Raw genomic sequence first — 57,369 nt, 5'->3', positions numbered from 1 at the left:
GGAACGGCGACGGGCGCTCGCCGAGACCTTGGACGAAACCGGGGGACAAATGCCGGTCGTGGTGGGTGTGGGCGCGCTGCGCACCGACGAAGCAGTGAGGCTCGCGCAGGACGCTAAGGCCCTTGGGGCTGCCGCGGGGTTGCTTGCCGCCGCCTCTTACACCCCGCTCACTGATGACGAGGTGTTCGAACATTTCTCCACGGTGGCGCGCGAAAGTGGCCTTCCGATCGTCATCTACGACAATCCAGGAACGACGCATTTCCGTTTCACCCCAGCACTCGTCAGCCGCCTGGCAAACGTGCGGGGGATCGTCGCTATCAAGAATCCGACAGACAAGGGCGATGCGATCAAGAGCCATCTGGCCGACCAGAGGCGCACTGTGCCGGAAGGGTTCTCGATCGGCTACAGCGGCGACTGGAACGCCGCAGAGGCCATGATCGCCGGCGCCGACACATGGTACAGCGTCCTCGCCGGCATCCTGCCCGAGGTCTGCGTGAAGATCGTCACGGCGGCGCAACAGGGCGATGCGGCCGAAGCGCGACGGATCGATGCCACGCTTGCGCCGCTCTGGAGCCTCTTCAAGGAGTTCTCGAGCCTTCGCGTCGTCTATGCACTTGCCGAATTGCTCGAGATTTGCCGTGCCGACCCCCCGCGTCCCATCCTGCCTCTGCCCTCAGCAGCGAAGCGCCAGATCGCCGCCGCGTTGGAACGCTTGCCATCGGATGTCAACCGGTGAATAGCGAACCCGGCGGCCAGTGAAAGGACTATCATGTATGTACCCGCGCATTTCGATGAACCGAGCCGAGAAGTCCTCTACGAACTGATCGAGAACAGTGCACTTGGCATGCTGATAACCCATGGCCGGAGCGGTCTCGACGCCAATCACATCCCCTTCGAACTCGACACGTCACAGGGAGAAAACGGTACCCTTTACTCCTGCGCGATTAATACACGTGCCGAAGGAAAGTGCACATTCTCACTCGAGTGACTTATTTCAAAGGATGTGATCGCGTTTTGGCACATTCACAGCCGACATGCGGCAGCCGGTAACTCACCACATGGTGAGCAACCAGGAAACCTTCCGGCCTACACTTTCTCCCGGAGCGCGCGTGCTGCAGCAACCATGTTCATGAGGGCAGGGCGGACCTCCTCCCACTTGCGGGTTTTGAGGCCACAGTCCGGGTTTACCCACAGTTGGGCATCGGACAGTCGCTCGCGGGCAAGCATGACGAGATCCGAAATCTCGCCGACTTCCGGGACCCGTGGTGAGTGAATGTCGTAGACTCCGGGCCCGATTTCATTCGGATATTTGGAGCTCGTGAAGGCGTCCAGCAGTTCCATTTTCGAGCGCGACGTCTCAATCGAAATGACATCCGCATCCATTTCAGCGATCGCGTCGATGATCTCGTTGAACTCCGAATAGCACATGTGGGTATGGATTTGAGTCGCGTCCTTTACACCCGTTGAAGCGATCCGGAAGCATTCGACAGCCCAGTCGAGATAGTCGTTCCAATCAGACTGGCGCAGTGGCAATCCTTCGCGAAACGCGGCCTCATCGATCTGGATCATCCTTGCGCCGGACCATTCGAGATCCGTCACTTCGTCGCGGATGGCGAGCGCGATCTGGCGGCATGCTTCGGAGCGGGGTACGTCGTCGCGAACAAATGACCAGTTGAGAATGGTCACTGGGCCTGTGAGCATTCCCTTCACAGGGTTTTCCGTAAGCGACTGGGCGAACTGCCACCAGCGCAGCGTCATCGGATTGGGCCTCGATACGTCGCCGAAGATGATGGGGGGGCGCACGTAACGCGACCCATAGCTCTGCACCCAGGCATGCTGGGTGAAGGCGAAGCCGGACAGCTGCTCGCCGAAATGCTGTACCATGTCGTTTCGTTCGAACTCACCGTGCACCAGCACGTCCAGCCCGATCTCTTCCTGCCAGCGAATTGCAGCCTCGATCTCCTTCTTCAGGAAGGTCTCGTAGTCGACATAGCTCAGCTGGCCCTTCGCATGAGCGGCCCGCGCCCTGCGTACCTGCGGCGTCTGCGGGAAGGACCCGATGGTCGTCGTCGGGAACGGCGGCAGCCCGAGCGTGCCGGCCTGGACTCTGGAGCGCTCGGCAAAAGCGCTCTCTCGTCGCTTCATGCTGTCGTCAATGCTGGCGATCCGCCCCTCAACCAGCGGGTCATGGATCTTCGTGGATGTCACGCGAGTGGCGGCAGCCTCGGCAGACGCTTTCAACGCGCCTGCCACCGCATCCCTGCCTTGGGACAGGGCCCGGGCAAGCAACACCAACTCGTCGGTCTTCTGGGCCGCGAAGGCGAGCCACGACCTGATGTCCGCGTCGAGTTCCGTCTCCATGCGGAGGTCGATCGGCACATGCAGCATCGAGCAAGAAGGCGCGATCTCGACGCGGTCCAAGGGCCAGCCGGCGACGATCGGTTTGATGCGGTCGAGAATGGCGGGCAGGTTCGCACGCCAGACGTTGCGGCCATCGATCAAGCCAAGCGAGAGCACCAGATCCTTCGGTGCGAGCCGACCCACCGTTTCCAGCTGCTCGGGAGCGCGCACGAGATCAATATGCAGCCCGGCCAGGGGCAGAGAAACCGCGGTTTCGAGATTGTCTCCCAGCGGCCCGAAATAGGTAGCCAGCATGATCTTCAGCTCGGGCGCGGCTTTCGACAGCTGGCCATAGGCGAATTCGAACGCAGCTCGTTCGTTCGGGTTCAGATCGAGGACAAGCGCTGGCTCATCGATCTGCACCCAATCGGCGCCCGACAGCTTCAAGCTCCGCAGGAGTTGCTCGTAGACGGGCAGAAGCCGTGGTAGGAGCGCGATGGGATCGAAGCCTTCGGCAGGCGATTTAGCCAGCTTGAGGAAGGTGACCGGTCCAAGGATGACTGGGCGTGTGTGAATGCCGAGGGCTTTAGCCTCGAGGAAGTAATCAACCGGCTTCGTCGACGAAAGAGCGAACGTCTGATCATCGTCTAGTTCCGGCACAATGTAGTGATAGTTGGTGTCAAACCACTTGGTCATTTCCATCGCGGCTACGCCAGGCCGATGAGCCGCATGCTGGTGACCACCGTGCCCACAATCCTCCGTCTGACCTTGGTTGCCGCGCGCCATAGCGAAGTAGATGTCGAGTGGGACCTCGCCGCCATTCCAGCCGTAACGGGACGGAAGGGCGCCGACCATGGCTGCGGTGTCGAGCACATGGTCGTAAAGCGAGAAGTCGTTCGACGGGATTTTCGACACGCCGCGATCGCGTTGCTCCTCCCAGCTAGCGGCACGGAGCGCCTTCGCCGTCGTGAGAAGGTCGGCAGCGGACGATTTTCCGGACCAGTAGCTTTCAAGCGCGAATTTCAGTTCTCGCCGACGACCGAAGCGGGGCACGCCGAGCGTTGCTACAGGAATTTGCTGAGAGACAGTCATGCCAGACCCCGATGGTTGGGGCGTCGGTGACAAGGAAGGCGCTAGCAGGCCGGCACGAACGCCAGGCTGCAGCGGCCACCGAGACACCCCGCCCGTGGACGTAATTCGCCGTGGCAGGTCTCCTGGCTCGCGGGGTCATAGCCTCTACCCGTCTTCCCAAGGCTATTCGCCTCAGTGACATGAGTGGGGTTGGCTCGCCGCTAACAGTTGCGGGGGCAGCGCCGGCATCGCACCGGCTTCCCTCTTAGCTCCGCTGCGGCAGCGCCGTACGGAGAACCACGACGCGGGAGACAATTACAGCAGTTCGCTTCTTTGTCAACGCCGCATAAAGAAATGTTTATGTCGTTATGTGAAATTTCCGTTGGCATGTTCCAAAGGTCGCCTCGAAAGCGAAAACTGTGGAAGCCTTGAGCGGCCGGTAAATCAAAGCAATGACGCACGGCGCCCTTGTCCAGGAGGATAGGAGTTCGTCGGCTGCCGGCAGCAAACATACCGGCAAGCGCCGTGGTGCTGCTTAGCGCATCATGCGAACCACCTCGGCGTCGAACTTCGGCTCCGAGGTTTCGACCGCTTCGTTGGTGATCTGCTCGCGACCATATTCGGCTCAATGGCGAGGCTGTTGCCCATGTGGAAGCTGTTGGCCGTGATGCCCTCGGTGATATGACACAACGATTTCGGGGGGAGCACACCGAGGCCAGGCGCAGCGGCGTGTTGCGAAGTGATCGAGGCCAATGTCTCGAACTGCTTGTTCGCAGCCCACCGGCTCAAGGTAACCCGGCTCAAACCACCGGGCCAGCTCAAGTCCTGTCCAAATGAGGCCTGAGCGGCAAATCGTCGTGCACGCGCACGGTTTGGCGTTCGATCTTGTGATGCGTCTTGGGCGGACAATCGCCACGGTGCAGCGCGCAGAAGCGGTCCCCAATTGGGAAGCCGAGGGCGGTGAGGGCAAGCCAGCGCCACAGGCGGAAGGGGACTTGGACCTGTTTGCCCTGCTGGACCACAAGTTCGCGACACAGGGCCTCAAGGAGAAGACCAAGAGCGATTATGCGCGGGACCTCGCCAAATTCATCAAAAGCAGCGGGCAGTCAAAGTTCGGCGCCGATTAACATGGAGATAGCCATCGCGGCGGACCGCCCAGGCGGACCGCAAGCCGGAATACAACCGGGTGCAGGCGGCCAAGCTCGTCCACAAGATGGCGTCGGGCACACACCGGCGATGGGAGAGCGGACCGCGGAGTGCAGGAACTTCACGCCTATCCACGCTCCCGTGGACGTGTCCTGCGGCACATCGGCAGCGATATTGAGGAGGCAGTTGAGCTTCTGGTCGAGCACTCTTACCTGCCACTACCTACGCTTAACGTCATCTCGTACTGAAAACGCACCACGCAAGGTCGAGATGTAACATGCGCCCTTCGTGGATGGTTCTAAGCTTCCTCGGGCGCGGTCAATCTGTGATAACGGTCGCTTGGAACCTCCATCACCGCGACGCGATCAAGGTTGGCGTATCGCGCTCGGTAGTAACCTTCTTCCTCCACTTCGGCGAAACTACACTGGGGAACGTGAAAGGTCGCAGCTTCCAATCCGAAGAAAGTCGTAGCGGTTTCTTCATCCAAGAAGTTCCACTCATCTTCTCCGTCGTCATATGTGACGCGAACATAGGAGGCCATGCGCACGGCTTCCTGATCACCCATCTCTGCGATGATGGCATCGCATTCTTTCTTCAGCTTTCCTGAAACCTCACCCTTATCCCAGTCATCCAAAGCCCGATAGATTTCTGGATGATAATACTCTGGCATCTCCTCTACATCGTCACCGATAAGCTCAATGGTGCGGACATATTGCGGATTTATCAAGAGTATTTTGTTGTCAAGGCTCCAACAATACAGCCATGGCCTGCTTGTGTTATTTCTACGTAGATTATGAAGTTCCTTCAACTGACGTAAAATCGATTCACGCGCCTTTTCATCGATAGGATATTGGCGGCTGCCAACAGTCGTCTTGATTCTGAGCGTGCCGTATCGCGTTTCGGCATCGGCAATTGCAAACGGGCTCGTGCGCCACTCCTCGACATCAATCTTCCAGCCCAGCAGCTCCTCGACCGTGCATTTCAACGTGAGACAAAGGTCCTTGATCTGCTCGATGTTCAACTGCGTTTTGCCTGTTTCCCAACGGGCCACAGTCTGTTGCGTCGTTGCCATCTGCTCTGCCAAATCTTTTTGAGTCATGCCCAGTCGAACCCTAAGCTCTTTCATGTTCATAACTCACCTCGCGTGTTCAACACACGCATTGCGGATGAATTAATCTAACACGTCAAGCGTGTTCAAAAATCGCAGCATGTGTTTTTAGGGCGTCTTCGAGGCTCCGGCAGCCGTTCGTGACCACTTGCGCAAGACACAGGGCTGGTACACAGCACGAATGGGCGATCAAAAATTACTGCTGCGATGCTCGTCATCAGCCAAGCTGCCGCCGCACCTTCCACTAGGGTGCCAAGGTTCGAAATGAGTGCAGCCGACCATAGCGAACGGAAGGTCTTGTGCTCAAAAGGAACGAGTGAAGATGTTCTCTTCGCCATTGTGGGAAGCCTCGGGATTGACCGCGGGGCTGGATTTGTTTCGCCTCACTCAACCATGGCCTCGCCGTACAAGCCAAGCTGCCACAGTGCGCGCCTGCTAGCCCAGAAAACTTGGCGGCCTTACAGGCATGCGCAGGACGCGCGAAGCCGCTCAACTCCCCCAGATGGGTCAGCCATCGAAGACCGGCATCACTTGCCCGTTGAGCGGCTATACGATAATGCTCCGCGCTAAGCAGGAAGCGCCAAAAATTCGAGCGGCGACTTCATTCTCCTATTCAGGAAGGAACTATGAGGCGGCAGACGCGACCATTCACCGTGGAAGTCAAACAAAAGCGCAATTATCAAAAATCCGCACGTTCCATCTGGGGCAATTTCGATATCGCCGCGGCGATGGCCGAGACAACAAAGGAAGTCGAGCCGTTAAATCGTCAGCTTGTTGACTCTACTGTAGTGGTCCTTGATGCTGAACCTTTGCACGAACCGCGAGTGGAGCATTTCATGGCCAATCCTCTGGAAACCGAGTCAGCAGTAGTTAGCGAACCGGCAGACAAAACGGAAACGCCAAAACCGAAGGCGAGAGCGCGGCGGTCGAGGAAGGCAGAAGCTGAGGCGAGCTCGCCTGCCCGCAAGAACGGCGCCAAGCCGATATCCGCGGCCACTGAAGCACCGCCGTCAGCGCGAACAGGCCGAAAGAGCTACTCCGCGAAGGATCGTGCCCAGAAGCTGGCGCAGATCGAGACCTCGATCGGCGGCGGCGCTACTCTCAAGAGTGCGGTGAAGCAAGCCGGCATCTCGGAACAGACATATTATCTTTGGAAGAAGGCGGCGGCGCCGGCGGCGGACAGTGACGGGCTGAAGGATCTCGTCGCGCTCGAGGAAGAAAACAAGCGGCTAAAGAGCCTGCTTGCCGATCGTCTCCGCAAGGAGAATGCGGAACTGAAGAAAAGGCTCGGGCTGGATTAAGAAGGGTGGGCAGCTGGTTCTTGGCTCCCCACCTACAGCAATACCGCCTGCTCGGCCTCTCGGCGCAGATTCTGCCTTGGCCTTGGGCCGATCTGCTGGATGACCAGCCCGGCCGCTAGCGAGCCGAGATCGCCGCAATCCTTGAGGCTGCGGCCTTGCGTGTAGCCGTAGAGGAAGCCGGCGGCATAGAGGTCGCCGGCGCCTGTCGTGTCGACCAGCTCGCGGATCCTGGTCGCATTGATGGTCACGGTCTCGTCGCCGCGCACGATCACCGAGCCCTTTTCCGAGCGGGTAACGGCGGCGATCTTGCAATCCTTGCGGATCTGGGCCAGCGCCTCGTCGAAAGACGCGGTCTGGTAGAGCGACTTGATCTCGTGACTGTTGGCAAAGACGATATCGACGGTGCCGGAGCGCATCAGATCGAGGAATTCGTCGCGGTAGCGGTCGACGCAGAACGAGTCCGACAATGTCATCGACACTTCGCGCCCGGCGGCATGGGCGAGCTTCGCCGTCTGCCGGATCGCCTCCTTGGCGCGCGGCGGGTCCCACAGATAGCCCTCGAAATAGGTGACGGCGGCGCCCGACGCCTTGTCGGCCTCGACGTCCTCCGGGCCGAGCTCGACGCAAGCGCCGAGATAGGTGTTCATCGAGCGCTCGCCGTCGGGCGTGACGAAGATCATCGAGCGCGCTGTCGGCGGTTCGCCGTTAAGCGGCCTGGTGTCGAAGGCGACGCCCTGGGCATGGATGTCATGCGCGTAGATTTCGCCGAGCGCGTCGTTGGAGACCTTGCCGAAGAAGGCGGCGCGACCGCCGAAGGAGGCCACGCCCGCCGCCGTGTTGCCGGCGCTGCCGCCCGAGGCTTCAATGGCCGGGCCCATGCGGCTGTAGAGCAGTTCGGCGCGCCTCGTGTCGATCAAATTCATTGCGCCCTTGATGATGCCGTTGGTCTCCAGGAACGCCTCGTCGCACTGGGCGATGATGTCGACGATGGCATTTCCGATACAAAGCACGTCATAGTCCGGCATCAATTCATGTCTCCGCCAAAAACCCACCGGCTTTCTGCCACGCCGGGCGCGGGCGGGTTGGCCAGTGCGAATGGGCTTTCCGCTTGCCAATCCGTTCGGCGCCAGCCCCTCACGGGGCGGCAAGTCCTGCCTCGCGACGCAATTCGTCGGCCCTGTCTGTCTTCTCCCAGGTGAAGTCAGACTCTTCACGGCCGAAATGGCCATAGGTCGCGGTCTTGCGGTATATAGGGCGTAAGAGATCAAGCATCTTGATAATGCCCTTCGGTCTGAGATCAAACAACTCAAGAATGAGGCGCTCGATCCTTCTTTCCTCAACCCTCGCTGTCCCGAACGTGTTGATCATGACAGAAACCGGACTGGCCACGCCGATTGCGTAAGCAAGCTGCACCTCGCAGACGTCCGCAAGTCCGCTAGCGACGATATTCTTTGCGACATACCGGGCGGCATAGGCAGCTGAGCGGTCAACCTTGGACGGGTCCTTGCCCGAAAAAGCGCCGCCGCCGTGACGACCCATCCCACCATACGAATCGACGATGATCTTGCGTCCAGTGAGACCGCAGTCGCCGCGCGGCCCGCCGACTACGAACCTCCCCGTCGGGTTGACCAGAATTCTGATGCCTTCCGTCTCCAGGTGGGTCGGCAGGACAGGCTTTATGATTTCCTCAATGACGCCCTCGCGGACCGTCTCTTGCGAGACCTGCTCGTCATGTTGGGTCGATACGACGATGGTATCCAGGGCGACCGGGCGCAACCCCTCATAGCGCACTGAGACTTGGGATTTCATGTCAGGACGCAACCAGCCAAGCTGTCGTGCTTTCCGGACATCTGCCTGTCGTTTCGTCAAGCGATGAGCGAGCTGGATCGGCAAAGGCATCAAGGTATCGGTTTCGCGGCATGCGTAGCCGAACATAAGGCCCTGATCTCCCGCTCCCTGCTGGAGGTCCTGCCCTCGTCCCTCGTCAACGCCCTGGCTAATGTCGGGCGATTGCTCGGTGAGTGCATGAACGACGGAGCAACGCCGGCCGTCAAAGCCGACGGCCTCATCGTCGTATCCAATATCGAGAATCGTATCGCGCGCAACTTGGCTATAATCCACCCGCGCATCGCTGGTAATCTCGCCAGCCAGAACGACTATCCCTGATTTTACCAACGCTTCACAGGCGACGCGCGCCTTGGGATCGGTGCGGAGGATGGCATCGAGGATGGCATCCGAGATGTTGTCGGCCAACTTATCCGGGTGTCCCGCGCCAACCGATTCGGAAGAGAACACGAACTGCCTAGCCATGAAATGCCTCGTTTTGGGTGTTGGAGTTGTATGGGGCATTTTGCTTAGCCCACCTTACCTGTTGGTGATGCCCGGGACCTCGAACGCAGCGCACAAATCGGCAACGTCTCTTCGCACGCAGGCATGGAGATCTTCGTCATCAGGCCGCCGGAGGACGCAGTCAATGAAGCCAGCAATTTGCACCATTTCCACATCGCGCATGCCCATGGACGTCACTGCTGGCGACCCCAAGCGAATTCCGCTTGTGACCGCCGGATCCCGCGGGTCGCCAGGCACCATTTAAAGTTCGTAATGATGCCTGCCTTCGCTAACCGCTCGGCATAGGCCTTGCCTGATAGTGGTCGATCGCGAAGATCAAGGATCAGCATGTGATTGTCAGTGCCCCCGGTGACCAGGTCATAACCTCGGTCCAGAAGCGCGTGGGCCAGAGGCCGCCAAGCGAGACCGTCCGCAAGTGTCGGGCGGCGCGATGGCGCCGTCGGCGGAGTTGTCCATGGTGGTTTCGCGCTCCAATTGGATCTATTTCACGGTCAAGCATGCGATCCCCTTCGACGGCGCGTCTTGTGTCGCTTCGAGCCGTTGAAGGTCTCGTTTGTGATAGCCATCGCCGTGGGGCAGGAGATCAACCAACAACTGAACCAGCCCGCCGTCCTTACCTGCTGCTTTGAGATGGTACGAGCACCACGGGCGTTGTTCGTTGCAGTAAAGAAAGTCGGCTCTGGCCAGCAGCCGGACGTGTCGTACAACGTGCTCACGACGCAGACCCAGAATCTCCGCTAGCTGGCAGACAGTTAGGTCCGCGTGCGCGCAAAGACCTAGGATTCGAAGGCGATCTAAATGCGCTGCCGTCCGTAGGCGACTGACCAGTGTCAGCATTGGTCAGGACCAAGCCACTTGGAAAGCCTGGGCACTCGTCCTACTGAATTTGTCATTTCGCGTTCTCCACAGATGTTGCGGCTTTCGAACCAAATTATATGGTTGATTGTCCATCGACCGGACAATGTCGGTGGCCGTGAAGATACTGTTTTGAGCCGATATTGCTGTGTCGAACAAACAAGATGGGCGCTCTTCTTGCCATTGCCTTTAGCCGAAATTGCACGCAGTTCGGCGGGTCGGAGAATAAGCGGCGCGACGGTTTGGACCCCACTGACCTCAGACGTTGCAATAAGCCTACCATTCACAGCGAACCGGAGTTGCTAAGAGTCTATGAATTTCCTTGAAGGATCTGTTGCAACGTTTGCCCAGCCCGCTCGTGCTCCCGGTTTGCAGCGGTCAATCTCGAGCAGACTGACCGTGATGCAAAGATGACAAAGAAGGTTCCCTTTCAATCCGATCTTCTTCCGGCGCCAAGGGATACGGCCTGTTCCCGTGTAGTAAAGCGTAGTGAGAAGATTCCATGTGCGGTCAGCTTGATCCTGGATTTTACGCTCGCTGGACTGCTTGATTTTGCGGGGAATGGTGACCCTATCGTCCAGCACGTCCTCCCAAACGAGCTGAGCTCAAGGAGGCTCATGCCGTCGAATGGTGAGATTTTGCGGGGCTCATCGGCTTTGAAATATGTGTCGATCAAGTGCCGCATATCAGCCTCGTAGGCCTTCAGATCGAGGCTTTCGTTGCTGGCCAGACGCACAGTGTCCCGCGCATTCAGGTAATGCTCGACCTGTTTCTTGATGCGGGCAACGTGGGCGTTGTTGTAGCCTGCGGCATCCATTTCATCCGCGATATTAGCATACGCCCGCAGCAGCCCTGCGGTTGCCTTGTACAGGGCCGCGCGCTGAGGTTCGCGCTCTTTAAGGTCTGACGCGATTTCGGTGTTGCCGCAGAAGAAGTGGATGTATTCCAGTTCTCCTTTCGGCGGCTCCACACGCTCGCAAAGCAGGACAATGCGTTCCAGGGCTTGATCGAGACGTTCTTTTCCTTTTTCAGACGGTCCTTGAGCAGCACATCCGGAGCCGGCCCGTCGTCGGAATGATCAAGTTCCGACGTATAGACCGCGATCGCATTCTCAACCTTTCTTGAACAGGCCCTTGTAGGCGACGATATAACCGAAATCCTTGTCCTCGCCGTCAAGCCGATTGGTCCGGCAAATCGCTTGGAACAGGCCGTGGTCCTGCATAGACGTGTCTATGTAGACATAGGTGCAGGGTGGCGCATCGAAAGCTGTGAGCAGCTTGTCGACGACCACCAGCAGCTTCATGTTCGCCGGCTCCTTGGTGAAAAGAGCCTTGGCCGCCTCCTCGTACACCTCGGTTTTGGACAAACCGCCCATGGCCTCAACGCCCTTCAGCAACTCGGTGTAGGTGTTGTAAATGACCTGCCGGTCGATATCGGTGTTGGCGCCCGTCTCTTCCTTTGTGATGTCCTGCGCATTCGGATTGTACGATGTGATCAGGGCGCACTTGTTGCGGAACGGGGTCTTTTGAAAAAGCTCGAAGTGCTTGCAGGCTTGGTAGATGTTGGAGGCCACGAGAATTGCGTTGCCGCGTTCGCTTGACAGGCGGGGCTTCACGCTGAAATCGAAGACGTGCCGCTGACGACACGATCCATGCGGGATCGCGAGCTAAGCACGTTTTACATCGTGCCCCATTTCTTTTTTAGCTCATCCCTTTGCCAGTCATTCAGGGCCTTGGTTTTGGCATCGAACCACTGATCAATTTGTCCTCTGAACCCAGGCGCTGGTCGATATCGCGTGCTTCATAAAAAACGAGGTCGAGAACGACTTCGTCCTCCACCGCCTCGCTGAATTTGTAGGTGTGGATGATGTATCCCTTGCGCACAAGGTTGCGCCGGAGTTCGGCTTCGGCGTTGCCGCGGAAGAGAACGCCGTGCGGCAGAATGCAGGCGCCCTTACCGGCGCTCTTCAGCGACCGGACGATGTGTAGCAGGTAGGCGTAATCGCCCTGCTTGGCGGGCGGTACGCCGAAACGACTTAAAGCGATCAGCTCATCATGAAGCGGGTCAAGCCCGGTGCTCCAGCGCTTGTCGCTGAAGGGCGGATTGGCGACGACGTAATCAAAGGTCTTGAGCGCATCGCCGTCGCGGAATTTGGGATCGGTGAGGGTGTTGCCCTGCATGATCATCGCGGTGGGTGCGTTGTGCAGGATCATGTTCATGCGCGCGAGACCGCTGGTGGCCGAATCCTTCTCCTGCCCGTAGAGCGTGACATTGGTCCCGGCCTCGTCGGCCACTTTCAGCAGCAGCGATCCCGATCCGCAGGTCGGGTCGTAGACGGTGGTGTCGCCGCTGGTCTTGGCGGACCGAATGCCGATGATCTGCGCCATGATGCGGCTGACTTCGGCGGGGGTGTAGAACTGGCCTTTGCTCTTTCCGCTCTCAGTCGCGAAATGGCGCATCAGATATTCGTCGGCATCGCCGAGAATGTCGTCGCCATCGGCGCTCGTTGCTGCCGAACTGGTAACGTCCGGTCATCAGCACATCCGGGGCCATGTCGCCGGGGCATCGCTGCCCCCATATTCTTCCGCGGCCTTGCGGAATAGCCGCCATAACATCCTTTGGAATATCGCTTCTTTTCATCATCCCCCTCAATCACGTACATTCACTGCAACAGGTTCAAGTCGAGCAGCGACCGGGCATACTTTTCGATAAAGCGCCGGGCATGCTTCATCCCGTCTCTGAGTTCCGCTTCGCTAATTTCGTGAGCGCGATGGATGATCCCGTCACGCCGCCCGACCAACGCACTCAGATTGTCGCGGTGGGACAGCCGTTGCGGCGCGTGCAGCACCCCGATCCGTTGCAACGCAGCCTGCAGAGCGCCGAGCGCTTCCCGGGGGCCGAGCGTCTCAGTGCCGTTTTCGCGGAAGGCTGACAGCGCCAAATCTTCCCGCCGCTCAAACAGCCCATAGAGGAACATTTCCACAGCATGCACGGTCGCTATGGCAGCAAGCCGCCGATTATTGGCGCCGCCTTCCAGCTGCAGCTCTTCTGCCTTGCGGAAGAAGTCGCGCGCCATCAGGAGAAAGCCATCGACCTGCGGCAGCATCTCGTTTTGGCGCGCGAGATATTCAAGCACCAAGGCCGCGACAAAATCCTCTGCCCACGGCTCTGCCTGCCAGCCTCCCAGCACGGTCTGACCGGAGACCAGCCAGGCATCTCCAGCCGCCAGCACGTGGGGCACGTCATCGACAAAATCAGACCGGCGAATAGCCTCCATCGCGAGTGTCGTGGCGATGACCTCGGGATCGTCGTCGCCCGCGTCGCGCGGAAGCGCGCCTGTGTCAGGAATAACTTGTGTGATCAGCCATGACACGGCTTTCCGAATTGCGTCGTGGTAGCGGTCATCGCCAAGCCGCTGAAGGGCGACTGTCGCAAGGGCCGTGGCGCGCAGGCCGGGCCGGGGAACCCCTTCTCTAGTTTCATTCCAGTAGCCCCCACCCTCCTGGCGGCGCACGAGGCGATCAGTCAGGACCGCAATTTCCCGGCGCAGATCGCCGATAAGTTTCGGGCTTCGCGAACAGCGCCAGAGTGCGTAGCCGATATCTTCAACCGGGGCGGCAGCTTCTCCCTCGCCAGTGCCGAGCGCGATCATATGCGTTGCGCATTCGGCCAGCGCGCCGTCAAGGCGCCCCGCTTCCGTCGCGCTGCCGTAAAGGTCCAGGAACCACGCCAGCGAATAAGACCAGTCGGCAGGCAAGTCCTGCCCATTGTGATCCCTTGCGACGACGGCCACGACGGCGTTGCGGCCTTCGGGCGTGCGGGGCTCTATCCCAAGGATCGGGTATAATTCGGGTGTCGGCTGCTGAAGGATACGCGCCGGCACTAGCGACAGTGCTTTCTCCAGCGAGGGAGGAAAATCCTCCAGTTCTTCGGCCAGTTCGGCAGCTTCTCTCCTTCGTCCCTCGCGGCGCGCTTCTACATATTCTGCCGCAACCACAGCAACGGTGCGCTGCGCCCGTTCAGCGGTGCCGGTGGCAATCAGCTCGGCCGGAATGTCACCATCCTTGATCGCCCAGTGCGTACGGTGCTGTTCGAACTGTTGAATGCCCAGCCGGTCCGCAATTCTCAACACCGCTGACCGGTCGAGAAAGGCATGTTCCGGATCGGGCTCGAAGGTGAAGGCCAGTTCGTGTCCGCGCCGAACGATATTGCGTATGCGGCCGTGCCGGACCACGCGCGCGTGCGGGCCTCCCGCCCCGACTTCGTACATCAACAGCGCCGGGATTTCCTCCAGCCGGCGCAATGTTTCAGGGCGCGCGAGGTCGATAGCCTCGGCCTCGGCGCCGCTATATTCCTTGAACCGGTCAATGGTTGACGTGAACGGCGGCGTTTCCCACCACTCGCCGTGGCCCGAGACAAGCAAGTTAAACATAGCACACCACCGACCTCACGCCGCCTTCTCCATAGACCACTTCACCCGTTCGGCGAGAAAGGCGGCGAATGATTTCACATTCATATTGCCGCTCGCCTCCTCCAGCCCTGCGAGGTAGGCCTTCCGGTCATCGACCCTGACGACTGTCCAGGGGTAACCGCCTGAAGCCAGCATCGCGTTCATGAGGAACCGCGCCATCCGTCCGTTGCCGTCCGGATAGGGGTGCACATAGCCCACAAGCCAATGCCCCAGCACGGCACGCACGGAGGCCTCCTTCTCCGCCTCCAGCAGCTCGAACAGCTCATTCATACCATCGGCCACCGCTTCGGTACGCGGCGGCACGTGCTGCGAGCCGCGCAGGTACACAGGGTGATTGCGATATCCCGCAAGCGCGCTGGCTTTGAGGATGCCGGCGGTCACTGACGGCGCGAACAGCTCCCGGTACCACTCCCGGTGAGTGTCCCGCGTCAACGCGCCGGCTGGCTTGCCGTTGATGATCGCGGCAACAGAGTCTTTGACCTTCTGGAATGCGAGGTAGTAGCCACGCGCGGCAAGCGCATCCCGGTTCTTGCGGTCCTCTTCATCAATCTCCGGATTCCAGCTCCCCTCGCGCACCCGGTCGATGAGTTCCGGGGTGACGCTGTACCCTTCTATCGACAGCGAATGGTAGGCGTCGCTTTCGTAGATATCCTCGACGAACTTCATATAGGCGTCTTTGTCGGACGGCAGTCCGGGTGCCTTCGGGAATATCTCGATGATGGCTTCGCGCTGCGATTGCCAGATCGCGCGCAGGCGGGCGACCAACGGCGGTACGCCCGCCGCAATGGTTGTCACTCCAATTTGTCCCGCGAACGGATCGGATTCGCGCACGTCATAGCCGGCGGCTTTGAAGGCGGCCACGATTTCATCGGCAAAGGAGTCGCGTCCTACGCGACGGAAGGCCCCCGCAAGCCGTCCCGCCACGGCGGAATGGCCGCCATCAAGCAGCAGGGCCAGAACGGTTGATACGTCGCGCACAGACGCCATGGCGATCTGCATCTCGATAGGGGCGCGCTGGAAGAACGCTTCCGGCACCCGGGTAAGGGCGGCCTCGACAGTGAACACGCGCTGGCCGTTTTTCTCTGTCAGTTCGGCCGGCATCTCCTTGACCTTGAGGTCATAGAGCGAAGTGCCGAGCAGCAGGTCGATTTTGTTATTCGTGCCTTTGGGGGTGTTCACCACCACCTGAGGCGGAATAGTGGGCGCTTCCGCGTGCAGAAGCAGCGACTGCTCCGGTGACAGGAACCAGTCCTTGCCGAACCGGTCATTGCAGTAAAGGGAGCAGAACTCCCAGAAGCTCGCGGACCAGGGGGTGGTGTCTTGCTGCTGTGCCTGCGGGCCGGTCGACATGAGCCAGCCTTTGATAACATCGCGCAGGAACCCGTTCTGCAGCAGCCGCTCCCGGTGGACGCGGGTCAGCTCATCTGATTTGAATATGCGCCGCCCACCCTCCTGCAGCTCTTTGAGGACGGCCAGTGATACAGCGAGTTTTTCATGGGGCTTGGCCATGGCCGTGCCTTTGCAAGTTTTTTAGAGCTGTGCGATTACAAGTATATAGTGCTGACAGGCGACAAGTCAATGATGTTGTGGAGTTGCAAGTTTTTTAAGTCGTGCGATAACAAGTTTTTTATGCTACGCAGGGGCTCGGGGCGAGCCTAGAGCCTGGCGCTCCGAAGCGCTTCGAAGGAGGACGCGCCTCTTTGAAAAACTCGCCCGTTGTGCATCGTGGGTACCCGTAAACGCGAATTCTCAAAGGAAAGACGCTCCTTACCTCTCCCTCCCGCCCCGATCATCACGGCCGCGCCCGCGCTCACTACGCCGCGACGCTCGCGAGATCGCTGCACGCATCTGATCGGCCACCAAACCGGGCTGACGCTGTCGTGTGTTTGCACCGTCACCGCAGTGACGGCAAGGCAGCTGCGCACGCCCATGGAGGAGAGCGTCTCGATATCGCGCGCGATTCCGGCACCCCCACTGGAGTCCGATCCGCCGACGACAAGTACATGCGATGCCTGCCTCAGCGCCCTTTCATCCGTTAGAATGAGCGTTCGAAACGCAGGATTCCGCCGACACTGCTCTTCTTGTTGGCGTTGGTCCAATTCATGTTGGAAGCGCCGTCCACCTTGCCGACGGCGAAATTACCGCATCGGCCATAGTCGAGTTCCGCCGTAACTGTGAAATCTGGAAGAAACGCATAGGCGACGTTTGCAGCGACACCATGGTTCTTGAGCTGATCACCGGAGAGCTGAAGGTTGAACGAAGTTGTCTCGTTGAGCTTGTAAGTGGCGCCAGCCCAGAAAGCCCAGTTCCCGCCCCAACTCTTATAGAAGCCGCGACCATGAGCGTCGATGGCGTTCGTGGAGTCGTCGTTGAGCTTGCCGTTGGAACCGTAGCCGAGCATTCCGAACAGCAACAGTTCGTTGGTGACATTGATGTCGACACGGACCTTAGCGGCCACCGATTCGTAGTTGCTATCATAAGCGGCAACGCCGGTGATCGCGCCCCAGCCATGTGTGTATTTCAAGCCGCCGACTACGTGCGGTGCGTAGCTGTCGATTGTGCCGACCACGCCCGAGCCTTCTTCGAGCGAAACCACGGCCGAAAAGCCGTTCCCGGCGTCGAAGTAGTACTGAACCACATTGGTATCGAAAGCGCCGTACGTAACCGGCGTCTGGTTGAGTACGTCACCCGCGCCGCCAATAAACATGTCGAAGGCCGACCAGTCCTTACCAACTCGGAGGCCACCAAGCTGAATCCAGGCGAAAGTCAAGGTGCTGTCTCCGTTGAAGGCATAGGACCGAGAACTGTCCGAAACCGAAGTGTGGCGGTTGCCGAAGTTCATGCGGGTTTCGGTGTAGGTCTTCAACGTGCCGAGTTCGGTCTCCTGGCCGGTCCAAGTTTTCAATGTGAAGCGCGTGTTGTTTTGCCATGTGCCCTGATGCTCACCAGTCCTCACATCCGAGGTTCTTGCGTGATCAACCAATCCGACATGGCCCAAGCCGACGTCGTAACGGACATAGCCGCCGATGCGCACGCAGGTCTCAGTGCCTGAAATGTAGACGTAGCCCGAGCCGTAGACGTCGCAGACTTTAACGTACTCAGTCGGGTCAGGCTCGGCAACGGCGGTCACGGCGCGAGCGTCGGAAACGGCAATCAGTGCCGCAGTTGAGCCGAGGAGGAGGCTCCTAATGTTCATTGTTGATCTCCGTTCAAAGAGTAAAAGGAATGGACGTCAGTGATGAACTCTTGCTAAGGAAACAGTCGATAACGATGCGCATTGAGTTGAATTTGAGCAGTTTTGATGCGCTCGTCACGCCAGATATTAATCAGAAATTGAGAATATGATTGGGTGTTATTGTTACAAATATGCGATTGTTATTACAAATATAATAATCGCCGAAACGACGCCATCAAACATTTCTGTACAAATCATCCCCGTCATCTCCGCTAGTTGTGGGCGGGCCGTCACAAAGGCTTCTACTGCAAAGGCTTCTACTGCAAATGACGTGCCATCCTGACGACGCAGCTGCGGCTTGAAGCTCAAGTGTGCCGGCGGACCTTGGTTCGCTCTTCCTTCCTTTTTGCCTTGCGGATCAACCCAAGCACGAACGGCAAACGTTTCGGCTACGGTTCGTCTGTTCGCTTCGCGACAGTTTCGTTCAATGGCGACAGCTTTGTTGCTGTGAGCCCCGACGTTGAGACATCATGCGGCGGCACCGCTCGGTACGACGCCGTCATTTTGGCGAGCGCGATGATCGGTAATCACGCGCTGACGCGCAGCCTTGCCTCCACCACGGAGTCAGTAGGCGCGCCGGCCTTGGCATTGCGGCCGACCTGACGGTCGCGTCGAGCAGCCTCTCGTCCTGATAGACGGCGCGCCACAGCTAATGCTTCTTGCCAGCAATTCACACAACGAGCTCATCGAGATGCCAGAGATCACTATGGGGCTGCGCTAGCTGGCGAGCAAAGTCTGGTCCCAACGCCGTGTTATCTCGTTGGATGCGGCAGCCGCGCTCAGCAGAATCTACTCGACCAGGCGCAGGCTGAAGGGAAGGGATGGTGGAACCAAACGGTGCGCGTGAGGGTCGCGGCGGGAACAGCCATGGCCAGTCGCTGACCGTCCAGCCAAGACTGAACGGCCGCTATTGCTGAGAAATACAAGTTTCGAGCCCAAAGCGGAACGGACTGACATAGCGCAAAGACACAGGCGAGCGCAGCGGTAAGGTTGGCGGTTATCAGCATGGGACGGTAACTGTTGCAGACCACAAAATATCGCGAGGCCGGCCTGCCTTGGTACACTATCTATCCGACTGTGTCAGAGTTCTCTGGGGCGGTCGGCGCCGAGGCTTATGAGGAATGGCTCAGGAACCTGCCGGCTGACGATCCGGTGTCGCTCTATTTCCACGTTCCGTTCTGCCGATCAGCTTGCTGGTATTGTGGCTTCCCCACCACCATCACCCGCCATGATGCGCCGATCCTCAACTATCTGGCGGCCCTGCGTGACGAGATCCGTTTGGTCTCGGAGCGAGCGCCGCAGACGCTGCCCGTGAGCGACATGCATTTCGGCGGCGGAACGCCGTCTCTCATAGGACCAGCCGAGTTCCTGGCTCTGATGGAGTTCCTGCGACGCCGCTTCGCTCTCACGAAAACAGCTACGGTTGCCGTCGAGATTGATCCGCGCACGTTCACGGCCGAGATGGCCGAGGCCTTAGGAGCAGCCGGCGTGAACCGTGTGAGTCTCGGCGTGCAGAGCTTCGATCCCATTGTTCAAAAAGCAATCAACCGGGTTCAGAGTGAGGCGCAGACGTCGGCTGCCGTGGAAATGCTGCGCCGGCATGGAGTAAGCCGCATCAACTTCGACCTCATCTTCGGTCTCCCGCATCAAACGGTGCAGTCCTGCGTCGAGACCGCGAGGGCGGCGGTCACAATGCGCCCCGACCGGCTTGCGGTGTTCGGCTATGCGCACATCCCGTCGCTTATAAAGAATCAGCGCCTCATCGAGGAGGCAGTTCTTCCGGGCAGCGCTGCCCGCGCCGAACAGTATGCGGCCGTGGCCGCGACGCTGATTGCCGCCGGCTACCGCGAGATCGGGCTCGACCATTTCGCCTTGCCGGACGACGAGCTCGCGCTGGCACAGAAAACGGGTCGCCTGCGGCGTAACTCGCTGGGCTACTCGGCCACCACCTGCAGAACCCTGATCGGTTTCGGCGCGTCGGCTATCGGCCGCGTCGGCGAGGGGTACGTCCAAAACGAAGTTACACGGGATTCCTACATCCAGCACATCGCAGCTGGCCGTCTGGCGACGTCAAAGGGCTATCGCCTCACCGACGACGACCGCGTGCGAGCCGCAATTATCGAGCGACTAATGTGCGATCTCGAGGCCGATGTGCAGGCAATCTGTGCCGCCCACGAATCTGATCCGATCCGTCTTCTCGATTCAGCTGAACGCTTGGCGATGCTGGCCGAGGACGGGATAGTGGACTTCGAAAACGGTTTTGTCCGCGTACGGCGGGAGCATCGCTTTGTAATTCGCGCTGTCGCTGCCGCGTTCGATGCTTTTCTCGATCGGGATGGCCGTAAGCATAGCCACAGGTGAGGGCAAGCATCCAACCGGAAGCTAAACTCGACGCCCTCGGCCGAGGCCTGTCATGAAGCGCGCGTCAAGGATGCGAAAAGCAGAGCTGATCCGCCTATTTCATCTCATCTTCAATGACATCGACCTCGTGGCTGCCACCGAGGCGTTTCCATATTGATCGTGGTAGGTGCGGGGCATCTGGGTGTTTCGCCGTCAGCGCATGAATATCCCCGCCATGTGATGGGTCAGGAAATCGCGGTGGCTGCAATCAGCCCGTCCATCGATGACAGACCGCGACCACGCCGCTTCGCGAGGCCCGTCAGGTCGCCCCAGGCCAGGGCAACCAGTTCGTCCACGGGCAGGACTCTCGGCTCGAAGCGCTGCGGCAGGTCCCGGGCGAGCCATCCGGCCAGTGCGTCACGTTTCCGACCTTTGTCCATGAGGGCAGCGCCGCGCCGGATCTCGGCGATCGACACAACGCTGATAAATGAGCGGTCTTCATCGAGCCCGTCATCCATTCCAGCACGCGCGCGTCAGGGCTCGGCCTCGTCACCTCGGAGAGGCCATTAGTGTCGAGCAAGAGCCTCACAATGGCAGACCATGCGGTTCATCGCGTAGCCGCTCGATGTCCAGTTCGGCGTTGCGCAGCGGCGATGCGCAGCGAGTGCCCAAAAAACAGCAGTCAGCTCCCCTTCCGGAAGATCGGAGCGGACGCCACGCAAAAAGCGCCAAATCCTTGGCGCCGGCGGTCTGTGTGTTTGCGCGCTGGCGGCTTTGGTGTACTCCTGTGCCGTTTCGACGAGACTTCCAGCCGGACCGGCAGGGGAGGAGGCTTTGGCGGCGCGGCCGGCACACGGCCCACCTCGAGGACGAGATCGACGATGTCGGGCAGATCCTCGGTCGCCTCACAAATCGGTGAGGTCGTCGGGACACCGTCTTCCACTTTTGTTGATCAGCCGCCTTCCTGGCCATGTTCCGAGACAATAAGGCGCCCGTGCGCCGCCGCCTCGATTAACCCAAGACGCGCAAGGATCTTTTGCCGGAGACAACGAGGTCACCATCCTGCGGTGCCGCGTTGCATCACAGTCGGCATGAGATGTGCAAAGTGGACCGTCGTCAAACGTCAAACAGAGGCGTCGGTGACTGGACTGAACGACCAGAACGGGCTGCTTGCGCCCTTTCGGACTTCACAAAGTTCGAAAATGGCGTCGTTTCAGGGCATAATCGCCGCTTGTCAAAATGTTTGCGACAAGTCCGGTGAAAGCCTACCGAGTATCTTGTGCTTGGGGGGCGGTTAGTTCCGATAAACTATGCGGCATACACATGCTAATCTATTTGATTTACGGGCCGACCTGCAGCGGCAAAACAGACGCGGCAATCCAAATTGCACGAGAGACCGGATGGCCGGTCATTGCGCTGGATCGTGTACAATGCTGTCCTCAAATCGCCACCGGCAGCGGGCGTCCCTCGGATTCCGAACTGCAATCTACCCAGCGGATCTACTTGGATTCGCGCCCGCTAACCGCGGGCATCATCGACGCCGAGACCGCCCATCGTAAGCTGATAATGCAAGTGGATGAGCGTAGTTCCCAGCCGGGGCTCATCCTCGAAGGCGGTTCGATCTCCCTTCTCAATTTAATGGCGCGAAGTCAGCATTGGGATGGCGCTTTTCGGTGGCATGTAAGGCGGTTGCGGCTCGGCAACTCGGACGCCTTTCTGGAGAGAGCCAAGCGTCGGGTCACAGACATGTTTGTCACAAGAGAAGGACAACCTTCATTGCTGCAGGAACTTGCGGATCAGTGGAAGGAAGATGCAGTCCGTCTCACTTTGGAAGACGTTGACGGATATCGTTGCGCCATTCGTTTTGCGAGAGAGCACAGCTTGGCAATCAGCGAAATGCCGTGCCTTCGCAAAGAGCTCCAACAAGATCTTGTAGAGGCGATTGCGAGAGAATATCTCGAATATGCGCGTTGGCAAGAACGCGACTTTCCAGAATGGCAAACTGAGTGAGCAAGCCTCCCCGGACCTCGCCTGCGGTGCGGGCACGGTAGCTCCTGAGAATTGCGCTAAGTGGTTTGCTGAAGCAAGCTAGTGGCAGGCGACATTAGGTCCGTGTGGCAGCGGAAGGATTGCTTTCGCCACGGTGACTGCGGAGGAGGCGACATGGCTGCACTGCTCATTTCAGGCATGGGACGGAATGTACCGATGACAAAGTGCTGCGCGCTTCGTAGCGACCGCTACCGTGGCTGACTCGCGAACTACTATCCGCCAGCCCAGTCTGTGGCGTCGTCTCGGCTTTCATCGCCACCGCCTTCGCCCAGGAAACGCCCGAGGCCGCAAGCGTCGCCGTGGCAGTGCGGCACCCGGCAAGATGGGTGGTCATCGGCCCTATCTGATCGACGGGGAGCACCGTGCTTTCGTCCTGGGCGAGGTTGAGCGAGATGCCAACATGACGCTTCATCAATTGACGGCGGCACTGGCTGAACGTGGTCTCCTGCGAGCGTCGGTCGCTTCCTGCACCGCGAGGGCAAGAGCTTCAAAAAAACCGTTCTGCCGGCCGAGCAGCTCAAGCCAAAGCTGATGCGCGGGCGTGCGCAATGGATGCGCTATCAGACCCGCATTGACCCTACGCGCCTGGTCTCCCTGGATGAAACATGGGTCAAGACCAACATGGCGCCGTTGCGCGGCTGGGGTGTGCGCGGTAAGCGGCTGATGGCCCACGCACCATATGGCCATTGGAAGACGATGACCTTCATCACCGCGCTGCGGCATGATCGGGTGGAGGCGCCTTGGGTCATTGATGGACCCATCAATACGCAGGCCTTTCGCGTCTATGTCGAAACCGAACTCAACAAAACACTGAATCCGGGCGACATCGTCATTCTCGACAATCCCGGTTCTCACAAGGGCCAAGCCGTCCGCGACATCGTCAGGGCTGCTGGCGCAAGGCGGGTCAAGCCCGCGAGAGCGGCAATTTTGTTCCGGCTATCACCCTCTCGTCGAGAACGGCGTGACGGAAGCGATAAAGTTGCGCCGGCCGGCCGCCGGTTTCCGCGGTTGTCTCACCGGTCTCCTCGACCAGCTCCTGCTGCTCGATCAGCCGGCGAAAGTTCGGCTTACGCACGAGCCTGCCGGCAAGCGCCTCCACGGTGCGCTGCAGCTGCAAAAGCGTGAAGACCGGCGGCATCAGTTCGAATACGACCGGCCGATATTTGATCTTGGAGCGCAGCCGCGCAATGCCGGTCGCCAGGATGCGACGATGATCGGCGATCATCGATCTGCCCGAGACCCAGGTGGGCGCAGCGGAATGTCCGGCGCGTATTGCTTCCTCCACCAGGGCGGCTTCGTAGAGCAGCTCATAACGTTGAAGCGCGAGTTCCTCGTTCCAATGGCGGTCGTCAAAGCCGAAGGCGATCGCCGCCCGCCGTCGTCGGTCGAGGCGTGTCGTACTGTCGTCAGTGCCATCCGCCCATTCCATCAGGCGCGGCCGCAATTCGTCCAACACGACCGCCGGTGTGCCGGAGCGGTGATCCTCCCAGGGGAAATAGTCGTACCAGCTTCCCCAGTGTCGCCCGGCCGGGTCGCCAGCTTCGTCTTGGTGGGTGAGCGCCAGATAGCTGATAGAGACCACGCGGTCGTCAGCGCCAACCCTGTCGCGATCGGCGAAGGTGTAGAGCTGTTCGATATAGCCGAGCGGCTGGCCGGTCTGTTCTTCCACCCATCCCCTGAGGCCCGACTGCAGCGAACGGTGAGCAAGCTCGAACGGGCCGGAGGGCAGGGCGTTTGCCTGCGGGATGGTCAGAACGCAGGGGGCGCTGCTGTCCATGGCGACCACAACGGCGATCAAGTCCGCATTGACGTCGTTGGCCTTGCCTCCAGCTCCGCCTTTCCTAATCCCTTTTGCGCGATCGTCCATGGTCCCCGACGTCGTTGAGCAGAGCCCTGCCGCGTAGGCGGCTGAACCGATTGAATTCCGTTTTTGTCTGATAATTGTCGGCTCGTCAACACCACCCGTCGTGGCGATTTTAGCTCTTCGCAGCTGCACAAAAAGTGCCAACGCGACATCCGTGCTTGGGGAAGGAGGCCCATTGAGTGCGCCGATTCAAAGCTCGTCGATCGATATTGCGACGTTGTTCTCGTCGGCGACAGCGCGGCATGGTTCTCCACGTCTTGGCGTCGACGCTGGGCGTGACGCTGGAGATGATGATCATGCACGGTCAGGCCTGCCCCGTGGCCTGGAGCCGGCGCAAATGGTCGTCAACCCGCCGTTCGGTTCCTTTTGAAGAAACCCGGAGCAGGCTTTCCGCAACGCCTGATAAAGCCCTTGCAGTGCGCCCGCGCCAGCATCATCGCACTCTCGCTCCACACAACCTATGCGAGTCAGTAAATCGACTCGCCGGCACTATTGTTTCAGGGGAAATGAATCTAGTTTCAAAGGGTTCGGCCGATAGGCCGGGCACAGCTGCGGTCTTCACGGCCTTTTTGACATAAACGCGTCGCCCGATTGAGATTATCTTGACGGTAGCGCAGTGCGCCATCCATGCCAGTCGAGATGATCATGGGCAAATATCGAGATCATCGCGAGCCACGCCGGCATCGCTATGACCATGACCCCGTTTCCTTTTCGGAACGGACTTCCGAGCCAAGCTATTTTCAGCGCCCGCCGACCGTGACGGCAGATCCTGTCGATGCGGAGGTATTGTGGTTCACAGTCAGCAAGGGTTTTGGCTTCGTCAAACTGTCGGACGGCACGGAGGCCTATCTGCACGTGCGAGTGTTAGAGGCGGCCGGAAGCCGGGATGTTGCCGCGGGAACGCCTCTCAAGATCACGGTCGAAAAAAGTCCAAAAGGTCATCAAGTCGCGCAGGTGCTGGAGATCGGCGATCACCGCGCGAAAACTCCGTCACATACGCGCGTCGCTGGAGGGACCTTCGTTGAAACCGGTGCGCAGCTGGAGAGCGGGGGCACGGTCAAGTGGTACAAACCCGAAAAGGGCTTCGGCTTCATTGCTCCTGACAACGGTGAGAAGGACGTCTTCGTTCATGCCAGCGCCCTGACGCGCTCAGGGCTCAGCGTGCTGGTGGCGGGACAGAAGGTGTTTGTCGAATGCGGGCAAGGCAAGAAAGGCTGGGAAGTCCGGAGCATTCGCCTTGCCTAGACGGCGATGCATTGCTCGCCTCGGAGGAGATGCCGGAGAGCGTAGGGCGGCCGCCCGAGCCCGCGTAGCAGAAACCGACATTGTCGAAGCGCAGCACGCCGTCGGTGACGACGAGATCCCTGGCGCCCGGCGCGTCCTCGGTGTCAAGTTCGGCGTCGAGCAACTCGAACAGCCGCGTGCCCCAGGTCGAGGCGCGCGCGAACGAGTTGACCAGCAGTCCGAGCTGGCGCACCGGCATCTGCAGAATGGTCATGAAGGTGAGCAACAGGGCCAGCGTGCCGACGCTGATTTGACCTGCGATCACTTTCTGGCCACCGAACCAGAGCACCAGGCCCATGGCGGTCAGGAACGAGAAATTCATGGCGCTGGTGTTGCCGACACGGATGTCAACGCGCTCATTGGCGAGATCAAGGCGCGTCCTGCTTGGCGCGGTCGAACTTTTCCAGCTCGTGCGGCTGCGCGGCGAAGGCACGCACGACACGGATGCCGCCGAGATTCTCATCCATCACCCGGATCTTTAACGATCGCTGATGCCCAGATATGGGAAGGTCAGGCTTCAATGACGGGGAAGGTGAAGGATTGACTGGTCGGGTTTCCGGGCCGAGCTTGTCGGCCGCTCAATCGAAAGCGTCATTTGAGGCGCTTCTTCTCCCGCGTGTAACTGGAAGACACGCTCGTCCAGTTCCTTGTCTACTTCCGTGAGACGATGATTGAGGCGAAGGTAGTCGGTCCAGGTCGGCGTGCGGAACGTTTCTGTCCACTGCATAGGCTTCTGAAGGTTGCGCTGGAGCGTCCAGTTCCGAGCACCGACGCGGCTGTGTACATGACGCCGCTGCCGCATGAGGTCGAGGAAGGCCTCGACATTTCTCTCGGCTATCAGATATTCGATCTTGACCACGATCGGGCCGCTTCTCGGCTTCAAACTGAGAGCGACAGCTGGGGCGTCGAATTCCTCCAAAGGATCGGGCTCGGACTCGCGGCGCTCGCGAAGAGGAAACAGAACGCCGGCTGCAGCAACGAGCAGCAGGGCCGCAGCGGAACCCTCTAGCGCCCAGGTCAGCGAATGGTTCTGGGAAACGGTGCCCCACACCCAGCTGCCGGCCGCTATGCCGCCGTCTATCAATGCATAGTAGATGGAGATCGTGCGCCCCACGACCCAGCGCGGGCTTGCCAGCTGCACGCTCACGCCAACCCCGGACCAGGCAGTGACCCAGCCTGCGCCGCCCAAAGCAAGTGCAATTGCCGCCACGCCGATCGAAGAGGTAAGCGCCAGGGAGAGGGAGCACGCCGCGCAGGCGACGCAGGAGAGCCTCATCAGCTGTTCTTGCGACAAGCTCCGTCTGAACAGGCTGTTGGAGAGGCCGGCGAAGACCGCGCCTGTTCCGAAACCTGCCATGAGCGTGCCATAGGCGAGCGGGCCTCCTCCCAACTGGTCGCGGACAATCAGCGGCAGCAGCGCGAGTATGGCGATGCTCGCCAGGCCAAAGAGGGTCCCGCGTGCGATCGCCGCTTTGATTTCCGATGACATCGCCGTGAAGCGCAGCCCGTCATAGATGGCCCTCCTCATCGACTCGCGCGGAAGAGGCGACGAGCGGACCTTCCACTTGCAGCGCCATATGGTGGCCAAGGGTACCAAATAGGTGAGGGTGGTCACGGTAAAAGCGGCCAAAAGCCCGAAGGAGGCAACCACGATGCCGCCGAGCGCCGGGCCCACGGTCCGTACGGTGTTGAAGCCAACGGAAAGCAGGGTAACGGCAGCGGGAACATCGCGCCGGTCCACCATATCGCCAACCGACGCCTGCCAGGCGGGATCGTTGAGAGCGCCGCCGCATGCGATTAAAAAGCTGAAGCCGAGAATCATCCATGGGTCGAGAAAGCCCAGCGCTACAACAGCGGTCAGCATCGCAGATGCTATCACCATAAGGCAGCGGCCCGCGAACATAACCCTGCGACGGCTGAAATTGTCAGCGAGAACCCCGGCGAACACGGACAAAATGAAAGCGGGCAGGTTCGATGAAGCCTGCACCAGCGCAACCATCAGATCGGAAGTCGAGATGGTAGCCATCAGCCAACTGATGGCAACAGTCTGCATCAACCAGCCGAGGCTCGAGACTTGCGTGGCGAGCCAGATCGAACGAAAGGTGGGTTGCAAAAGTGGCGCAAAGGTCGTTGGTGCAGCCAAATCATCATTTGATCCAGCCACCCTACTCATTTTGCCAACCTTTGCTTTCCGTTATTGCCGTTTCCCATGTAATCTAGGCTGAACCGTGGCGGCTAGAAGAATAGAGAGAAACTGTTTGCCTTGCGGCACAGTTCCTCGTGATTAAGGGTTGCGGCCGAGACGCATGCCCGAGCCGGCTCACCCCGCCTTCGAAGACATCACGGGGTGGAGCCCGGATTCTTGCTTGTCGTTTGACACAGCATGCTTCATCAACGGGCACTTTGCCGAGCGATGCCTTTTCGCGAAACGCGACGATGTTCTTTCGTCGGAAACTCTCTCCAACGGCGTTCGATGCGCTGAGTCTGGCTTGGGGCGAGGTGAGGGCTTGCAGATCTTAGACAGGATTGATTCCTGATAAACGCAGACGGTTGCCGGGCCGCGATCGAAGAGGCGCGCGCCTTGCTGCTTCAGCTTGAACAAAAGTCTGACGCGCTCACACATGCCATCGACGACTTTCTGCTCGATCTGATGAGGCTGGCTTTCATTGTTGAATGTTATGGACGCGGCTTTGAACTTTTGGCGCGAACGCTTGCCCGTAGAAGACTGGCAAAGGTCAGGCTTTTGTCGGGGGCGGTGGACTCCGCCAGGGGAGAAATGACACCCAAAGCCGGATGGCTGAAGCGACGGTCGCCCCGCGTTCCCACAGTGACGAAGGTAACGGTACGGCTCTTCGGCAGATGGCGCATCCTCATGGTAGCGTCTGGCCGTTCCCTCTGATGCCTCGGCCTCCCACACCTATCCGAACGGGCCCGATCCTGGAGGGTCCTCGAAGCGGGCATGAGGGCGATAGGCCGCGTGGTTGGGGTACCAAGCGTAGGCGCGGTATTGGGCTGGAAATTGGCGATGCGCGACGAAGGAGTCCGAGATCAACTCGTGCAATGGCAATTCCTAACACCGTGGACGTGTTGGAGCAGCCTCATCCTCCTAGTCAGGAACGTCATCAAGGTTATAGGATTGATGCGCGGCGAACCCTCGGAACTCAGGATCATGTTGACATCGCTGTTCGACAGAGCCGACTTGGCGCAAGGAAGCCACATCGTTTCGGAATTGCTTATCGCATGGTCTATCGTCGGCCTAGTCAAACCCTTGGCTCGGCGAGGAAGCGGCGGTCGTCGGCGTGATGCATGACGGGAGTCGGCCGCGCCTCACCAGAGGCGAAATGCAGGAACCAAAGGAAAGGACCACCTGCATGGAATTGCGAACCGCGTCCTCGGCGTCTGAGCCGCGACCCTTGCCAACGATCACTCAACCCGCGACGTAGAGCTTCAACCCAGCCTTGGACACGCGAACCGCGCTACCCTCGTTGCAGAGGAGCTGTCTACCAGATGGTTGCACTTGTAGTCCGCCTTTGGTCGACATAGCGGACTGGCTCTGGCCACCGGCAAGGTTGAAGAGTGTTCCGTTGTTGCAGTCGTACTTGGCCTACGTGAACCAGATGCCTGAGCACGCGGTCGCGTTTCAGGGTTGATCTACTCGTAAAAAGCAATTGTCTTAGGCGGAAGGCCGCACTTAATACCGCTATCCTATTGGCGCCCCATCGGGTTCCCGGATTGAGCAATTCCGGATCACTATTTTATGCCGCTGCCAGCGTTGTGTCGGCCATGTGCACGCGCGCTGCCGCTGCCAGCAGGTCGGTCTGGGTGATCAGCCCAATAATGCGTCGCTCCGTATCGACGATGACCACGGCATGGCTGCGGCCGTCGGTGAGCACCGGCAGCAGGCTCATCGCCGGCGTATCGGGAGAGGCGGTGCTAGCCTTCGACATCACAGCCCTCACCGTGTCGGTCGCCTTCGTCAGCTCGCGCAGGCCAACTACACCGACCAGCCCGCCCTCGGCGTCGGTCACCGGCAGCGTCCGGATGTTGTGATCGAGCAGCAAATGACGCGCGTGGTCGGCCGGCGCATGTTCATCGACCGAAATCACATCGCGCGACATGATGTCCTCGCACAGCAGGGTCCGGTGGGAGCGCACCATCGCCTGCAACTCGACCTGCCGTAGCAGCCGCTCAAGATCGTTGCGGTCGATATCGAAGGTTTCCTCCAGCGCGCCGAGTGCGGCATCGATATCCTCGGGCTGGAAGCCGACCCGCTCCCGCGCGGGCGGATCGATGGTTCCATGCGCGCTTTTAAGGGCGGGGGCCGCCACATGCGGATAGTTGCGCCGCGACAGTTTATGGATGCCGTAGCCGAGTGCGACCAGCACGATCGAGTTCAGCGCTACCGGAACGAAGGGAAACAGCAAGCCCGAGCTGAAGACGGCCGGTCCGCCGAACACCGCAGTTAAGGCGGCGGCGCCACCCGGCGGATGCAGGCAGCGCGTGAACGACATGGCGGCGATGGCCAGCGCCACCGCAATGCCGGTAGCAAGAACGGGTTCATGCACGAAATGCGCCACGGTCACCCCGACCAGCGCCGAAATCGTATTGCCACCGATAATCGACCAAGGTTGCGCCAGCGGGCTTGAAGGCACGGCAAAGAGCAGCACGGCCGATGCTCCCATTGGAGCAACCAGCAGTGCGACATGTGGGCCAGACCCGTTCGCCAGCGCACTGATCACGCCAGTCAATGCGATGCCGATCATGGCCCCGATGCAGGCGAGCAGCCGCTCGCGCAGCGTTGCACCGGCAAGGATCGGAACAAAGAGACGAAACGCCATGGCATACCCTTGGGCGAGTGGTCGGAACTCCGCGCTCCGCAATGCAGGCAAAGCCACAGATTTGGAAGTTAAGCCAATTCGGAAAGCCGGCTCACGGGGGAATACTTTTGCGCGAAACGGCCATTGCCAAATGGGTGCAGACATTTTGATCAGCCAGAGGAGGCGGACGGCACGCTGATCCGCTCGAGCGCAGCTAGAGGCCAAGGGCTGTCGTGCCGCGGGCAGCCGGAAATGGGGATGGTCGGAGGTCGAGCTGGGATGGACACTAAGGAATTCAGAGGCTTCGAAAAGCGTGCTGACAATGTCGGCATGGCAAGACAAATCAGGCCCTTGTCGCTCCACTTCCGAGGCGAACTCCAGCGGAGTACGGCTTCTACGCGGTGCTTGGTCTGCCTGTCCTTGCCACCATCGGATTCGTTGGCTGCTGAAACGTCCAGCTGTAGCCGCTGAGAAGACGACTGCCGCCAGTGCCGTCGTGGAAGCGCCATATGACGGCGGCTTGGTTACAGAGCCGGCTCGTGTCGATCGGGCGGGCGAGCCTGATGTGACGTACATGGTCCAGAAAGTGGCCAATGAAGGTGCTGGCATCGTCAACGTGATCAGGTCACGTAATAGCGGTAATACAACCGCGACCACGAGCCTCTCAGGCGTTCGATGAGGCGAGAAAATCCGATCACCAGACCAAGCGCGATTCCGCCACACTGCCACACACGAAACCGATCAGGTCACGTTCCAGGCTCACCAGAAGATTGGAGCCGAGGCCACCTCGGCTGAACTCTGCCATGCCGCGGGCCGCCACCTCTTCCAGCCGCGGTAGAAAACGTGGGTCAGCAGCGCCGGCATGGGCGAGCAACTCCCAAATCGCGAGCAGCGCCATCAGCACCGCAAGCGGCCGCAGATGTCGGCCGATGAAGCGGAAGGCCGGCGGTGCGATGGAAGCGCCGCGACAGCCTATCCCGACCTGCAATCGTGATCAGGCTGATCGTGGGGTCTCCGGACGCCAGCGTTGCAGATAGTTTTCGGCAAGCGTGAGCAGGCCGTGGATCACCAATCCGCTCAGGCCGACCACGATCATGGCCGAAAGACGAGTTCCAATTGAAAGAGCTGACGACCATAGGCCATCAGGTATCGGAGCCCTTCGAACGATGCGATGAGTTCTACCGCAACCAGGGTCTGCCAGCCGTTAGCAAGGCCTTCTCGCAGCCCTGTAAAGATCGACGGCACGGCGGAAGGCAGCACGATCATCGTGAGTTTCGACCAGCGGCTGAACGAAAGGACACGGCCAGACCCCGTCTCACGACGACGCCATTGCGCTTCGCCGCCATCAGGCTGGGTAGAGGACTTGCACGTCTAAAGCTGTCGATCATGCTCGGCACACACAAAAGGGCGGCATCGCTGCCGCCCTTTCCGTAAGCTTGCGAGATTGGCTGAATTAGAAATCCATACCGCCCATGCCGCCCATGCCACCGCCGGGCATACCAGCCGGCATGCCGCCGCCAGCGGACTCCTTCTTCGGAGCCTCCGCGATCATGGCTTCGGTGGTGACCAGCAGGCCGGCGACCGAAGCCGCGTCCTGCAGAGCCGTACGCACAACCTTGACCGGATCGACGATACCCATGGCGATCATGTCGCCATATTCGCCGGTCTGGGCGTTGTAGCCGAAGGTCGCGCCTTTGTTCTCGAGGATCTTGCCGGCGACGATCGATGCTTCCGCACCGGCGTTGGCCGCGATCTGACGGGCCGGAGCCTGCAGCGCGCGACGCACGATGCTGATGCCGGCGGTCTGGTCGGAGTTGGCGCCGGTGACGGTGATGGCCAGCGAAGCGCGCAGCAATGCGACGCCGCCGCCGGGAACGATGCCTTCTTCGACGGCCGCACGGGTCGCGTTGAGGGCGTCATCGACGCGGTCCTTCTTTTCCTTGACTTCCACTTCGGTCGCACCGCCGACGCGGATGACGGCAACGCCGCCCGCCAGCTTGGCGAGACGTTCCTGCAGCTTCTCCTTGTCGTAGTCCGAGGTGGTCTCCTCGATCTGCTGCTTGATCTGGGCGACGCGGCCCTGGATCTCTTCCTTCTTGCCGGCGCCGTCGACGATGGTGGTGTTCTCCTTGGAGATCGACACCTTCTTGGCGCGGCCGAGCATGTTGAGGCCGACATTCTCGAGCTTGATGCCGAGGTCTTCGGAAATGACCTGGCCACCGGTGAGGATAGCGATGTCTTCCAGCATGGCCTTGCGGCGATCACCGAAGCCCGGCGCCTTGACGGCAGCGATCTTCAGGCCGCCACGCAGCTTGTTGACGACCAGCGTGGCCAGGGCCTCGCCTTCGACGTCTTCCGAGATGATGACCAGCGGCTTCGAGGTCTGCACGACAGCCTCGAGGATCGGCAGCATGGCCTGCAGGTTGGAGAGCTTCTTCTCGTGGAGAAGGATGTAGGCGTCTTCCAGATCCGCAACCATCTTTTCGGCGTTGGTGACGAAGTAGGGCGAGAGATAGCCGCGGTCGAACTGCATGCCTTCGACCACTTCGAGCTCGGTCTCGGCGGTCTTTGCTTCCTCGACGGTGATGACGCCCTCATTGCCGACCTTCTGCATCGCTTCCGCGATCATCGAGCCGACCGACACGTCGCCATTGCCGGCGATGGTGCCGACCTGGGCAACCTCTTCCGAGGTCTTGATCTTCTTGGCGTTCTTGATCAGCGTCGCGACGACGTCGGCGACGGCGAGGTCGATGCCGCGCTTGAGGTCCATCGGGTTCATGCCGGCGGCAACCGACTTGTGGCCTTCCTGGACGATCGACTGTGCCAGAACGGTCGCGGTCGTGGTGCCGTCGCCGGCGATGTCGTTGGTCTTCGAAGCAACTTCGCGGACCATCTGCGCGCCCATGTTCTCGAACTTGTCCTCAAGCTCGATTTCCTTGGCGACAGTGACGCCGTCCTTGGTGATGCGCGGTGCGCCGAACGACTTGTCGATGACGACGTTGCGGCCCTTGGGGCCGAGCGTGACCTTCACCGCGTCGGCGAGGATGTTGACGCCGCGCAGCATGCGCTCGCGAGCGTCGCGGGAGAATTTTACGTCTTTGGCAGCCATTTTTTACTCCTGGGCATTTCGCCCGAAATTCAGATTGGATGGTGCGGATGAAAGGCGGCGTGTCAGCCGATGACGCCCATGATGTCCGCTTCCTTCATGATCAGAAGGTCTTCGCCATTGAGCTTGACTTCGGTGCCCGACCACTTGCCGAACAGGATGCGGTCGCCGGCCTTGACGTCCAGCGGGACGAGCTTGCCGGCTTCGTCGCGGGCGCCGGAACCGACGGCGATGATCTCGCCTTCCTGCGGCTTTTCCTTAGCCGTATCGGGGATGATGATCCCGCCCGCGGTCTTGGATTCGGATTCGACGCGGCGAACGACCACGCGGTCATGCAGTGGCCGGAAATTCGACTTTGCCATTTTGGATTTCCCTGGTGCGGATGTTGAACGGTTCTCCGTTGCCGGAGCGTGGTTAGCACTCACCAGAAGCGAGTGCTAACGCGGCAGTGAGATAGGCCGTAGGCTCCTGCTAGTCAAGACGGAAGAGGGACGGGCGAAGAGCAAACGAGCGTGGAAGCACCGAGCCTTTTACGTGAAAGACGTCGGAGATAGGACATGGATGGGGAGGCTCACCATTTGTAATTGAAGCCTTATTCATTTGGCACGATCGGTGCAGCGGGTGATCCGCAAACGTTGGCGCGCGACAAATATGAGAGGTGAGCGCCATCAGGACTCTTGCGGTTAACGGGTCCACTCGGTCTTACGGTGTTGGCCGCCGCGCGGGCGCCAGGACTCCGGCCATCCCGATAGTCACCAATCCAATCTGCGGAGAACAGGAGGCAAGATGACAGCGACAGTCAGCATGAACTCGAATTTGAAATGTTTGGCCAAAGCAACTGCCATCGCCTTGCTCTGGACGGTCACGGCTACGTCGGCGGACGAAGGTATGTGGATGCCGGGCCAGACTGCGGAAGTGGGCGCGGCCATGCGCGCGGATGGGCTCCAGATCGATCCCGCCCACCTGGGCCGTCTGGACGCTGACCCGCTCACGCGATCGTATCACTGGGCGGATGCTCCGCCTCGTTCATCAGTCCACAAGGGCTGGTCGCAACCAATCATCACTGCGTGTTCGAATCCATCCAATACCACAGCAAGGAGGGCCAGGACTATCTCACAGACGGCTTTCTGGCGAAGAGCCCTGGGTGAAGAATTGCCCGCGGCGCCAGGCAGCCGAATCTATGTGATCGAGGACGTGCGGGATGTGACCGCCGAAATGCTCAAGGGCGTCTCGGACAAGCTGAATGAGTTTGCCCGCTATGAGCGGCTCGCCACGAACCGCAAGGCCCTGATCGCCGCATGTGAAGGACAGCCCAATCGCCGCTGCGACGTAGGGGCCTATTATGGCGGCGCCTCCTACTATCTCCAGCAGAAGCTCGAAATCGAGGACGTGCGCCTTGTCTATGCGCCCGCGCTCGGCATCGGTAACCTTCGGCGGCGAAACGGACAATTGGATGTGGCCGCGCCACACAGGCGACTTCGGCTTTTATCGCGCCTATGTCGCTCCTGATGGTTCCTCCCGGCCATATGCGCGCGACAATGTGCCTTACCGGCCGAAGAGTTGGCTGCCCATAGCCTGTGAAGGCGTCAAGGAAGGCGACCTTGTGATGGTCGCCGGCTTTCCCGGCGCAACGCATCAGTTCCTGACGGCGGATGAAGTCCGGTTCAACTTCGCGCAATTCGAACCGCGGTTGCAGCGTTTGCTCTCGGATTATGCCGCCCAGATCAACCAGGCAACGGCAGGCAATCGCGAGGCGCAGATCCATCGACCGCCCGCTTCACAAATGGCTCGGCCTAAAACGCATGGGAAAAGCAGAAAAGGCAACAGATCGGCACCAGAATGAATATGGCCGCGCGAACTGACAGACGCGCCAACGATCGGCATCTCGCAGGGTCGGTGGCACTGGACGTGGCGCCCACCCTGCTGGCGCGACTCCCCATCAGGTCGTCGGGGTTTCGCTGGCGAAAAAAACTTCCGCGTGTCTCTGCGCGATCCATCCCGCTTGCGCGTGCCTAGTCAACCAAAAAACTGACCATCTGCAGGATCAGGATCAGCAAAAAAAAGCCAAAGGCAGACGCCAAAACAGCTGCCTGCAGGACGATGCGTTGTTTCTTACCCACAGTTCCCCCGGGAGAGAGTCTGATGATAACCCTTAAAAAAGGGCGCCCGGGAACAGGGCGCCCTTCTCATCGACGAAATGCTCGGATTGGAGGTCCGTGATCAAGCAATTCGCCGAAACCTCTACAAGCCTCACCACAATGGTTCGGCCGCAAATTAGGCTCGCAGTTACCGCTCCGAACGCGGCAACGGGCTCTTCAATCCTCAGAACGAGCGCTGGAAGCGGAGCAGACCGCCGACGCTGTTCTTCTTGTCGGCATTGGTCCAGTTAGAGAAGTCCACATCCCCGAACTTGCCAGCGTGGAGATAGTCGACTTCGGCCGTGATCGTCAGACCAGGAACGATATCGTAGGCGACATTGGCAGCAATGCCGAGGTTCTTCCACTCGTCATACGCCGCCTGAAGGTTGAAAGAGGTCTTCTCGTTGAACTTGTAGGTGCCGCCGCCCCAGACGGCCCAGTTGCCACCCCACTGCTTGTAGAAGCCGCGGCCGCCGGCAGGAATGGCGTAGGTTCCATCGGTTAGGTTGTCGTCGGTCCCATAGCCAGCCATAATGAAAAGGGACAGTTCGTTGGTGGCGTTCACATCCAAGCGGACCTTGCCGGCTACCTCTTCGTAGTTGCTGTCGTAAGCCACGACCCCGCTGATGGCGCCCCAGCCCTGCGTGTACTTCACGCCGCCGACAAGATGCGGAACGTAGCTGTCGATCGTGCCGACGACGCCAGAACCCTCTTCGAGCGATACCACGGCGGAGAAGCCATTGCCGGCGTCGAAGTAGTACTGCACGACGTTGGTGTCGAAATCGCCGTAGGGAACGAGCGTATCGTTGAGGACGTTGCCGGCATAGCCGATAAACGTATCGAACGCCGATTCGTCCTTGCCGACGCGAAGGCCACCGAGCTGGATCCAGGCGAAGTTTAGTGTGATGCCCCTGTTGAAGGCATAGTTCTGGGGACTGTCGGGACCCGAATAGGCGTTGCGGTTACCGAAATTGAATTTGGTCTCGGTGTATGTCTTCAAAGTACCGAGTTCGGTTTCCTGGCCGGTCCAAGTCCTTAGGTCAAAGCGGGCGTTCTTGCGCCAGGTGCCCTGGTCGCTGCCGTCTTGGACGTCGTGGGTCCGCGCCCCGTCGTAGGAGCCAACGTCGCCAGCGCTGATGTCGTAACGGACATAGCCGCCGATGCGCAGGCAGGTTTCGGTGCCGGGGATGTAGAAGTAGCCCGAGCCATATACGTCGCAGATCTTGACGTATTCAGCCGGTTCCGGCTCGGCGACCGTCACCGCGTCGGCGGCGCGGGCGCCGGAAGCTGCGATCAGAGCCGCAGCTGAGCCGAGAAGAAGGCTCTTGATGTTCATACTTATCTCCATTCAATGATTTGAAAAGGGCGAGGACGTCGATGGACGAACCGCTCCCGGTCCCCACGATCGAAAAAGATGCGCATCGCAATGCATCCTTCCCGGCTCGAACGCTATTCACCGGGCGAATTAGTGCAAGTTCAAATTCCGTTTGCCAACATATATAGAAGTATCCGTTGCATTATTGTCACTAAATACATTGTATTACTTGCACAAATCGAACAACTATACATTTGCACAAATCGCACAATTGGTACATCTGCTTGTGCGCACTTACATAATGCGCGGAAAGCCATCGGCATCCGGCCAATTGTCAGATAGATTCAATCAGAGAAACAGCCTGGGCGGCGGATGTAACAACTTCTGTGTTCATACCTTCTCTGAGCAATTCGATAGGGACGCGACCCTTGAGAAGAGGCGAGGGGCTGATCAGCCACAGCCAAGCCAGTCTGGGATCGGAGATCGAGGAAAGGACCTGCCTGATTCCGGGCATAGGCCTGCCGTCGATGAACTGAGCTAGGGGAAATACATGCTTACGGGAGCCTCTCCGAAAGGCAACCACATCATTGTGTTGCTGCCACCAATACAAAGTGGACCGCGGTATTCCAAAACGTCTCTCGAGATGCGTCGACCCCGCAACTGGACCGGCCCATTCTGCAATGCGCGCGCCTTCTCTCGGGCAATCTTTCAGAACCGGATGCCCGAGCGGATGATCGGCTGCCCGTGGTCGCGAAGCGATCTCACCCGCCTGGGCGTTTAGCCGTCGCGCTGCTTCGGCCTCGAGCCTACCAAGAAATTCGGCGGCCACGACGGTCAATTCGTTGGAAGGAGAACCAGAAGGCGCAACAGCAGCCTTGTCACCCTGCTTCGCCTCATCGCATTGGGCAAGAATACGCTGCACCTCCCTCATGACAAAGCTTGAAAGCTCGGTCTGGCGCTTTTCATCCCCAAGATCACTCGACGCGGACATATCTGGCTTTCCCAATAGCATTCCCTCAGCAAGCCTCCGAAAGAGCGTTGAAGAAGTTGGGGGGACGGCGATGTGTTGCGTTTTCGTATGCGCGCAACCTAGCAGCCGTCTTGCGGCTTCAACTTTTGCCTCTCAATAAAAAGGGAAGAACATCAATTGACGACCGTCTTGCCCCCCACGATCGAAACAGACGCACATCGCAGTGCACGCTTCACAGTGGGACGCTATCCGCGACGCTCATTTGTGCAAGTTTAAAGTTTAGCTTGCCAGCTTTATATAATTAGACGTTTCTTTTATGCAACACTTTTCCAAGTGTTACTTGCACAAATCGAACGTCTTGCACATTTAGACGAACTGTACATTCGACAGCGACTTTGACGCACGCGTTTACTGGCGGTATACATCCCTCACCGTTGCCGCAAGGCATTGGCCCACTCGCGCGGCACCTACTTCACGACAAAGGTTGAAAGCCCGTCCTCGGGCGTTTCATTTCCAAGATCACTTCGATCCACTCATACGGGCTTCCCGAGCGAGACCGTGGGTTCGGACCGTGCGAATGAATTTCTCGTTATAATCGAATTGATTATAAGGGTATATTTCTACGTTGAGTATAAAGGATGTCAAGCCCGCGCCAGCGGCAATTTTGTCCGGGCGACCGCCGTTTCGTCGAGGACATGGTGGCGGAAGCGATAAAGCTTCGCCGGCCGACCGCCGGTATCAAAAGCACTTTCGCCGGTCTCCTCCACCAGTTCCTGCTGCTCCATCAACCCGCGAAAGTTCTGCTGAAGCGCCCCTGCCGATGTAATCGTCAACGCCGTCCGCGTCAGCGCATTGCCATCGGCGAGAAGCCGACGACATTGTTGATGACGAACGTAACGATCCGCGGCTTCAGACAGGAATGTGCGCTTCGTCCAGATGGATGGAGTGGGCTGGCAGGTTCCGGGCGGCCGCGCCGTTGAGGATGCAGCATCGAGAGCCGCGCTCGCCGAGGAAGACATAGGTCGAGATGCACGCGCCGGAAGTCTTGCTCCATGTCTCCACGAATCCATTGGCAAGGATCCCGGCTTCTTCGCAGTGGTCAGGGTCGAGCGTTATCGAACCGTGGTAGTTGAGGTTTGCTTCGGTGACGTGGATGCGTGCAGCTTGCCGGCGACTATTTTTCGCATTGGCCCCGTTGTCCTATTCATCTCACAGAGCCAGTCCTGATGTTGAGCACCTTCGCTGGGCTAAATCCCGACGACGAGCGCCCCGCCGCTGAGTCCCGCACCTGCCGCCGCGAGAAGGATTTTTTCGTCCGGTCGAAACGGCTCCGCTTGATTGGCGAGCGACAGTGAGAGCGGGATCGTCGCGGCCGAAGAGTTGCCGTATTCGGCAATCGTCTTGACAATTGCTTGATCCGCTATGCCGAGGTTGCTCCCGACAGCATCGAAAATGCGAGCATTGGCCTGATGCGGCACGAACCGGTCGACATCCTGTGGGCGCACTCCGGCAGCGGCTAGCGCGCTTATCGAGCAATCGGTCATCATCTCGACGGCCTTTGCGAACACTTCGCGTCCGTCGGTCATCGTCATTCGGGTCTGCCCGAGATCCAGGCCGCCATGAAACGGGACGTTGCTTCCCCCCGCGGGTATCTGGATCAGCCCGTAGCGCGAGCCGTCCGAATCCACGGAGGCACCGAGAATCCCCCGATCAGTATCCTCGCACGGACCGATCACGAGGGCGCCGGCGGCATCGGCAAACAGCACGGCGCTGGCGCGCTCAGAGGGATTGATGCGGCGGCTGAGGATATTGGCGGCGATAACAAGGCTCGCTTTGCCGTGCAGGCGGGTGAACCCGTCCGCAAACATCAGCGCATAGATGAAGCCGGCGCAGGCGCCGGTGAGATCGATCGCGCCGGCGCGGCCGAGCCCCAGCCGATGTGCGACCAGGGGCGCGCTGGGCGGCAGGAGGTGATCGGGCGTCGAGGTGGCAAGCAGCAGCAGACCGATGTCGTGGCGCGCAATGCCGGCGCTGGCCAGCGCCATCGCGCCGGCCTGCGCAGCAAGACCAGACAGCGTGTCTTCGTCCGTTGCCCAGAAGCGCGACCGGATTCCAGTACGCCGCTCGATCCAGCCCGGTTCGAGGCCGAGATTGTTCTCGATTTCGGCATTCGCCACCTTTCGGCCAGGCGCATGATGGCCAAACCCGAGCAGGCGCGACAACCTGCTCATGGCTTTGAGCCGAAGCGTTCGCCGGCCTCCTCGATCGCGTCATGGAGCCGATCGAGCTCGTCGCCGGTGACGCAATAGGGCGGCAGGAGATAAAGGACATTGCCGAGCGGGCGCACAAGCAGGCCGAGCTCGAGGAAAAAGGCCCGCAGCTTAGGTCCGATCTCGGCCAGATAGCCGGCAGAGCCGGCGCGCAGGTCGAGAGCCAGGATCGTGCCGATCGCGCGGCTGTCGGTGAAGTTGGCATTGTCGCGAAAGCGTCGAAACCCGGCGGCCTGTCTCTCGCTCAAGGCCGCGATCCGCTCGGCCACCGGCTCGTCACGCCAGATCTCGACATTGGCGAGTGCTGCCGCGCAGGCAATCGGATTGGCCGTGTAGGAACTCGAGTGGAAAAACGTCTTCTTGCGATCCGCTGAATAATGAGCCTGGAAGATCGCATCGGTGGCAAGCGTGGCCGCCAGCGGGATCACGCCGCCGGTCAAGCCTTTGGAGGTGCACAGGATATCTGGAGAAATCGATGCCTGCTCGCAGGCGAACATGCTCCCGGTGCGGCCCCAGCCGGTCATCACCTCGTCGGCAATCAGCAGCGTGCCGGAGGCTTCGGCAATCTTCTTCAATCCGGTCAGAACCGAGGCCGGATACATCAGCATGCCGCCGGCGCCAAGCACGAGCGGTTCGACGATCAGCGCGGCGGCGCGCCGGTCGCGGGAGACTGCCTCGAATCTATCCAGCGTTTCCTGCTCGCGGCCGGCGGCCGGGAAGGGAATGGTGTCGACCTCGAACAGCAAGGGTTCGTAGGCGGCGTTGAACACGCCACGGGCGCCGACGCTCATCGTGCCGATCGTGTCGCCATGATAGCTGTGCTCCATGACGACGATGCGCGAGCGCGGCGCGCCGATGTTGCGGAAATAGCCGAGGGCCATCTTCAGCGCGACTTCGACGCTGGTCGAGCCGCTGTCCGAATAGAACACCCAGTCGAGTCCGGCGGGAGCGAGTCCGACAAGCGCCTTGGCCAAGCATTCGGCAGGCTCGTGCGTGAAACCTGCGAAGATGATCTGGTCGAGGCTCGAGGCGGTCGTCTCGATTGCCTTTATAATGCGGGGATGGCGGTGGCCATGGGTGACGACCCACCAGGAGGAAATGGCGTCCAGAATGCGCACGCCATTGGCTTTGTGGAGATACGCGCCTTCAGTCAGGACGATTTCAGGGATCGCCGGCTCGAGCGCGTGCTGGGTGAAGGGGTGCCATACGCGAGAATGCGACATCATTGGCCCCCGGCAATCAGTGCGAGATCGAAGTTGGCAATCATCGCTTCCCCCAGTGCTTTGGGCGTCAGCGGATCGAGGTGCGGCAGCCTGCCGAGTTGCGGCACGTCGCCGAATTCCACGATCGTCCGTTGCGTATCGGTCATCTCATCGCCGATGAAGGCGATGCCAGCCAGCGGGATAGCGCGCGCCCGCAGGGCTTCGATCGACAGCAGGGTGTGATTGATTGTTCCGAGCGCGGTGCGGGCGCACAGAATGACCGGCAACTGCCATTGCTCGAATATGTCGATGAACCTTGTCCGGCGGTTCAGCGGCACCATCAGCCCGCCGGCGCCTTCGATGACGAGCGGTGTCGGCAGGACCGGAAACGAAAGATCGGCAGCCTCGATCGAAACGTCGTCGATTTCGGCCGAACGATGCGGCGAAAGCGGGCTCTTCAAGCGGTAGGCTTCCGGCAGCACGCGCCCCGACGGCAGCCCGGCAAGTCGCGCAACCGCCTCGCTGTCGGTCTCGCCGTCGAGGCCCGATTGCACCGGCTTCCAGTAGAAACCGTCAAGCAGGCCGGCAAGCCCGGCCGAAAACACCGTCTTGCCAATTCCGGTGTCTGTTCCGGTGATGACGATGCGCTTGGTCATGTCGCCTCCGGTCATGTCTGGGCCAACACCTCGACGAGCGCCTCGACCATGGCGGAAATGTCGGCTTCGCCGATATTGAGCGTCAGCGAAATGCGCAGGCGCGACGTGCCCTCGGGCACGGTCGGCGGACGAATGCCGCGTATGTCGAAGCCGCGGGCCTGCAGGCGCGCCGCCACTGCCATGGTGCGCCTGACATCGCCGATCACCAAGGGCTGGATCTGAGAGCCACTTGGTATCACGCCGCAGCGATCGACCAATTGGCGGCCTGCGAGGGCGACGCGTTCATGCAGCTGAAAACGCCGCCTAGGCTCGTCGGCGAGCATTGCGAGCGCTTCGCGCGCCGCGACCGCCATGAGCGGCGAGGGCGCGGTGGCGTAGATGAATGGCCGGCAACGGTTGATCAGATACTCGCACAGTGTCCTCGGCCCGGTCACGAGCCCACCAGATGCGCCGAGCGCCTTGCCGCAGGTGTGGAGCGCGACGATGTTGTCGCGGCCCTCGAAAGCGGCGGCCAGTCCCCGGCCGTCCGGTCCCCAGACGCCGGTCGCGTGCGCCTCGTCAATGACGATGAATGCGTTGTGCCGATCGGCAAGCGCGGCCAGGCTCTCCAAAGGCGCGCAGTCGCCATCCATGCTGTATAGGCTTTCCACCGCAATCCAGACGCATCCCATGCCGCCTTCGGCGCGCCAACGCTTGATCGCGTCCTCGACAGCATCGACGTCGTTGTGCGCGGCCAGCTTGAACTCGGCACGTCCGGCCTGTGCCCCCTCATGCATGCTGGCATGGGCGAGCTCATCGAGGACCAAAAGGTCGCCCTTCTGCGGCAGCGCAGTCAGCAGAGCGAAGTTGGCGATGTAGCCGCTGCCGAAGAACAGCGCGCGGTCGGCTCCAAAGAATGCCGCCGCGTCTGCCTCGAGCTGCTCGTGTTCCGGCGCATTGCCGCGCAACAGCCGCGACCCGGTGGCGCCAACCGGCGTGCCACGCGCAATCGCCGCCGCAACCGCTTCGCCAAGTCTTTTGGAGGCGGCAAGCCCGAGATAGTCGTTCGACGAGAAGTCGCGCCCGGCGCACGGCTTCAGCGTCCGCAGCCGGTCCTTGCGCGCCAGTCCCTGCAAGGTCGCCTCATAGCGGGCAAGCGGTGCCCCGTTCATTGCGCCTCGAGTTCCATCGGCTCGATGCCAAGGCGCCGGAACAGCAGGGTATCCTTGTCCTCACCGGGATTGTCCGCCGTCAGCAGCGTGTCGCCGACGAAGATCGAGTTGGCGCCGGCAAAAAAGCACAGCGCCTGCATCTCGTCGGTCATGGCCGTACGGCCGGCGGAAAGACGGATATGCGATTTCGGCATCATGATGCGCGCCAGCGCGATTACGCGCACGAATTCGATCGGCTCGATCGGCTTGGCTTCGGCAAGCGGGGTGCCGGGGATCGGGATCAGCATGTTGATCGGAACGCTTTGCGGATGTTCCGGCAGGTTGGCCAGCGTCACCAGCATGCCGATCCGGTCCACCGGCTCCTCGCCCATGCCGACAATGCCGCCGCAGCAGACCTTGATGCCGGATTGGCGAACGTGCTCGAGCGTCTCGAGCCGCTCGGCAAAGCTGCGCGTGCTGATGATCTCGCTATAGTAGCGTTCCGATGTATCGATGTTGTGGTTGTAAAAGTCGAGACCAGCCTGCTTCAGTCGAGCGGCTTGCTCAAGATCGAGCATGCCGAGCGTCATGCAGGTCTCCATGCCCAGCGCCTTGACGCCTTCGACCATCGCCACCACCGCATCCATGTCGCGCGCCTTGGGGTTTCGCCAGGCCGCGCCCATGCAATAGCGGGTGGCGCCGGCGTCACGCGCTTTCTTCGCTTCGGCGACGACGTGCCGGACCTCCATCAGCTTCGACGCCTTCAGGCCGGTCTCGTGCTGCGCCGACTGGCTGCAATAGCCGCAATCCTCCGGGCATCCGCCCGTCTTGATGCTGAGCAGCCGGCTGAGCTGGACCTTGTTTGGATCGAAATTCTGGCGGTGCACGGTTTGCGCGAGGAAGAGGAGATTGTTGAAGGGGGCATCGTGAAGTGCCCGAGCCTTCTCCAGGGTCCACGCTCCAGGGTCAGGGGATTGAGCCTGTGGCGATGTCTGCGTTGGACTGGCTGTTTGCATGTCCATGCTGTTCCTCCGGTTCTGCCTTGCTTTGCTGTCTGATTGATGACGATCGGAAAGGACAGTTGATTCGATCCTGTTCGTCCCTCAGGCAATCATGGGCCCCAATAGTCGAGGCCGATATCCAGGATCGGCGCGCTGTGGGTCAGTCGGCCGACTGAAATCAGATCAACGCCGGTCGCGGCAATCGCTCGCGCTGTATCGGATGCGATCCCGCCAGAAGCCTCGGTGATAGCACGGCCGCCAACGATTGCGACGGCGCGGCGAAGATCGGCGAGGGACATGTTGTCGAGCAGAACCGCATCGGGAGCGAAGCCAAGTACCTCCTCCAACTGGGCCAGCGTATCGACCTCGACTTCGATCTTGACGAGATGACCGGCCCGTCTTCGTGCTCGCTCGAGCGCCGGGCGAACGCCGCCTGCGATGGCGATGTGGTTGTCCTTGATCAGAATTGCGTCGTCGAGGCCGAAGCGGTGATTGGATCCGCCACCCGCGCGCACGGCATATTTTTCGACTGCCCGCAATCCGGGCGTCGTCTTGCGCGTGCAGACGATCTTCGCGCCATATCCACGAACCGCAGCGACGATCGATGCCGTTGCTGTAGCGATGCCGCTCAGATGACAGAGAAAATTGAGCGCCGTCCGTTCGGCTGTGAGAATGGCCCGGGCCGGACCACTCACCGTTGCAATGACCTCTCCATCCATGACATTGCAGCCGTCTGCCCGCTCCACCGAGATTTCGACATCAGGATCAATCAAGCGGAAAGCGAGCATCGCCAGATCGAGGCCGGCGACAACTCCGGACTGGCGCGCCGCCAGCACGGTTCCCGCTTGGTGTGCCTTCGGCACGATGGCCTCCGTGGTCAAGTCGCCGGCTCTGCCAAGGTCTTCAAGAAGAGCTGCCCTTACAAGCGGCTCAAGCATGACCGTGGGAAGCGGTGAGAGCGTCATCACTTTGCCCCTTCGAGGCTTGGCGAGTTTCCGAGTTCCCGCGCAGCGGCCAAGGCGGCTTCGAGGGTGATTTCGGACCGTCGGGCGACAGTCGCATGATGAGGAAAATCTGTCCGGTAATGAGCGCCGCGGCTTTCTTGGCGCAACAAGGCGGCAACCGCGATCATTAGCCCGACAGCCGCCGCATCCGAGGCCGCGTCCAGGCTTTCGGCGAGCGGCAATAAGGCACGTGCGGCTGCTTTCAGACCTTCACCATCCCGGACGATGCCCAGTGCACGCGACAGGAAAACACGCACGGGTATCGGAGCGGGCGATGGGTGAACGTCCGCAACCGCAGGCCTTGTTCTGCGAGCAGGCGTTCCGGCGACACTTTCAGCGACCCAGCGCGCGCACACGACGGCCTCGGTCAAGGAATTGCTGGCGAGCCTGTTGGCGCCATGCAGTCCTGTCGAAGCGACTTCGCCGCAGGCCCACAGCCCCTTGACGGACGTCCTACCGGAGCCGTCCACGGCAACGCCACCCATGTGGTAGTGTTGGGCCGGACGAATGGGGATGAGATCGCGCGCGGGATTGATGCCGGCTCCACGACAGGCTGATGCAATTGTCGGGAAGTGTCGAGCAAATTCCGGGCCAGGCCGTTGCCGCGCGTCGAGAAAAACACGGTGGCCGTTGGCAAGATGGTTCCAGACGGCGCGCGCCAAGACATCACGAGGCGCAAGTTCCGCCCCTGACACGCTCTGGAGAAAAGCCTGGCCGGTTTCGTCGATCAGGGCAGCACCTTCGCCGCGGACGGCCTCGCTGACCAGCGCCATAGGGCGTTCCGGGCCGTCAAGCGCGGTCGGGTGGAACTGGATGAACTCGAGGTCGGCAAGGACAGCTCCAGCGCGGGCCGCAAGCGCCAGGCCCTGTCCGCAACTGCCCGAAGGATTGGTGGTGTCGAGAAACAGTCCCCCGATCCCACCGGTGGCGAGGACGACCCGCCGTGAGCCGAAGAAGACAGGTCCTATCGAACCGCTCGCCCAGACGCCTCGGATCGCATTCTCTCGCACCGCCAGTCGGCGCGCTTCCACGCCCTCCACGACAACAATCGACGGAGTGGAACGCACAGCCGCGATCAGGGCACGCATGATCTCACGCCCGGTGCCGTCACCATGCGCATGAACGATGCGACGTCGGCTGTGTGCGGCCTCCAATCCGAGGCACAGTGATCCTTTCGACGTACGGTCGAAGGGAACCCCAAAGCCCGCAAGCCCCTCTATCGCCTTGGGCGCGGCTTGGAGGATGCGGCTCGCCACGTCTGTGTCGCAGAGACCATCCCCGGCGGCAAGCGTATCGGCCAGGTGCAGTTCCGGATCGTCGTCTTCGCCGAAACTTGCAGCCAGACCACCCTGTGCCCACGTGCTCGAATTGTCAGCTCCCAGCAGCGTCCTGGACAGAAGCAGCACCGGCTCCGGCGCCAGTTGAAGCGCGGTCATCAGTCCGGCGATGCCGCCGCCGATGATGATCGGCCGCCCGAAGATGCTGCGGACATCGGCGCTCAAATTGCCAGCATCCGTTCGACCGCAAGCCGCGCGCGCCCGGCGATCCCGGGTTCGATGGTTACGATATGGTGGTTCTGCTCGAGCGCCATGCGGATGTTGGCAAGCGTGATCCGCTTCATGTGCGGGCACAAATTGCAGGGCCGGATGAACTCGACCTCTGGGTGCGCTAACGCGACGTTGTCGCTCATCGAACATTCCGTCATCAGCACGACACGTGCCGGCCTTTGCCTTTCGACATAGTCGGACATGGCAGCGGTCGAGCCGGAAAAATCTGCTTCAGCCACGACGTCGGGCGGGCATTCGGGATGCGCGAGCACGATCACGCCGGGATGGCTTTCGCGCAACTCGCGGATGTCGGCCGGTGTAAAGCGCTCATGCACCTCGCAATGCCCTTTCCAGGCGATGATCTGCACATCGGTCTGGGCGGCGATATTCTGGGCCAGATATTCGTCCGGCAACATGATCACCTGGGGAACGCCAAGGGATTGGACGACCGCCTTGGCGTTGCCGGATGTACAGCAGATATCCGACTCGGCTTTCACTTCGGCCGACGTGTTGACATAAGTGATGATCGGCACGCCGGGATAACGCTGGCGCATCAAGCGCACGTCTTCTGCCGTGATCGATTCCGCCAACGAACAGCCTGCCCGCAGGTCGGGAATGAGCACCGTCTTTTGCGGATTGAGCAGCTTGGCCGTTTCGGCCATGAAATGTACGCCGGCCAGCACGATGACTTGCGCCTCGATCGTCGCAGCCGTGCGGGCCAGTGCCAAGCTGTCGCCGACGATGTCGGCCACGCAATGGAAGATCTCGGGGGTCTGATAGTTGTGCGCCAGGATGATGGCGTTGCGCTCGCGCTTCAGTGCAAGGATCGCCTCGATATCCTCGACGAAAGCCGGCCATTCGATCGGCGGGATCACTCGTCGGACGCGCTCGTAGAGAAACGCGGTCGCAGGCAGCACGGCGCTCATCGACCCCTCCAGCTTATACTCTAGTTGAAAATAACCAGCATATACTTGCTGTGAGTATAAGCGATGTCAACCCCGCGCCAGCGGCAATTTTGTCCCGGCGATGACCCTCTCGTCGAGAACGGCGTGGCGGAACCGGTAAAGCTTCGCTGGCCGGCCGCCGGTCTCCGCGGTTGCCTCTCCGGTCTCTTCGACCAGCTCCTGCTGCTCGATCAGCCGGCGAAAGTTCGGCTTACGCACGAGCCTGCCGGCAAGCGCCTCCACGGTTCGCTGCAGCTGCAAAAGCGTGAAGACCGGCGGCATCAGCTCAAAGACGACCGGCCGGTATTTGATCTTGGAGCGCAGCCGTGCAATGCCGGTCGCCACGATGCGGCGATGATCGGCGACCATAGACTTGCTGGGCACCAGCGGAGGCAGCGTCGCGTCCCGTCCGCTTCCGGCCTCTTGGACCAGGCCTGCTTCGTAGACTAACTCATAGCGTTGAAGCGTGAGTTCCTCGTTCCAAAGGCGGTCGTCGAAGCCGAACGCTATCGTCGCCCGCTGCCAGCGTTCACGTCGCGTGGCCACGTCGCTGACGCCGTCTGCCCATTCGATCAGGCGCGGTCGCAGAACGTCCAGCACGACCGGAGGCGTGCCGGAGCGGTGGTCCTCCCATGGAAAATATTCATACCAGCTCTGCCAGCCGCACTTGGGCGAGCCAGCTGCCTGTTCCTTGCGGGTCAATGCGAGATAGCTGATGGAGATGACGCGCTGCTGGCGCTCGGCGCCGATGCGATCCCGATCCGCGAAGGTGTAGAGTTGCTCAATATACCCCAGCGGATGGCCGGTCTGCTGCTCGACCCACCCCCTCAAACCGGATTGCAGCGATCGGTGCTCAAGCGCAAATGGTCCGGAGGGAAGGGTGTCCGCCTGGCCGATGGTGAGGACACAGGGTTCACTGTCGTTTACGGCGACGACAAAGGCGATCAGGTCCACTTTGACTTCGTCGGCCTTGACGGCGGCTCTGTCTTTCCTGGGTCCTTTTGCCTGATCGTCCATGTTCGCGAAAGTGGTTGGCCAGCTCGGGGGCGCCTGAATCGATTTAAGTGTAAGCGCGCCTGTCCGCACGTCAACACCGCACAGCTGCACGGCCATTTTTAGCTCTTCGCACTTGCACACAAATGTGGCAAACGCGACACCCGCGGTTGGGAACGTTGGGGAAGGAGGGTCCATTGAGTGCGTTTGGTGACACCAAGGCGATCACACCGCCGGATATTCGTTCGCGCAAAGGTGGGACGCCGCTCGTCTGCCTTACCGCCTACACGACGCCAGTCGCCCGGCTTGTCGATCCCCATTGCGATGTGGTGCTGGTCGGCGACAGCGTCGGCATGGTTCTCCACGGCCTGCCCTCGACGCTCGGTGTGACGCTGGAGATGATGATCACGCACGGCCAGGCCGTGCGCCGTGGCCTCGAGCAGGCGCTGATGGTCGTCGACCTGCCGTTCGGTTCCTTCGAGGAAAGCCCCGAGCAGGCTTTCCGCAATGCCGCGCGCGTCATGGCCGAGACCGGCTGCGCGGCCGTCAAGCTCGAAGGCGGCGAAACGATGGCAGAGACGATCGGCTTCCTCGCCGCGCGCGGCGTGCCGGTCATGGCCCATGTCGGCTTGACGCCGCAGGCGATCAACACCATCGGTGGCTACCGCGTGCAGGGCAGAGGCGGGGATGCCGAGCGCATCAGGCGCGACGCGCTTGCGGTGAGCGAAGCGGGCGCCTTTGCGGTCGTGCTGGAGAAGGTTCCCGAGGCGCTCGCCCGCCGGATCACCGGGGAGGTGGCGACCCCGACCATTGGCATCGGTGCCTCGGCAGCCTGTGACGGCCAGATTCTCGTCGTCGACGACATGCTGGGCCTCTTCGGCGACTTCCGGCCCAAATTCGTCAAGCGCTATGCTGAACTGGGGGAGGCCGCTGCGGCTGCGATCGCGGCCTATGCGCGGGAAGTGAAGGAGCGCCAGTTTCCGGCCGCCGAGCACGTGTTTGCCGATGCGCCCAAGCCCGCCGACGGGGACGCCACCAAGAGCGGAGAAGCAGCGTGAGCGTGCCGATTGTCAGGAGCGTTGCCCAGCTTCGCCAAATCGTCGCCGCATGGCGCCGCGAGGGCGTGAGGATTGCCGTGGTGCCAACGATGGGCGTCCTGCATGAGGGCCATCTCAGCCTGGTGCGCGCGGCACTCGAGAAGGCCGACCGCGTGATCGTGACGCTCTTTGTCAACCCGAAGCAATTCAACAGCCAGGCCGATCTCGCCGCGTATCCGAGCACCGAGGACGAGGATGCCGCCAAGCTGGCACCGCTTGGCGCGCACCTGCTTTATGCGCCGGATGCAGAGGAAATGTATCCGGCGGCCTTCGCCACGACCGTTTCGGTGTCCGGTGTCAGCGAGGGCCTGTGCGGTGCCTTCCGGCCGGGACATTTTGATGGCGTGGCGACCGTCGTCGCCAAGCTCTTCCTGCAGACCAGCGCTGACTTCGGCTTCTTTGGCGAAAAGGACTTTCAGCAGCTTCAGCTAGTCAGGCGTATGGCCCGGGACCTGGATATTCCAATCACCATTGTTCCTTGTCCGACAGTCCGCGAAGCCGACGGTCTTGCACTATCATCGCGCAATGTCCGGCTCTCGCCAGCAGAGCGTGCTGTTGCCCCCAAGCTACCATCGGTCTTGCTCGAGACGGCTGAGCGGCTTGCCCGCGGCTCGCCCGTCCTGCCAACGCTTGCCGAAGCGCGCGCAGCAATTCTGGCTGCGGGCTATCGCGAGGTCGAATACCTGGAACTTCGCGACGAGGCAGATTTGCGACCCATGACAAGCCTTGACCGACCTGCACGCTTGCTTGTCGCGGCCTGGCTCGGCGGCACACGGCTCATAGACAACGTCAGAATATCACGGGTTTCAACAGATTAACGGGGTTCTCGGCACGCGCTGTATCCGTCCGGGATCGTTTAAAACAAGGTCTCTGCCTGGCATCGAGCGATCACGGAGGTTACGCAAAGCGCAAATGCATCGCGTGTTTGAGAACTTCGTCGAGCAACTGTCTGCAAGTGTTGATGCTGCCGATCTCCGTGAGGCAATGGCATCCGCTGCAGCCGGCTTCGATTTTCCGCTATTCGCCTATTTCACTTACCCGTCGGCCCCCGGCGACGCCCCGCAATTGATCTCAAACTATCCTTCATCCTGGACATCACGTTATCTGCAACAGCGGTACCACAGTCTTGATCCGGTCATCCTGCGCGGGCTGCAAGGCTGGGATACCTTCGATTGGGGTGTGGATCGCGCTCGGCACTGTCTGCCGAATTCGCAGCAACAAATTCTGGAGAGTGCGGCTGAGTTTGGCATCCGCGGCGGCCTGACGATATCCATGCATGATCATTGCGGCCGGTTTGCTGCCCTGACCTTTGCTTCCGACGAGTCCCGCCCGCCTCTGTTGCGGTCACTGACACGTTACGAAAAAGCATTGCAGCTGGTGGCCATCAACTTTCATATCCATGTCCGGCGCAGGCTCGCCGACGATCGCGTGGTGGATGGTGTAACGCTCACCCCGCGGGAGTTCGAGTGCCTGAAATGGGCGGCGCGCGGCAAGTCGGCTTGGGTTATCAGCCAGCTTCTCGGCGTCTCAAAGCGCACCGTGACCTTTCATCTGGAAAACGCCAAGGCAAAGCTTGGCGTTCGAACGATCAACCAGGCCGTTGCACGACTGGCTGCCTCCGGCCAGGCGAGATCCTGATTCGTCGGCCACGATAGCTGTAAACCTCTACAGGCTGCATCGCTGCCGGCTTTGCCCTTCGATGGCGGGAACACATCCCGCACGGAGGCGACCATGATGCAGCTGATAACACCAGACCTTTACGACGAGTTCGCAAGCGAGCTCAAAGAGATGCACGGGCTCAGGTTTCGGGTGTTCAAGGAAAGGCTCGATTGGGAAGTTGATACCGAAGACCAGATGGAAACAGACCCGTTTGATGGTCTGAAGCCTGTCTATCTGCTCCTCAAGGGATCCGACTGGCGAATTCGCGGTTGCGTGCGTCTTTTGCCCAGCACCGGACCCACAATGTTGCGCGACACGTTCCCGGTGCTGCTGGGTGCTGACGTCGTGCCCTCGACCTCCGACATATGGGAGAGCAGTCGTTTCGCGCTCGATCTTCCTCCGTCGGCGCCCAAGGCAGCGGGCGGACTGGCCCAGGCAACCTACGAGCTCTTCGCGGGCATGATCGAGTTCGGCTTGGCCAAGGATCTGACCCGGATAGTAACGGTGACGGATACGCGCATGGAACGGATCCTTCGCCTCGCGACGTGGCCATTGTCGCGCATCGGACAACCCAAGTCCGTCGGCAAAACCGAGGCGGTGGCCGGGTTTCTCGAGATTTCCCGCGCGAGCCTTTTGCGCATCCGCAGCAGGGGACGTCTGAGCGGACCGGTACTGTGGCAACCGGTTCTAGGCCCGTCGGCATTGTGGACACCTGAGCCGTGAAGGATGCTGGTCTGCCCAAGGAAGCGACGGTCGGTCTTGTATGCTGGCCGGACTGGCGTCGTCACGAAGCTTACCACTACGCCAGACGATTGCCACGCACTGCCTGGGCCTGGGAGTTTCTTCGGCGCAATCCACAATTCCAGCGCGACCACGCCAAAATGGCACCGTCCGCCTGCATTGTCGGAGCCCAGGCCGACATGAACATAATCGAGTTGACGACAGGATCATCTTTCCTAAGACAATGGAGCCTCCTTTTTCGCGGACGCGCCACAGTCGGACGCTACGTCGGCAAGGGTCTTTTGGGATCCGCGCGACTGCGCCCGTATTCTACGAGCGGCCGCGGAGCCGGTTGGGCTCGACCACGATTTTGAACCGCTTGATCTTTCTTCGCTCTCGTGCTGCAAGGACATCCTGCTGACACCTGCCGGCGTGCAGCACGTGCTGCTGAGGGAGGACTGCCGGAGTCTGCAGATCGCCCTTTCCGGTGCATCCGTTCTCCGCCCGTTGCGGCTATATGTCGACGCGATCGTGCAGCCGCAGCACCTGAAGTTCCATGTCGCTGCCCTTCAGTTCCTGAACGACATCAATGGTTGCGGCCGCCTGGCAGCTGCTTGCTTTCCGCCGGAACCCCGCGGAGCGCGTCTGCGTATCGTGCTCCAGGCTTTGGACGGCTCGCTTGCGGGAGCATCTCATCAGGAGATCGCCATTGCCCTGTTCGGGAGACGCCGTGTCGAAGACGATTGGTCTCATCCAGGTAGCCATCTTCGCGATCAGGTGCGTCGCGCCATCCAACGTGGCCGCTACCTGATGGGCGGCGGCTATAGACAGTTCCTGATGTAATTCGGGTGACAGCTTGGTGATTGTCTTATTCGAAAACGCGCAGGCATCAATCTCCATTTCTCACTGCTATTGTGCCTTGTACAAGACGTGACACGCGCCTAGTTCTTCCGCAGCGGGAATCGGGTTTGAGTAATACGTACCAAGCACTGAGAACCAACGTTTTCGTGATAGTGCATTCATGCCCCGAGAATCCTGATGACCGTTACGAACCCCGACAAAGCCGGCGCTGACTGAAACGGTCGCTGAACGTGCTCTGTGGCCTGCGCCGCCTGACTCTCGGTTTCGGCCATGCCGACTAACAGCGTATTGATAGGCCATCGCGGGCTAAGCTCTACCGGCGAAAGCCGCGTCAAAGCGGCAGGCAATCAGAAACTAGATCGGCGGCGACGATGATTATGATCAACGTGACGAACGTGAATCATGCCGACGGCGCCGACGTTGCCGATGATGATGATGCCGACCATGCGTCGCTGATGCTGCCTAACTACAGTGCTGTGTGATCATGCCGATCACCGCGTGACCACGAGCGGCGGCGGTTCGTGGTCAGGTGCGTGGCCGGGATGATCGCGCATGGCCGATTGTTCCTTCGTGCCGCGGGTGTGGGCTTGCGTTCGGTCATGAGGACGTCAGGCGCAACGAGGAAGTTAGATCAGGGCCCCAAACGCGTCTTATCCATGGGGTGGATGATAGCTATCCCTACAATCAATTATACCAATATTACCCAATACTACTAGAAGATCTCCCAATGAAAGCGGCCGGATGGGTATCCGTCTCGCGTGGGCTGAAGCTGCCGGCAAGAATGGAAGACGAACATGTGCGGGATTGTTGGCATCGTTGGGCAACAGCCGGTGTCGGATCGGTTGGTCGACGCATTGAAGCGTTTGGAATATCGCGGCTATGATTCCGCCGGCGTTGCGACGATCACCGAAGGTGCCTTGCACCGCCGGCGCGCCGAGGGCAAGCTCGTCAATCTCGAGAGGAGACTGAAGGAAGAGCCGCTGAGCGGCAACATCGGCATCGGCCACACGCGTTGGGCAACCCATGGGGCCTCGACGGAACGCAATGCGCACCCGCACTTTACCGACGGTGTCGCCGTCGTCCATAACGGGATCATCGAGAATTTCACCGAGCTGAAGGACGAATTGGCGGCGGCTGGCGCCGAGTTCCAGACCGATACCGACACCGAGGTCGTCGCGCATCTCTTGGCAAGACACCGCCGGGAGGGCATGAGGCGGCAAGAGGCGATGCGTGCCATGCTGAAACGCGTCAGAGGCGCCTATGCGCTTGCCGTCCTCTTCGAAGATGATCCGTCGACCATCATGGCGGCGCGCAACGGACCACCGCTGGCGATCGGTCACGGCGACGGCGAGATGTTCCTGGGCTCCGACGCGATCGCGCTCGCTCCCTTCACCAATGAAATTACCTATCTCATCGAGGGCGACTGGGCCGTTGTCGGCAATTCGGGCGCCCATATCTTCGATTTCGACGGCCATCCCGTCGAGCGTCCGCGCCATACCTCCACGGCCGCGGCCGATCTGGCCAACAAGGGCACTCATCGCCACTTCATGGAGAAGGAAATCTACGAGCAGCCCGAAGTCATCGCCCATGCTCTCCGTCACTATAGCAACATCATAGAGAATCGCGCCGACACGGTTTCTGGCATCGATTTCGCCAGGATCCCGAGCTTGGCGATCTCGGCCTGCGGGACCGCCTATCTCGCCGGACTGATCGGAAAATACTGGTTCGAGCGCTATGCGCGCCTGACAGTTGAAATCGACGTTGCGTCCGAATTCCGTTACCGCGAGATCCCGTTGTCGCCGCAGTCGGCGGCTCTTTTCATTTCGCAGTCCGGCGAAACCGCTGATACGCTCGCATCGTTGAGGTACTGCAAGGAGCGTGGGCTGAAAATTGGCGCTATCGTCAATGCCTGCGAATCGACCATCGCTCGGGAGGCCGATGCGGTCTTCCCGATCCTTGCCGGACCGGAGATCGGCGTCGCCTCCACCAAGGCGTTTACCTGCCAGCTTGCCGTTCTAGCCGCACTCGCCATCGGCGCCGCCAGAGCCCGCGGGACCGTAACCGAAGACGAGCTGCAGGCGCTCGTCAGGAGCCTCGCCGAAGTGCCGCGCGTCATGGGCCAGGTACTCAACAGCATCCAGCCGGAGATCGAGTTCCTGTCGCGCGAACTGTCAAAGTGTCGTGACGTCCTGTATCTCGGCCGTGGCACCAGTTTCCCGCTAGCGATGGAAGGTGCGCTGAAGCTCAAGGAGATTTCCTACATCCATGCCGAGGGCTATGCGGCGGGTGAATTGAAGCACGGTCCGATCGCATTGATAGACGACAACATGCCAGTGATCGTCATCGCGCCCCATGATCGCTTTTTCGACAAGACCGTCTCCAACATGCAGGAAGTGGCTGCCCGTGGAGGGCGGATTATCCTCATCACCGATGAAAAAGGGGCAGCCGCATCGAAACTCGACACCATGCACACGCTCGTGCTGCCGGCTGTCGACGAGATTATCGCGCCGATGATCTTCTCGCTGCCGATACAGCTTCTTGCCTACCACACGGCGCTCTTCATGGGCACAGATGTAGACCAGCCGCGCAATCTCGCAAAATCGGTCACGGTCGAATGATTGTGAACCTTTATAGGTGGCGATGCTTGTCCATCTTCGCTGCATCGGCGGTGGAAATTGGTCGAAGGTATCAGCGTCCGCGAGGCTGGGTGGACGGTGCCGCGAATAGCCACTGGAGGCGTCAGTGAGAGTTCGAGTTGCTGTTCAAGAAAGCCATCGGGGAGAATGAGTCGTGTAAGATCGCAGGTCGAATGCGCTACAGCCGATCAGGCCATCTCATGGCGGGCAGGTTCTTAGAACTTGATCAGAAGCAGGTGAGCCGCCATATTCCGACCCGGCTGCCAATTTCAAGTGGCCCATTCCATGGATGAGGCCGGTCCGGCCGAATGGACGTCCATTTTTTTGATTTGCTGGGTGTGCGCCAGGGTCGGGGAGGAAATCTCCCGATTTGTCAGGCGCTCCCATCTTCTTGGAGATGTTTATGAAGGATTCGCGCATTCCCGAGCCAGTCTTGACGGCTATGTCGCAGGGGACCCACATCATCCGCGCTTATCGTGAGCACCTTGGGTATTCAATCGAGGACCTCGCGGTCGCGTGCGGGCTTGCCGCTCAGGAAATCCAAAACATCGAGCGGGGTCTAAAGTACAATAAGGGCTATCGGAATCGGATAGCGAGATCGCTGTCCATACCTGTGGGAATTCTTGAGGCAGAGTCGGACATATCGGACGCCGCCTGATCAGTCGGATAATCTGCAATGGGTGGAAGACCGCTCTTGTGATGTGACGTTTGCGGCTGATAGTCGTCGCTTGATTCCGTTGGACGCGAATGCCTTCTGGCGCAGTACCGCCAAGAGAATTCTCGTCCACTGTCCGAGTCAGGAACTGCACACGGGCTCGCCGAACAGGAAGTTGGAACGCTTCGTCATGCTGTCTTAGGCGATATAGCCGCCCGGAGTGCTGCGACACGTGCACGATAGCATTGGCTCGCGAGGATGGATTGCTAACGGCGAACCCATGCTGGTTGGCAAGGCGATACTGGCTGGAGCATCAACTCGGCCGACGAGAGTGGCCCCCCATCCTAGGCAGGATCGGCCGACATGGCCGGCATCGCGAGCCGCTCTGAAAAGAGCACAGCGGGCATCCAGACGCTGCCGGGTTGACTATGGGTGTCGGAACCGCAAAAAGGGGCCGCTCTTCATGAGTGGCGTGCGCCGGCAGTCTAACCCCAAGCCCCCCGCCAGGCTGCCGGCGCGCTTCTAGCCGCCTTGATGCACGGCGATAAGCTTTTGACGGCCTGAAGCGACGTTGTGGTCGCCGTTGCGGTGCTTTTCCACGCGCCTCGTCAGGCGCCGGGATTGCTCCGTCGTGATGGCAGGCGGGGTTTGCAGGTTGCGGTCGACGGGTTCGTTTCGGGGCGTCTGCCCCCATCGTATGTCGCGAGTTGGGGGATGCGATCGAGGACGATGCGCAGGATGCGCTGGTCGGGGCACGATGTCGGCAGGTGCAGGCGGATTTGCGATTTCATCTCGACCACCCGCGCAGCGATTTTGATGAGGCGCAATCGCAGCGTGTCGAATTGGGCGACGGCAAAGCTCGAGCGCCTCGGCATCGCGGCCCGCAAGCCCCACATCAACCAGTAAGCACCGGCATGCAGGAATAGCCGGAACTGGTTGGCCGTCGCTCTGGTGCAGGATGTGCGGTCGGCGGCAAGATGCGTCTTCCACGACTTGATGTGGTTCTCGGCCGCGCCGCGCCGGCAGTAGACATCCTCGTAGAGCGCCTTGGCCTTCCCACCGGCAAGATTGGTGACGACGAAGCGATATCGCCACCTTGGGCGCCGACCTCGACCCGCGCGATGATGCGCTCGACGCGGCTCCAACTAGCGGCGCCGTCAACGAACTCCTTGAACCTGCGGACCTTGCCTGTCTTGGCCGACGCTTCGAAGCGCGCCGTCGTGCTGGCCTCCAGA

General features: G+C 60.4%; 48 protein-coding genes, 10 pseudogenes and 1 riboswitch (1 of these 59 only partly in view). Of the genes and pseudogenes, 20 read left to right on the top strand and 38 right to left on the bottom strand.

Annotation, left to right across the window (positions count from 1 at the left end):
* Together NKH33_RS23660 and NKH33_RS23655 are read left to right on the top strand one after the other, a co-directional pair.
* Positions 1-736: the 3' portion of a dihydrodipicolinate synthase family protein gene (locus tag NKH33_RS23660; RefSeq protein ID WP_352921708.1), read on the top strand. It extends 167 nt beyond the left edge of the window; only the last 736 of its 903 coding nucleotides appear in the window; its start codon lies off the left edge, out of view; its stop codon occupies positions 734-736.
* A 33-nt stretch (positions 737-769) separates the two neighbouring features.
* A complete protein-coding gene (locus NKH33_RS23655) occupies positions 770-988 on the top strand; it encodes an FMN-binding negative transcriptional regulator (protein ID WP_352517525.1) in 219 nt (72 codons plus the stop codon).
* Between the two features lie 98 nt (positions 989-1,086).
* On the opposite strand, the gene metE is transcribed toward NKH33_RS23655, so the two are convergent.
* Complete coding sequence (gene metE / locus NKH33_RS23650) at positions 1,087-3,432, bottom strand: 5-methyltetrahydropteroyltriglutamate--homocysteine S-methyltransferase (RefSeq protein WP_352700372.1); 2,346 nt, start codon at positions 3,430-3,432, stop codon at positions 1,087-1,089.
* A 95-nt stretch (positions 3,433-3,527) separates the two neighbouring features.
* A riboswitch (cobalamin riboswitch) is annotated at positions 3,528-3,728 on the bottom strand.
* Between the two features lie 555 nt (positions 3,729-4,283).
* Between metE and NKH33_RS23645 the strand changes: the two genes are divergently transcribed.
* Positions 4,284-4,538, top strand: a complete 255-nt coding sequence (locus tag NKH33_RS23645) for a hypothetical protein (RefSeq protein WP_352468275.1) — start codon at positions 4,284-4,286, stop codon at positions 4,536-4,538.
* A gap of 317 nt (positions 4,539-4,855) precedes the next feature.
* On the opposite strand, the gene NKH33_RS23640 is transcribed toward NKH33_RS23645, so the two are convergent.
* On the bottom strand, positions 4,856-5,689 hold the full coding sequence (locus NKH33_RS23640; RefSeq protein ID WP_352921706.1) for a helix-turn-helix transcriptional regulator: 834 nt from the start codon (positions 5,687-5,689) through the stop codon (positions 4,856-4,858).
* A 62-nt stretch (positions 5,690-5,751) separates the two neighbouring features.
* Complete coding sequence (locus tag NKH33_RS23635) at positions 5,752-6,003, bottom strand: MFS transporter (protein ID WP_352458261.1); 252 nt, start codon at positions 6,001-6,003, stop codon at positions 5,752-5,754.
* 288 nt (positions 6,004-6,291) lie between these two features.
* Here NKH33_RS23635 and NKH33_RS23630 point away from each other — a divergent pair, with 288 nt between their 5' ends.
* Entirely contained in the window at positions 6,292-6,966 is a 675-nt protein-coding gene (locus NKH33_RS23630; protein WP_352921704.1) for a transposase, read from the top strand.
* Positions 6,967-6,998: 32 nt separating this feature from the next.
* On the opposite strand, the gene NKH33_RS23625 is transcribed toward NKH33_RS23630, so the two are convergent.
* From NKH33_RS23625 to NKH33_RS23575, 11 genes and pseudogenes are all read right to left on the bottom strand, one after another.
* Entirely contained in the window at positions 6,999-7,991 is a 993-nt protein-coding gene (locus tag NKH33_RS23625; protein ID WP_352921702.1) for an adenosine kinase, read from the bottom strand.
* A gap of 109 nt (positions 7,992-8,100) precedes the next feature.
* Positions 8,101-9,276 carry a methionine adenosyltransferase gene (metK, locus tag NKH33_RS23620; RefSeq protein WP_352921700.1) on the bottom strand — a complete coding sequence of 392 codons (1,176 nt, stop codon included), beginning with the start codon at positions 9,274-9,276 and terminating at the stop codon, positions 8,101-8,103.
* Between the two features lie 54 nt (positions 9,277-9,330).
* Positions 9,331-9,710 (bottom strand): annotated as a pseudogene (gene glyA / locus NKH33_RS23615) (serine hydroxymethyltransferase); the annotation flags it as partial.
* Between the two features lie 890 nt (positions 9,711-10,600).
* A complete protein-coding gene (locus tag NKH33_RS23610; RefSeq protein WP_352708449.1) occupies positions 10,601-11,140 on the bottom strand; it encodes a hypothetical protein in 540 nt (179 codons plus the stop codon).
* Positions 11,141-11,281: 141 nt separating this feature from the next.
* Positions 11,282-11,785 (bottom strand): type I restriction enzyme subunit R domain-containing protein, encoded by a 504-nt coding sequence (locus tag NKH33_RS23605; protein ID WP_352921698.1) that lies wholly within the window; start codon positions 11,783-11,785, stop codon positions 11,282-11,284.
* Between the two features lie 109 nt (positions 11,786-11,894).
* The gene (locus NKH33_RS23600; RefSeq protein ID WP_352921745.1) at positions 11,895-12,656 is read right to left on the bottom strand and encodes an HsdM family class I SAM-dependent methyltransferase; all 762 of its coding nucleotides are present in this window, start codon (positions 12,654-12,656) and stop codon (positions 11,895-11,897) included.
* 176 nt (positions 12,657-12,832) lie between these two features.
* Positions 12,833-14,602: a prenyltransferase/squalene oxidase repeat-containing protein gene (locus tag NKH33_RS23595; RefSeq protein WP_352617042.1), complete on the bottom strand. Its 1,770-nt coding sequence runs from the start codon at positions 14,600-14,602 to the stop codon at positions 12,833-12,835.
* A 15-nt stretch (positions 14,603-14,617) separates the two neighbouring features.
* Positions 14,618-16,150 carry a Fic family protein gene (locus NKH33_RS23590; RefSeq protein ID WP_352921696.1) on the bottom strand — a complete coding sequence of 511 codons (1,533 nt, stop codon included), beginning with the start codon at positions 16,148-16,150 and terminating at the stop codon, positions 14,618-14,620.
* A gap of 361 nt (positions 16,151-16,511) precedes the next feature.
* Positions 16,512-16,683 (bottom strand): annotated as a pseudogene (locus tag NKH33_RS23585) (bifunctional hydroxymethylpyrimidine kinase/phosphomethylpyrimidine kinase); the annotation flags it as partial.
* A complete protein-coding gene (locus tag NKH33_RS23580) occupies positions 16,677-17,837 on the bottom strand; it encodes a porin (protein ID WP_352921694.1) in 1,161 nt (386 codons plus the stop codon). The gene NKH33_RS23580 and the pseudogene NKH33_RS23585, both read right to left, overlap by 7 nt.
* 162 nt (positions 17,838-17,999) lie before the next feature.
* The gene (locus tag NKH33_RS23575; RefSeq protein WP_352921692.1) at positions 18,000-18,185 is read right to left on the bottom strand and encodes a hypothetical protein; all 186 of its coding nucleotides are present in this window, start codon (positions 18,183-18,185) and stop codon (positions 18,000-18,002) included.
* Positions 18,186-18,200: 15 nt separating this feature from the next.
* Between NKH33_RS23575 and NKH33_RS23570 the strand changes: the two genes are divergently transcribed.
* Positions 18,201-18,479, top strand: a complete 279-nt coding sequence (locus NKH33_RS23570) for a hypothetical protein (RefSeq protein ID WP_352848691.1) — start codon at positions 18,201-18,203, stop codon at positions 18,477-18,479.
* A gap of 417 nt (positions 18,480-18,896) precedes the next feature.
* Entirely contained in the window at positions 18,897-20,237 is a 1,341-nt protein-coding gene (gene hemN, locus NKH33_RS23565; protein WP_352780617.1) for an oxygen-independent coproporphyrinogen III oxidase, read from the top strand.
* Between the two features lie 227 nt (positions 20,238-20,464).
* Here the strand turns inward: hemN and NKH33_RS23560 are convergent.
* Positions 20,465-20,805: pseudogene (locus tag NKH33_RS23560) on the bottom strand (PIN domain-containing protein); the annotation flags it as partial.
* A gap of 734 nt (positions 20,806-21,539) precedes the next feature.
* On the opposite strand from NKH33_RS23560, the gene NKH33_RS23555 reads away from it, so the two are divergent.
* Entirely contained in the window at positions 21,540-22,226 is a 687-nt protein-coding gene (locus NKH33_RS23555; RefSeq protein WP_352458542.1) for an isopentenyl transferase family protein, read from the top strand.
* Positions 22,227-22,392: 166 nt separating this feature from the next.
* Here NKH33_RS23555 and NKH33_RS23550 read toward each other — a convergent pair whose 3' ends face one another.
* Positions 22,393-22,677, bottom strand: coding sequence for a hypothetical protein (locus NKH33_RS23550; RefSeq protein ID WP_352452632.1), 285 nt, complete (start codon positions 22,675-22,677; stop codon positions 22,393-22,395).
* A gap of 119 nt (positions 22,678-22,796) precedes the next feature.
* On the opposite strand from NKH33_RS23550, the pseudogene NKH33_RS23545 reads away from it, so the two are divergent.
* A pseudogene (locus NKH33_RS23545) lies at positions 22,797-23,096 on the top strand (transposase); the annotation flags it as partial.
* A 73-nt stretch (positions 23,097-23,169) separates the two neighbouring features.
* Here NKH33_RS23545 and NKH33_RS23540 read toward each other — a convergent pair.
* On the bottom strand, positions 23,170-24,132 hold the full coding sequence (locus NKH33_RS23540; RefSeq protein ID WP_352921690.1) for an NUDIX hydrolase: 963 nt from the start codon (positions 24,130-24,132) through the stop codon (positions 23,170-23,172).
* Positions 24,133-24,279: 147 nt separating this feature from the next.
* Here NKH33_RS23540 and NKH33_RS23535 point away from each other — a divergent pair.
* Positions 24,280-24,496: pseudogene (locus tag NKH33_RS23535) on the top strand (3-methyl-2-oxobutanoate hydroxymethyltransferase); the annotation flags it as partial.
* A 278-nt stretch (positions 24,497-24,774) separates the two neighbouring features.
* A complete protein-coding gene (locus NKH33_RS23530) occupies positions 24,775-25,374 on the top strand; it encodes a cold-shock protein (protein WP_352921688.1) in 600 nt (199 codons plus the stop codon).
* Here the strand turns inward: NKH33_RS23530 and NKH33_RS23525 are convergent.
* From NKH33_RS23525 to groES, 7 genes and pseudogenes are all read right to left on the bottom strand, one after another.
* Positions 25,349-25,898 (bottom strand): annotated as a pseudogene (locus tag NKH33_RS23525) (ABC transporter transmembrane domain-containing protein); the annotation flags it as partial. The gene NKH33_RS23530 and the pseudogene NKH33_RS23525 sit on opposite strands and share 26 nt — an antisense overlap.
* A 32-nt stretch (positions 25,899-25,930) precedes the next feature.
* On the bottom strand, positions 25,931-27,586 hold the full coding sequence (locus NKH33_RS23520) for an MFS transporter (RefSeq protein ID WP_352921686.1): 1,656 nt from the start codon (positions 27,584-27,586) through the stop codon (positions 25,931-25,933).
* A 1,582-nt stretch (positions 27,587-29,168) separates the two neighbouring features.
* The gene (locus NKH33_RS23515; RefSeq protein WP_352921684.1) at positions 29,169-30,251 is read right to left on the bottom strand and encodes an HPP family protein; all 1,083 of its coding nucleotides are present in this window, start codon (positions 30,249-30,251) and stop codon (positions 29,169-29,171) included.
* A gap of 673 nt (positions 30,252-30,924) precedes the next feature.
* Positions 30,925-31,218: an ABC transporter permease family protein gene (locus NKH33_RS23510; RefSeq protein ID WP_352921682.1), complete on the bottom strand. Its 294-nt coding sequence runs from the start codon at positions 31,216-31,218 to the stop codon at positions 30,925-30,927.
* A 104-nt stretch (positions 31,219-31,322) separates the two neighbouring features.
* Positions 31,323-31,520 (bottom strand): annotated as a pseudogene (locus NKH33_RS23505) (ABC transporter permease subunit); the annotation flags it as partial.
* 163 nt (positions 31,521-31,683) lie between these two features.
* Positions 31,684-33,339, bottom strand: coding sequence for a chaperonin GroEL (groL, locus tag NKH33_RS23500; RefSeq protein WP_352921680.1), 1,656 nt, complete (start codon positions 33,337-33,339; stop codon positions 31,684-31,686).
* Between the two features lie 62 nt (positions 33,340-33,401).
* Positions 33,402-33,698 carry a co-chaperone GroES gene (gene groES / locus NKH33_RS23495; protein ID WP_352921678.1) on the bottom strand — a complete coding sequence of 99 codons (297 nt, stop codon included), beginning with the start codon at positions 33,696-33,698 and terminating at the stop codon, positions 33,402-33,404.
* A 424-nt stretch (positions 33,699-34,122) separates the two neighbouring features.
* On the opposite strand from groES, the gene NKH33_RS33285 reads away from it, so the two are divergent.
* The gene (locus NKH33_RS33285) at positions 34,123-34,845 is read left to right on the top strand and encodes a S46 family peptidase (RefSeq protein ID WP_502906757.1); all 723 of its coding nucleotides are present in this window, start codon (positions 34,123-34,125) and stop codon (positions 34,843-34,845) included.
* On the top strand, positions 34,739-35,179 hold the full coding sequence (locus NKH33_RS23480) for a S46 family peptidase (RefSeq protein WP_352921741.1): 441 nt from the start codon (positions 34,739-34,741) through the stop codon (positions 35,177-35,179). Before NKH33_RS33285 ends, NKH33_RS23480 begins: the two co-directional genes overlap by 107 nt.
* Before the next feature lie 479 nt (positions 35,180-35,658).
* On the opposite strand, the gene NKH33_RS23475 is transcribed toward NKH33_RS23480, so the two are convergent.
* The 13 genes and pseudogenes from NKH33_RS23475 to NKH33_RS23420 form a co-directional block, all read right to left on the bottom strand.
* The gene (locus NKH33_RS23475; protein ID WP_352571074.1) at positions 35,659-36,810 is read right to left on the bottom strand and encodes a porin; all 1,152 of its coding nucleotides are present in this window, start codon (positions 36,808-36,810) and stop codon (positions 35,659-35,661) included.
* Between the two features lie 313 nt (positions 36,811-37,123).
* Positions 37,124-37,780 (bottom strand): antitoxin Xre/MbcA/ParS-like domain-containing protein, encoded by a 657-nt coding sequence (locus NKH33_RS23470; protein ID WP_352596149.1) that lies wholly within the window; start codon positions 37,778-37,780, stop codon positions 37,124-37,126.
* 620 nt (positions 37,781-38,400) lie between these two features.
* Positions 38,401-38,565 (bottom strand): annotated as a pseudogene (locus tag NKH33_RS33280) (NrtR DNA-binding winged helix domain-containing protein); the annotation flags it as partial.
* A 71-nt stretch (positions 38,566-38,636) separates the two neighbouring features.
* Positions 38,637-38,946, bottom strand: a pseudogene (locus NKH33_RS23465) (aspartate 1-decarboxylase); the annotation flags it as partial.
* A 60-nt stretch (positions 38,947-39,006) separates the two neighbouring features.
* A complete protein-coding gene (gene bioZ / locus NKH33_RS23460) occupies positions 39,007-39,990 on the bottom strand; it encodes a 3-oxopimeloyl-[acyl-carrier-protein] synthase BioZ (protein ID WP_352671070.1) in 984 nt (327 codons plus the stop codon).
* Positions 39,987-41,252, bottom strand: a complete 1,266-nt coding sequence (locus NKH33_RS23455; RefSeq protein WP_352779629.1) for an adenosylmethionine--8-amino-7-oxononanoate transaminase — start codon at positions 41,250-41,252, stop codon at positions 39,987-39,989. Before NKH33_RS23455 ends, bioZ begins: the two co-directional genes overlap by 4 nt.
* Complete coding sequence (gene bioD / locus NKH33_RS23450) at positions 41,252-41,887, bottom strand: dethiobiotin synthase (RefSeq protein WP_352849484.1); 636 nt, start codon at positions 41,885-41,887, stop codon at positions 41,252-41,254. Before bioD ends, NKH33_RS23455 begins: the two co-directional genes overlap by 1 nt.
* Positions 41,888-41,898: 11 nt before the next feature.
* Positions 41,899-43,038 carry an 8-amino-7-oxononanoate synthase gene (locus tag NKH33_RS23445; RefSeq protein WP_352779626.1) on the bottom strand — a complete coding sequence of 380 codons (1,140 nt, stop codon included), beginning with the start codon at positions 43,036-43,038 and terminating at the stop codon, positions 41,899-41,901.
* Positions 43,035-44,033, bottom strand: coding sequence for a biotin synthase BioB (gene bioB / locus NKH33_RS23440; protein WP_352484180.1), 999 nt, complete (start codon positions 44,031-44,033; stop codon positions 43,035-43,037). The genes NKH33_RS23445 and bioB overlap by 4 nt, the downstream gene beginning before the upstream one ends.
* A 95-nt stretch (positions 44,034-44,128) precedes the next feature.
* On the bottom strand, positions 44,129-44,983 hold the full coding sequence (gene nadC / locus NKH33_RS23435; RefSeq protein WP_352484146.1) for a carboxylating nicotinate-nucleotide diphosphorylase: 855 nt from the start codon (positions 44,981-44,983) through the stop codon (positions 44,129-44,131).
* A complete protein-coding gene (locus tag NKH33_RS23430) occupies positions 44,983-46,524 on the bottom strand; it encodes an L-aspartate oxidase (RefSeq protein ID WP_352921676.1) in 1,542 nt (513 codons plus the stop codon). Before NKH33_RS23430 ends, nadC begins: the two co-directional genes overlap by 1 nt.
* Positions 46,521-47,495, bottom strand: coding sequence for a quinolinate synthase NadA (gene nadA / locus NKH33_RS23425; protein ID WP_352610560.1), 975 nt, complete (start codon positions 47,493-47,495; stop codon positions 46,521-46,523). The genes NKH33_RS23430 and nadA overlap by 4 nt, the downstream gene beginning before the upstream one ends.
* A 66-nt stretch (positions 47,496-47,561) precedes the next feature.
* Positions 47,562-48,530 (bottom strand): NUDIX hydrolase, encoded by a 969-nt coding sequence (locus NKH33_RS23420; RefSeq protein WP_352921739.1) that lies wholly within the window; start codon positions 48,528-48,530, stop codon positions 47,562-47,564.
* Between the two features lie 173 nt (positions 48,531-48,703).
* Here NKH33_RS23420 and panB point away from each other — a divergent pair, with 173 nt between their 5' ends.
* The 8 genes from panB (at position 48,704) to NKH33_RS23380 (ending at position 56,137) form a co-directional block, all read left to right on the top strand.
* Positions 48,704-49,564, top strand: a complete 861-nt coding sequence (gene panB, locus NKH33_RS23415; RefSeq protein WP_352458526.1) for a 3-methyl-2-oxobutanoate hydroxymethyltransferase — start codon at positions 48,704-48,706, stop codon at positions 49,562-49,564.
* Complete coding sequence (gene panC / locus NKH33_RS23410; protein WP_352921674.1) at positions 49,561-50,421, top strand: pantoate--beta-alanine ligase; 861 nt, start codon at positions 49,561-49,563, stop codon at positions 50,419-50,421. The genes panB and panC overlap by 4 nt, the downstream gene beginning before the upstream one ends.
* Before the next feature lie 94 nt (positions 50,422-50,515).
* A complete protein-coding gene (locus NKH33_RS23405; RefSeq protein ID WP_352518022.1) occupies positions 50,516-51,241 on the top strand; it encodes a LuxR family transcriptional regulator in 726 nt (241 codons plus the stop codon).
* A gap of 93 nt (positions 51,242-51,334) precedes the next feature.
* The gene (locus NKH33_RS23400) at positions 51,335-51,985 is read left to right on the top strand and encodes an acyl-homoserine-lactone synthase (RefSeq protein ID WP_352458529.1); all 651 of its coding nucleotides are present in this window, start codon (positions 51,335-51,337) and stop codon (positions 51,983-51,985) included.
* A complete protein-coding gene (locus tag NKH33_RS23395) occupies positions 51,982-52,356 on the top strand; it encodes a transcriptional regulator domain-containing protein (protein ID WP_352508062.1) in 375 nt (124 codons plus the stop codon). Before NKH33_RS23400 ends, NKH33_RS23395 begins: the two co-directional genes overlap by 4 nt.
* A 58-nt stretch (positions 52,357-52,414) precedes the next feature.
* Entirely contained in the window at positions 52,415-52,825 is a 411-nt protein-coding gene (locus NKH33_RS23390; protein WP_352566712.1) for a DUF2285 domain-containing protein, read from the top strand.
* A gap of 812 nt (positions 52,826-53,637) precedes the next feature.
* Positions 53,638-55,461: a glutamine--fructose-6-phosphate transaminase (isomerizing) gene (gene glmS / locus NKH33_RS23385; protein WP_352610861.1), complete on the top strand. Its 1,824-nt coding sequence runs from the start codon at positions 53,638-53,640 to the stop codon at positions 55,459-55,461.
* 415 nt (positions 55,462-55,876) lie between these two features.
* Entirely contained in the window at positions 55,877-56,137 is a 261-nt protein-coding gene (locus NKH33_RS23380) for a helix-turn-helix domain-containing protein (RefSeq protein WP_352496595.1), read from the top strand.
* Between the two features lie 701 nt (positions 56,138-56,838).
* Here NKH33_RS23380 and NKH33_RS23375 read toward each other — a convergent pair.
* Positions 56,839-57,369 (bottom strand): annotated as a pseudogene (locus NKH33_RS23375) (transposase); the annotation flags it as partial.

Origin of the sequence: Mesorhizobium sp. M1182 (genome assembly GCF_040318335.1) — a bacterium.
GTDB lineage: Bacteria > Pseudomonadota > Alphaproteobacteria > Rhizobiales > Rhizobiaceae > Mesorhizobium.
This window is presented reverse-complemented; position numbering and strand designations above follow the sequence as displayed.

What these genes read in the sequence shown, in the direction of transcription:
- NKH33_RS23655 (WP_352517525.1), top strand. Translation starts at nt 770, where the DNA reads ATGTATGTACCCGCGCATTTCGATGAACCGAGCCGAGAAGTCCTCTAC.
- metE (WP_352700372.1), bottom strand. Translation starts at nt 3,432, where the DNA reads ATGACTGTCTCTCAGCAAATTCCTGTAGCAACGCTCGGCGTGCCCCGC.
- NKH33_RS23640 (WP_352921706.1), bottom strand. Translation starts at nt 5,689, where the DNA reads ATGAACATGAAAGAGCTTAGGGTTCGACTGGGCATGACTCAAAAAGAT.
- NKH33_RS23635 (WP_352458261.1), bottom strand. Translation starts at nt 6,003, where the DNA reads ATGGCGAAGAGAACATCTTCACTCGTTCCTTTTGAGCACAAGACCTTC.
- NKH33_RS23630 (WP_352921704.1), top strand. Translation starts at nt 6,292, where the DNA reads ATGAGGCGGCAGACGCGACCATTCACCGTGGAAGTCAAACAAAAGCGC.
- NKH33_RS23625 (WP_352921702.1), bottom strand. Translation starts at nt 7,991, where the DNA reads ATGCCGGACTATGACGTGCTTTGTATCGGAAATGCCATCGTCGACATC.
- metK (WP_352921700.1), bottom strand. Translation starts at nt 9,276, where the DNA reads ATGGCTAGGCAGTTCGTGTTCTCTTCCGAATCGGTTGGCGCGGGACAC.
- NKH33_RS23595 (WP_352617042.1), bottom strand. Translation starts at nt 14,602, where the DNA reads ATGTTTAACTTGCTTGTCTCGGGCCACGGCGAGTGGTGGGAAACGCCG.
- NKH33_RS23590 (WP_352921696.1), bottom strand. Translation starts at nt 16,150, where the DNA reads ATGGCCAAGCCCCATGAAAAACTCGCTGTATCACTGGCCGTCCTCAAA.
- NKH33_RS23580 (WP_352921694.1), bottom strand. Translation starts at nt 17,837, where the DNA reads ATGAACATTAGGAGCCTCCTCCTCGGCTCAACTGCGGCACTGATTGCC.
- NKH33_RS23555 (WP_352458542.1), top strand. Translation starts at nt 21,540, where the DNA reads ATGCTAATCTATTTGATTTACGGGCCGACCTGCAGCGGCAAAACAGAC.
- NKH33_RS23550 (WP_352452632.1), bottom strand. Translation starts at nt 22,677, where the DNA reads ATGAAGCGTCATGTTGGCATCTCGCTCAACCTCGCCCAGGACGAAAGC.
- NKH33_RS23540 (WP_352921690.1), bottom strand. Translation starts at nt 24,132, where the DNA reads ATGGACGATCGCGCAAAAGGGATTAGGAAAGGCGGAGCTGGAGGCAAG.
- NKH33_RS23530 (WP_352921688.1), top strand. Translation starts at nt 24,775, where the DNA reads ATGGGCAAATATCGAGATCATCGCGAGCCACGCCGGCATCGCTATGAC.
- NKH33_RS23520 (WP_352921686.1), bottom strand. Translation starts at nt 27,586, where the DNA reads ATGAGTAGGGTGGCTGGATCAAATGATGATTTGGCTGCACCAACGACC.
- NKH33_RS23515 (WP_352921684.1), bottom strand. Translation starts at nt 30,251, where the DNA reads ATGGCGTTTCGTCTCTTTGTTCCGATCCTTGCCGGTGCAACGCTGCGC.
- groL (WP_352921680.1), bottom strand. Translation starts at nt 33,339, where the DNA reads ATGGCTGCCAAAGACGTAAAATTCTCCCGCGACGCTCGCGAGCGCATG.
- groES (WP_352921678.1), bottom strand. Translation starts at nt 33,698, where the DNA reads ATGGCAAAGTCGAATTTCCGGCCACTGCATGACCGCGTGGTCGTTCGC.
- NKH33_RS33285 (WP_502906757.1), top strand. Translation starts at nt 34,123, where the DNA reads ATGACAGCGACAGTCAGCATGAACTCGAATTTGAAATGTTTGGCCAAA.
- NKH33_RS23480 (WP_352921741.1), top strand. Translation starts at nt 34,739, where the DNA reads ATGCGCCCGCGCTCGGCATCGGTAACCTTCGGCGGCGAAACGGACAAT.
- NKH33_RS23475 (WP_352571074.1), bottom strand. Translation starts at nt 36,810, where the DNA reads ATGAACATCAAGAGCCTTCTTCTCGGCTCAGCTGCGGCTCTGATCGCA.
- NKH33_RS23470 (WP_352596149.1), bottom strand. Translation starts at nt 37,780, where the DNA reads ATGTCCGCGTCGAGTGATCTTGGGGATGAAAAGCGCCAGACCGAGCTT.
- bioZ (WP_352671070.1), bottom strand. Translation starts at nt 39,990, where the DNA reads ATGAGCAGGTTGTCGCGCCTGCTCGGGTTTGGCCATCATGCGCCTGGC.
- NKH33_RS23455 (WP_352779629.1), bottom strand. Translation starts at nt 41,252, where the DNA reads ATGTCGCATTCTCGCGTATGGCACCCCTTCACCCAGCACGCGCTCGAG.
- bioD (WP_352849484.1), bottom strand. Translation starts at nt 41,887, where the DNA reads ATGACCAAGCGCATCGTCATCACCGGAACAGACACCGGAATTGGCAAG.
- NKH33_RS23445 (WP_352779626.1), bottom strand. Translation starts at nt 43,038, where the DNA reads ATGAACGGGGCACCGCTTGCCCGCTATGAGGCGACCTTGCAGGGACTG.
- bioB (WP_352484180.1), bottom strand. Translation starts at nt 44,033, where the DNA reads ATGCAAACAGCCAGTCCAACGCAGACATCGCCACAGGCTCAATCCCCT.
- nadC (WP_352484146.1), bottom strand. Translation starts at nt 44,983, where the DNA reads ATGACGCTCTCACCGCTTCCCACGGTCATGCTTGAGCCGCTTGTAAGG.
- nadA (WP_352610560.1), bottom strand. Translation starts at nt 47,495, where the DNA reads ATGAGCGCCGTGCTGCCTGCGACCGCGTTTCTCTACGAGCGCGTCCGA.
- NKH33_RS23420 (WP_352921739.1), bottom strand. Translation starts at nt 48,530, where the DNA reads ATGGACGATCAGGCAAAAGGACCCAGGAAAGACAGAGCCGCCGTCAAG.
- NKH33_RS23405 (WP_352518022.1), top strand. Translation starts at nt 50,516, where the DNA reads ATGCATCGCGTGTTTGAGAACTTCGTCGAGCAACTGTCTGCAAGTGTT.
- NKH33_RS23400 (WP_352458529.1), top strand. Translation starts at nt 51,335, where the DNA reads ATGATGCAGCTGATAACACCAGACCTTTACGACGAGTTCGCAAGCGAG.
- glmS (WP_352610861.1), top strand. Translation starts at nt 53,638, where the DNA reads ATGTGCGGGATTGTTGGCATCGTTGGGCAACAGCCGGTGTCGGATCGG.
- NKH33_RS23380 (WP_352496595.1), top strand. Translation starts at nt 55,877, where the DNA reads ATGTTTATGAAGGATTCGCGCATTCCCGAGCCAGTCTTGACGGCTATG.